Source organism: Streptomyces triticagri (assembly GCF_003429565.1).
Classification (GTDB): domain Bacteria; phylum Actinomycetota; class Actinomycetes; order Streptomycetales; family Streptomycetaceae; genus Streptomyces; species Streptomyces triticagri.
The window spans coordinates 54,223-111,467 of record NZ_QUAK01000025.1 but is presented as its reverse complement, the minus strand read 5'-3'; the positions used below and the strand labels follow the sequence as shown (position 1 = coordinate 111,467).

The following is a 57,245-nucleotide window of genomic DNA, read 5'->3' as shown; positions in this document are numbered from 1 at the left end:
CTTCTTTAGCAGGGCCTAGACTCCCGTGCGTACAGATCATGCGCGCGCCTCGTGCGTACGGAAGTCGCACGCAGATCATGCGTACAGATCAAGGGTCGTCGGCCGGACGCTCCCGCTTCCCGCGGAGTGTGCACGGGGCGACCGCGGCCGACGAGACCAGGGAGCGAGGGGCGGACGTGCCGGAACCGACCGTTCTCGGGGCGGATTTCGCGACAGCGGCGGGCGGCGGACGCGCGCCCGCCGATGCGGGCTCCCCGGCGGACACCGCACAGGGCCTCGCCGCCGACTACTTCCCGAGCTACTCGACGGTCGGCCTCCTCGCCGTCGTCGGCGTGCTCTTCGTCGCGGTCGCCTTCGGCGCCGGACGTCTGCTGCGGCCGGTCGTCCCCACGCCGGAGAAGCTGCTCACCTACGAATGCGGAGTCGATCCGGTCGGCGAGGGCTGGGCGCACACCCAGGTCCGGTACTACGTCTACGCCTTCCTCTATGTGATCTTCGCCGTGGACTCGATCTTCCTGTTCCCCTGGGCCACGGTTTTCGCGGCTCCCGGGTACGGGGCGACGACGCTCGTCGAGATGTTCATCTTCCTCGGCTTCCTGACCATCGGACTGCTCTACGCCTGGAAGAAGGGCGTCCTCACATGGACGTGACGATCGGCCCCGCACCGGGCGCCTCCGAAGCCGCCGGCGACGGCGTCCCCGCCAAGCTCGGGCCGCTGGCCCGGCTGGCCCCGCAGCCCATGAAGGTGGTCCTCAACTGGGGCCGCCGCTACAGCCTGTGGGTCTTCAACTTCGGCCTCGCCTGCTGTGCCATCGAGTTCATCGCGGCCTCGATGGCCCGGCACGACTTCATCCGGCTCGGTGTCATCCCGTTCGCGCCCGGCCCTCGGCAGGCCGATCTGATGGTGGTCTCGGGCACGGTCACGGACAAGATGGCACCTGCGGTGAAGCGCCTGCACGAGCAGATGCCCGAGCCGAAGTACGTCATCTCCTTCGGTGCCTGCAGCAACTGCGGCGGCCCGTACTGGGACTCGTACTCGGTCACCAAGGGCGTCGACCAGATCATCCCCGTCGACGTCTATGTGCCCGGCTGCCCGCCGCGACCCGAAGCCCTGCTGCAGGGCATCCTCAAGCTGCAGGAGAAGATCGCGCGCGAGTCGCTCGGCGAGCGCTACGGGCGCAAGGGCGCGGCGCGTCCGTCGGCGGCCGCGCTGCAGAGCGACCTGGTCGCGCCCCCGGCCGCGGCGAAGGAGGGGGAGCGGTGACGGGCTGGCTCCCCGACGAGGTGACCGAGCTGTTCGGCGCGGAGACCACGGCCGAGGAGGCGTACGACCTGTTGACGGTCGACGTACCCCCGCAGGACTGGATCACGGCGCTGGAGACCGCGCGCGTACGGCTCGGCTGTACGTATTTCGACTGGCTGAGCGCGGTGGACGAAGCGGAAGCCGGATTCCGTGTCTGTGCGCATGTGGTCGCGCTGCACCCGACCCGGCGGCTCCTGGTGCGTACGACCGTCCCCCACGCGGCACCCGTACTGGCCTCGGCCGTCGAGGTGTACGCGGGGGCGGCCTGGCACGAGCGCGAGACGCACGAGATGTTCGGCGTCGACTTCACCGGACACCCGGGGCTCGATCCGCTGTTGCTGCCGGAGGGCTTCGAAGGGCACCCGCTGCGCAAGGACTTCGTCCTCGCCGCGCGCGTGGCCAAGGCATGGCCGGGCGCGAAGGAGCCGGGGGAGTCGGGCGCCGGGCACGGTGGCCCCAAGCGGCGCCAGATGCTTCCTCCCGGGGTGCCGGATCCGAACGAATGGGGGCCGTTGAAGGGCCAGTTGCCGCCGGCACCGACCCGCGGCGCCCGCGCGGCCGGCGAACGCCCGGCCCGGCGCACCCGCACGGCGGCCGAGGGCTCGGCATCGAGCGGCACGGCACCGCGCCGGGCACGGAGTGCGAGCGGGGGCTCGGCGTCCCAGAGCACGGAGTCCGGTACGGGACCGGAGTCTGGTACGGGACCGGGATCCGGTACGGGACCGGAGTCCGGTACTGGACCGGAGTCCGGGGCGACCACTGCAGCGGGTCCTGGGCCGGCGCCCGGGACGACCACCGCATCGGGTACGACCGCGGATTCCGGACGGACTACGGATTCCGGTACGGGCACGGCATCCGGTACGGGTACGAGTACGGCTCCGGGAACGGGTGGGGCGCAGGGTGGCGCCCCGCGGACTCCGCGACGCTCCCGCAGCGCCGGCGAGGGCTCGGCCTCCCAACGCCCGGCCCCCGCGGGCCCGGTGAGCGAGGACCCGTCACCCTCCCCGTCCGGTGCGCCGCAGTCCGAGCCGGAGCGTTCCCCCGGAGCTCCCCGCTCCGGCGACGCCCCCTGGCACCACGCGCGCCCGGCATACGACGAGAGCACCCCGAGCCCCGAGCCGGCACCGGACACCGACAGCGCCTCGGACACCGACAGCGCCTCGGACGCCGAGCCCGACTCCGGGTCGGCCGCCGCGAAAGGGCCTGCCGGGACGTCGGGTTCGGCTGGGGCGGAGGGCGCCGGGGCGGCTTCGGACGTGGGTCGTGTGTCGCGTGCAGAGTCGGGTGCGGGCGGCGACCGGTCTTCGGCCGTCGACTCGGACTCGCAGTCGGACTCCGCGAAGAGGGTCACCGCGTCGAAGAGTTCGGCCGGGGCAGAGGGCGCCGAGGCGGCCTCGCGCGTGGACCGGGCGTCGGGTGAGTCGGCCGGGGATCCCGGCCGGGTGGAAGGTGCCGAGGCTGCGCGAGGCGGGAAGCCGGCAGGTTCTGCGCCGGGACCGGAGACTGCTCATCCGCAGGAAACCGGGCCGTCGGGGACCGGGACGCAGGCGTCGGGCGGGGAGCGGGTTCCGGGCGACGAGCCGTCAGGGGATTCTGCTGCCGCGGAGGAGATCGGGTCCGGGGCGGAGCCTAGCCGTGGTCGGCCGACCGCCGCGGCGCCGGACGCCGCAGAGGTGGACGCCACCGAGGCCGATGCCACCGAGGCGGCACCGGGAGTCGACGCCGAATCGGCAGGCGAGGCCGGATTGGGCGTCGAGCCCGCACGTGACCCGGCGCCCGAGCCCGCGGGGCGACCCGCACCCGAGGCCGTGGACGAACCCCAGGCCGTGGACGAACCCGGGACCGGCGACGGCCCCGAGAACCGACCCGCACCCGGGACCGGGACCGGGAACGAGAGCGAGAACGCACCCGGCACCCGGAACGCACCCGGCACCGGAACCGCCCCCCAGCCCGCCCCCGACAGCCCCCCCGACACCCCCGCCGGAGGCGACGCCGTATGAGCGACGTACTCGATGTCGCCCTGCGACTGCTCGTCGTCTTTGTCGCCTTTCTCGCGCTGCCGCTGATCGTCGGACAGACCGAGCACAAGGTGATGGCGCACATGCAGGGCCGCCTCGGCCCCATGCACGCGGGCGGCTTCCACGGCTGGGCGCAACTCGTCGCCGACGGCGTCAAGTTCGCGCAGAAGGAGGACATCGTCCCTGCGGGCGCCGACCGGCGGATCTTCCAGCTCGCGCCGGCCGTCGCCCTGCTGCCGTACCTCCTCGTCCTCGTGGCCATCCCGATCGGCCCTGGCGAGGGTGCGGTCGGCGTGGTCGTCGACGCCGGCATCTTCTTCGTCCTCGCCGTGATGGGCGTCGGCGTACTCGGTTCCCTGATGGCCGGCTGGGCCTCCGCGAACAAGTACTCGCTGCTCGGCGGCCTGCGCACCGCAGCCCAACTGCTCGCCTACGAACTGCCCATGCTGCTTGCCGCCGCCTCCGTCGCGATGGCCGCGGGTACGGTCTCGCTGACCGGCATCCTCGACGCCTTCGAGTGGTGGTGGCTGCCCTGGCAGATCGTCGGCGCCCTGGTGTTCTTCGTCGCCGGACTCGCCGAACTGCAGCGCCCGCCCTTCGACATGCCCGTCGCCGACTCGGAGATCATCTTCGGCTCGTACACCGAGTACACCGGCCTGCGCTTCGCGCTCTTCCTGCTCGCCGAGTACGCCGGCATCGTCATCCTGTGCGGGCTGACCGCCGTACTGTTCCTCGGCGGCTGGCACGGTCCGTGGGGCGCGGACGGCCTCGGCTGGGTGTGGACGCTGCTCAAGACCGCCGTACTCGCCTTCGTCGTCATCTGGCTGCGGGTCAGCTACCCGCGGCTGCGCGAGGACCAGCTGCAGCGCCTCGCCTGGACGGCCCTCGTCCCGCTCGCCCTCGCCCAGATCGCCCTCACCGGCGTCGTCAAGGTGGTGATCCAGTAGTGCCGCCGTCCGAGCACCCGCCGCATCCGCCTGCCGCGCACTCGACCTCCGCACCCTCGCGTTCCTTCCCGGGCAGCGGGCTCGCCAAGGGCCTCGCCGTCACGCTGCGCACGATGACGAAGAAGACCGTCACCGCGCAGTACCCGGAGGCACAGCCCGAGCTGCCGCCGCGTTCGCGCGGCGTCATCGCGCTGTTCGAGGAGAACTGCACGGTCTGCATGCTGTGCGCCCGCGAGTGCCCCGACTGGTGCATCTACATCGACTCCCACAAGGAGACGGTGCCGGCCGCGGCCCCGGGCGGCCGCGAGCGCAGCCGGAACGTCCTCGACCGCTTCGCCATCGACTTCTCGCTCTGCATGTACTGCGGTATCTGTATCGAGGTCTGCCCCTTCGACGCGCTGTTCTGGTCACCGGAGTTCGAGTACGCGGAGACGGACATCCACGAGCTGACCCACGAGCGCGACAAGCTCCGCGACTGGATGTGGACCGTGCCCGCGCCGCCCGCGCTCGACGCGGCGGCCGAGGAGCCGAAGGAACTGGCCGCGGCCCGCAAGGCCGCCGAGAAGCTGGCACAGGAAGCCGCGGAACAGAAGCAATCGACGGCAGAACAGAAGCAATCCGCGGCGGAACCGCAGGACTCCGCGGCGGACCAGCAGGGCACAGCCGGAGAGGAGGGCGCGCAATGACCGCCTCCGCGAGCGGCGCGGTAACGCTCACCGCCGCCGCCCACCCCGGCTTCCTGTCCCCGACCGGCGTCGAGATCGCCTTCGTCCTGGTCGGCCTCGTCACCCTCGGGGCCGCCCTTGTCACGGTCACCACCAAGCAGTTGGTGCACGCCGCGCTCTGGCTGGTCGTCGCACTCGGCGGGCTCGCCGTCGAGTACCTGCTCCTGACGGCCGAGTTCATCGCCTGGGTGCAGGTGCTCATCTACGTCGGCTCCGTGGTCGTCCTCCTTCTCTTCGGTCTGATGCTCACGCGGGCCCCCATCGGCCGTTCCCCGGACGCCGATTCGGGCAACCGGCTGCCCGCCCTCGCCGTCGCGATCGCCGCCGCGGCCGCCCTCGTCTGGGTGGTCGTCGACGCCTTCCGTACGACATGGATCGACCTCGGCACCCGGCAGGGGTCCACGGACGCGGTCGGCGCGATCCTCTTCAAGCACTGGGTGCTGCCCTTCGAAGCCCTCTCCGTACTGCTGCTCGCGGCCCTGGTCGGCGCGATCGTGCTGAGCCGCAAGGGCGGAACGCCGGAATCCGGCAAGGACCCGCAAGCCAGCAAGGACCCGCAATCCGGCAAGAGCCCGGAATCCGGCAAGGACGGAGCCTCCGGCACCACCCCCGGCGAGCGGGACAAGGAGCCGCGCTGATGCATCTCGCCTATCCCGCCGTGCTGGCCGCGCTGTTGTTCTGCACGGGGCTCTACGGCGTACTGGCCCGCCGCAACGCGATCCTGGTCCTGATGTCGGTCGAGCTGATGCTCAACGCCGTCAATCTGAACCTCGTCGCCTTCGACGTCTGGCTGCGCGACGCCCTGCACGCAGGCCAGGCGCTGACCCTCTTCACCATCGCCGTCGCCGCCGCCGAGATCGGCATCGGCATGGCGATCGTCCTGCTCGTGTACCGCAACCGCGGCAGCTCCGACATCGACGGTCTGCGCGACACCGCGGAACAACCGGACGACGGCCCCGAACCACCCGACGACCCGTCCGGAGACAGCTCCGACGCGGCCCGCCCGGCGGGACAGAAGGCCGAGGCCACCGCGTGACGACCACCACCCTCGCCGCCCTCGTCCCCCTCCTTCCGTTCCTCGGATCCGTGGCCGGGCTGCTGCTCGGCCGCCGGGCACCCGGATTCGTCCGGCCGCTCGCCGTACTGCCGACCCTGACCGCGCTCGCGCTCGCCGTCGTCGCGGCCGTACGCCAGGGCGGCGGCGAACCGATCACCGCGGCCACCGAACTGACCCCGACCGGCCTGGTCCTGCCGACCGGCCCCGTCTCCGTCGAACTCGCCCTGAACCTCGACGGCTTCGCCGCCCTCGCGGCCGTACTCGTCGCCCTCGTGGCCTCCTGTGTGCAGATCTACTCCACGGGCTATCTGCGCGACGACCCGCGCTATCCGTCGTACGCGGCGCTGGTCTCGCTCTTCACCGCCGCGATGCTGCTCGTCGTCTACACCGGCGATCTCATGGTGCTCCTGGTCGGCTGGGAGGTCATGGGCATCTGCTCGTACTTCCTGGTCGGGCACTACTGGGAGACGCCCGAGGCGCGGGCCGCTTCCCTGAAGGCCTTCCTGGTAACCAAGCTCGGTGATGTCCCCTTCCTGTTCGGTCTGTTCGCGCTCGCCGTGGACGCCGGGTCGTTCCGGATCGCCACCGTGCTGCGCACCGTCGCGGAGGGCGGGCTCGACCACCCGACCCTGATCGCCCTGCTGCTGCTCGCAGGCGTGGCGGGCAAATCCGCCCAGTTCCCGCTGCACACCTGGCTGCCGGACGCGATGGCCGGTCCCACGCCCGTCTCCGCGCTGATCCACGCCGCCACCATGGTCGCGGCCGGTGTCTACTTCGTCGCCCGGCTCCTTCCCGTCTTCACCTCCTCCGCCGCGGCCCTCGTCGTACTGGCCGCGATGGCCGCGGCGACCATGATCGGCTCGGCCCTGGCCGCCCTGGCCCAGGACGACATCAAGCGGGTGCTCGCCTACTCGACGATCGGCCAACTCGGCTACATGACCGGCGCGCTCGCCGTCGGCGAACGCGGCGCCGCCACCTTCCACCTCCTGTCCCACGGCGCCTTCAAGGCGCTGCTCTTCCTCGCCGCCGGCGTGATCATCCACGCCGCGGGCACCAACTCCCTCTCCGCGATGTGCCGGATGCGCGGCCTGCGCGACCGGATCCCCGACGCGTACTGGACGATGACCGTGGCGCTCCTCGCGCTCGCCGCGATCCCGCCCTTCAGCGGCTTCTTCTCCAAGGAGTCGGTGCTCGCCGCCGCCGAGCACGCCGCCACCGGCCACGCCGACGCCGTACCCGGCTCTGCCGGACTGATCGTGCTCGTCTCCGGACTGGTCACCGCCCTGCTGACCGCCGCCTACGCCACCCGTCTGTGGCTGCTCGCCTTCCGCGGCCACGGCACCGAGGCGCCCGACCACGGCCGGCAGCCGCTCGCCATGAACGCGGTGCTCTGGGTGCTCGCCGTCCCCACCGTCGCCTTCGGCCTGACCGTCGGCGTGCTCCCCGGCTGGTTCGACGGGCACGCGCTCACCCCGACCGTCACCACCTCCGTCCTCGCTACCGGTGTCGCCCTCGTCGGCGGACTCGTCACCTACGGCGCCTGGCGGCACACCACCGCGCTCGCCGCCCGGGTCCCGCTCGGCGCCGTCGCCGCCCATCCCGACGCCGAACCCGCCGTGTCCGAGGCCGAGTCCATCGCCACGCACACTGCGGCCTACGGATCACCGGGCGCCGCGCACGACCCCGCCGACCCCGGCCGGCTGCTGCTCGGACCGCTGCACCGGCACGCCGCCACGGGCTTCCACCTGGACGCGCTCTACGACCGCCTCTTCGTCCGCCCCACGCGCGCCGCGGCCCGCCTCGTCCACTTCCTCGACCGCGAGGTCGTCGACACCTACGTACGAGGTGCGGGGGCCCTGCCACGGCTCCTCGGAACAGCCGTGCGCCGGGCGCAGACCGGCAATGTGCAGACCTATCTGAGCGTGCTGCTCGCCGGCTCGGTGGTCCTTGCCGTCGCCGCCGTACTCGTCACAGCGGGAGCCTGAGCCGTGATCGATATCTCCGACACCGTCCTGCAGTTCGTCCTTGTCGTCGTGGTGGCCGGACCGCTCGTCGGCGCAGGCGCGGCCCTCCTTCCGGCGCCGCCCGGACTGCGCGGCACGTCCCCCGACCAGGCCGTGCTCCGGCACGGCGTCACCGTCACCGGTGCCGTACTCCTGGCGGCCCTCGTCCTCGCCGTGGGCTTCGACCACGACCACCCCGCCACGATGCAGGCGACCACCGACATCAGCTGGATCCCCGCCCTCGACGTGCGGCTCCACTTCGGTGTCGACGGCATCTCGCTCCCCCTCGTCGTCCTCACCGCCCTGCTCACCTTCCTCTGCGCGCTGTACAGCTACTTCAAGATGCCCGCGGGCCCGTCTCCCCGGGCATTCGTCGCCCTGCTGCTCGTCCTCGAGTCCGGCACGCTCGCGACCTTCGCCGTCCTCGATCTGCTGCTGTTCTTCCTGGCCTTCGAGATGGTCCTCATCCCGATGTACTTCCTCATCGCCCGCTGGGGCGGCGCACAAAAAGCCCAGGCCGCCTGGAAGTTCATCCTCTACACGCTGCTCGGCTCCGTCGTGATGCTGCTCGGCCTCCTCGTCATCGGCCTCGATTCAGGCACGTTCGACATGGTGGCACTCGCCACTGACAACGGCTCGGGGATGACCAAGTCGGTGCAGGTCATGGCCGTTCTGGCGATCGGGATCGGGCTCGCCGTGAAGACCCCGATGTGGCCGCTGCACAGCTGGCTCCCGGACGCCCACACGGCGGCCCCGACCGTCGGCTCGGTGCTGCTGGCCGGCGTCCTGCTGAAGATGGGCACGTACGGGTTCGTGCGCATCCTGCTGCCGGCGACGCCGGACGGCATGAGCGTCTTCGCGCCGTATCTGGCCGCCTTCGCGGTGGTCGGCATCATCTACGGATCGCTCGCCTGCCTCGCCCTGGCACGCAAGGGCGCGGGCGGCGACCTCAAACGGCTCATCGCGTACTCGTCCGTCGGCCACATGGGCTTCGTACTGCTCGGCATCTCGACGATGACACCGACCGGCGTCAATGGCGCGCTGTTCGCCAACATCGGCCACGGACTCATCACCGGACTGCTGTTCTTCCTGGTCGGCGCGCTCAAGGACCGCACCGGCAGTACCGATCTCGACGCGCTCGCCCGGGAGACGGGCGGCGCACTCTACGGCCGCGCGCCCCGCCTCGGCGGACTGCTCGCCTTCGGCGCCGTCGCCTCCCTCGGACTGCCCGGACTAGCCGGATTCTGGGGCGAGATGCTCGCCCTGTTCGGCGCCTTCCGGCCTGCCGAAGGGCTGCACCGGGGCGCCTTCCTGACCTTCATGGTGATCGCCGGCATCGGCACCCTGCTCACCGCCGCGTACCTCCTGATCGTCGTCCGCCGCGTCTGCATGGGCGCGCCACCGGCGGCCGACGCACCGGACGCACCCCGTCTCGCCGACGTCCAGGGCTACGAGTTCGCCTCCTGGACCCCGCTCGTCGCCCTCACCGTCCTCGCCGGACTCTGGCCCGCGCTGTTGCTCGGCCTCACCGACCCGGCCGTGCAGCAGCTCCTCGCAGGAGGCAAGGCATGACCTCCCTGGTCCAGTCCGTCGACTGGCTGGCGATCGCGCCGCCGACCATCGCGGCGCTCACCGGCCTGCTCGTGCTCGTCACCGACCTGTTCGTGCCGGCCGGCCGCAAGGGCCTGCTCGCCTGGCTGTCCGTGGCCGGCCTCGCCGCCGCCTCGCTGGCCCTGCTCCTGCTGCTCGACGGCGACCGGTCCACGTTCTGCCTGACCGGCGACACGGCGGTGTGCAGCTACACGGCGGACCGCTTCACCGTCGTCATCCAGTTCCTGGTCCTGGCCGGAGCCCTGGTGACCGCCCTCCTGTCGGTCGGTCCGCTGCGCGAGAACCGCGGCGGCGAGGCCGAACTCCCCGCGGGTGAGTACTGGTTCCTGCTGCTCTCGTCCGCCGCCGGCGCCGCCCTGCTGCCCGCATCCCGCGATCTGGCCACCCTGGTCATCGCCCTCGAGGTCGCCTCGCTGCCCGCCTTCGCGCTGGTCGGCCTGCGCCGCGGCGACCGCCGCTCCGCCGAGGCGGCCCTGAAGTTCTTCCTGTCCTCGGTGGTCGCCACCGCCGTCACCCTGCTCGGCGCCAGCTTCGTGTACGCGGCGACGGGCACGCTGCATCTGACCGAGATCGCCACCGCGCTCGACGACGTGGACCCGGCCCTGACGACCCTGGCGCAGACGGGAGTTGCCCTCACTCTGGTGGGCTTCGCCTTCAAGACCGCCGCGGTGCCGTTCCACTTCTGGGTGCCCGACACGTACATCGGGGCGCCGCTCCCGGTCGCCGCCTATCTCTCGGTGGTCGGCAAGGCGGTCGGCTTCACCGGTCTGATCCTGGTCACGGTCGTCGCGTTCCCGTCGTACGCCCACGTGTGGGGACCGGTGATGGCGGTCCTCGCAGGTCTGACGATGACGGTCGGCAATGCGGCCGCCCTGCGACAGAGCTCCACGCGCGCGTACAGCGCGGTACGACTGCTCGCCTGGTCCTCCGTCGGACAGGCCGGCTACCTCCTGGTGCCCATCGCATCGGCGGCCTACGCGGACGACGCGGCCGGCGCCGAGCGGGCGGTCGGCGCCACCGTGTCGTACGCCCTGATGTACGCGGCGGTGAACCTGGGCGCGTTCGCGGTCGCCTCCCTCGTCGCACGCAGCAGGCCGCGCAACCGGATCGAGGACTACCGGGGCCTGTACGCCAGGCGCCCGCTCGCCGCCCTCGCGCTCGGGTTCTTCCTGCTCTGCCTGGCCGGCCTGCCGCCCGGCATCATCGGCCTGTTCGCGAAGGTCACCGTGTTCGCGGCGGCGGTCGACGCCGGACTCGGCTGGCTGGCCGTGGTGATGGCGGTCAACGTGGTCATCGCGCTGGTCTACTACCTGCGCTGGACCGCGGTCCTGTTCCGCGCGCGCGTGGACGCCCCGCAGCAGGCTCCCGTACGGCTCCCGCTTCCTCTCACCGGTGCGGTGGCCCTCACGGCGGTCGTAGCCGTCGCCCTGTCCGGGGCACCGCAACTGGTCCTGCGTTTCTCGGAGGGCGTGCTGTTCTGAGCGGTTGCCCGAAGGGCACCGCCCCGCCCACCTCACCCGATCGGCCGAGCACACCTCCCCATGGCCCGGGGAACCCGCGCCCACCGCCTGGCGTTGACCAGGTAGGGAGGGTCCACTGGAGAGTGACCAGTAAGCCGAGGGTTCCCCTGCCGCACCACCAGGAGGGCGCACCGTGCACCGCCGTCACAACGGTCTGAAGACCGCTCTGCTGCTCGGAGGGCTCTCGGCCCTCATCATCGTGATCGGCGGCTTCTTCGGACGCACGGGCCTGTTCATCGCCCTCTTCGTCGCCCTCGGCACCAATGCGTACGCGTACTGGAACAGCGACAAGCTCGCCCTGCGCGCCATGCGCGCCCGCCCGGTCAGCGAGTTCGAGGCCCCGCAGCTGTACCGGATGGTGCGTGAGCTCTCCACCCAGGCCCGCCAGCCGATGCCCCGGCTCTACATCTCGCCCACCGAGGCGCCCAACGCCTTCGCCACCGGCCGCAATCCGCGCAATGCGGCGGTCTGCTGCACGGACGGCATCCTGCGCATCCTGAGCGAGCGCGAACTGCGCGGCGTCATCGGCCACGAACTGAGCCATGTCTACAACCGCGACATCCTGATCTCCTCGGTGGCGGGCGCCCTCGCCTCGGTGATCATGTTCCTGGTCAACTTCGCCTGGCTGATCCCGAGCGGCGGGTCCAGCAACCGCGAGGGACCGGGCATCTTCGGCATGCTCCTGATCATGCTGCTCGGCCCGATCGCGGCCTCCGTCATCAAGCTCGCCATCAGCCGCTCCCGCGAGTACGAGGCGGACGCCTCCGGCGCCCAGCTCACCGGCGACCCGCTCGCCCTGGCCGGCGCCCTGCGGAAACTCGACGCGGGGACGAAGCAGCTGCCGCTTCCCCCCGAGCCCAGGATCGAGGCGGCGAGCCACATGATGATCGCGAATCCCTTTCGCCCCGGGCAGGGAATGGCGAAGATGTTCTCCACGCATCCGCCGATGGCGGAGCGAATCGCCCGGCTCGAGCAGATGGCAGGTCGCCAGCAGTGAAGACAATTCTGAACGTTATTTGGCTGGTCCTGAGCGGCTTCTGGCTGTTCCTGGGATATCTGCTGGCGGGAGTGCTGCTGTGCATCACCGTCATCGGCATCCCGTTCGGCATCGCGGCCTTCCGGATCGGCGGGTACGCACTGTGGCCCTTCGGCCGCACCACCGTCGAGCGCCGTGACGCGGGCGCGCCCTCCTGCGTGGGGAACGTGCTGTGGCTGATCCTCGCGGGCTGGTGGCTCGCGCTCGGCCACATCGCCACCGGTATCGCGCTGTGCATCACCATCATCGGAATCCCGCTGGGCATCGCGAACTTCAAGCTGATCCCGGTCTCCCTGATGCCGCTGGGCCGCGAAGTCGTCAGTACGGACCAGGCGTTCGCCACGACCCGCTGGTGACCCGCCGGGCGCGCACTGCGCCAGGGGCGCCCGTACAGGCAACCGCGCGGCGCCTGTTGCTCGTCCTTCACCACAGCACACCACCACGGGTGTGACGCGCGCGGGCGTACGTTCGCCGGCCCGGGGTATCCGCTCCGGGGGCGAGCCCGCCGCGGCGGACACCGCCGACGGGCCCCCGCAGCAAGCGCGTTCACCAGGCACGAAGGGCAGGCCACGGCATGGGCATCATCAGCTGGATCGTTCTCGGACTCCTCGCGGGAGCCGTCGCCAAGATCCTGCTGCCGGGCCGCGATCCGGGGGGACTCGTCGGGACGACGCTGATCGGCATCGCCGGCGCATTCGTCGGCGGCTGGCTGTCCACCCGCTTCCTGGACCGGCCGATATCCACCGACTTCTACGACGGGGCGACGTGGGTCGCGGCGATCGGCGGCTCGCTGGTGCTGCTGATCGGCTACCGGCTGCTGTTCGGCCACTCGCGGCGCTGACCGCCCGCACAGCCACATCCCGTCACCGAGCTGCCGCCCGATTCGTCGGGCGGCAGCTTCTGCGTTCACCGGGCGGGCTCGAGCCCTGCGGGACCGTGACCCGGGCCACGTACGAAACGGTTTCGTTTCGCAGCGCCCAGGGGTTACTCTCGGACGAGTACGAAACAGTTTCGTTCCGGCGGCGTACCCTGCGCCGAGGCGCGAAGCCGTGGAACTGCCGAACGACATCAGCGGAAGGTGCACAGAACATGGCTGAAGCCGCGACGAGCCGTCGCAGCCGGATCACGCCCGAGCGCGAGTCCGAGCTGTACGGCGCGGTGCTCGACCTCCTCGGCGAGGTCGGCTACGAGGCGCTCACCATGGACACCGTCGCCGCCCGCACCCGCTCCAGCAAGGCCACCCTCTACCGCCAGTGGGGCGGCAAGGCCGAGCTGGTCGTCCGCGCCCTGCGGCACAACAAACCGCTCGGCGTCGACGGCGTCGGCGGCATCGACACCGGCAGCCTGCGCGGCGATCTGCACACCCTGCACGGGCAGCAGGACGACTGCGAGTTCGAACGCTCCTCCGCGCTGATGCGAGGCCTTGCGACGGCGGTGCACCACAACCCCGACCTGCGCCAGGCCCTGCGGGAACTGCTCATCGAGCCGGAGCTCGCGGAGCTGCGCAAGGTGCTGCAGCGGGCCGTCGACCGGGGCGAGATCCGCCCGGACAACCCGGCCATGGACTACGTCCTGCACATGCTCGTCGGAGCGATAGGGACCCGTGCCTTGATCGACGAGCTGCCGCCGGACCAGGAATTCCTCCACTCGTACATCGAAGCCGTGGTGCTCCCCGCCCTCGGCGCCTGACCTCCCCACCCCGCGCGTACACCGCCGTACGCGGGGATCCCCGCAGTGCAGCACCTGACGCGACCGCTCACGTCGTCGGGCCGATGCTCCATGCCCCAGGGCCGCCTGGCCCAAGTACCACGACCTGACCGGGAGTTACGTCCTCGTGGCCACTTTCCTGTACAAACTCGGCAAGCTCGCCTTCCGGCGGCGCCATGTCGTCACCCTGCTCTGGGTGGCCCTGCTCGCGCTGGCCGGAGTGGGCGCCTCCCAGGCGCCGGTGGCGGGCAACAGCTCGTTCTCGATCCCCGGCACTGAGGCCCAGAAGGCCTTCGATCTGCTGGAGGAACGGTTCCCCGGCGCCAGCGCCGACGGTGCCACCGCGCGCGTGGTCTTCAAGGCCCCCGACGGCGAGGAGATCTCGTCCGCCGAGAACCGGGACACCGTGCGCGAGACCGTCAAGGAGCTCGGCAAGGACTCCGAAGTCGCCTCCGTCATGGACCCGTTCCAGGCGAAGGCGGTCAGCCGGGACGGTACGACGGCCTACGCCCAGGTCTCGTACAAGGTCTCCGGCATGGAGCTCGAGGACGCCTCTCGGGACGCGCTCGAGGACACCGCGAAGGACGCCCGCGACACCGGCCTGACCGTGGAGATCGGCGGTGACGCGCTCCAGGCGGTGCCCGAGACGGGCGCCACCGAGATCATCGGCATCGGTGTCGCCGCGGTCGTCCTCGTCATCACCTTCGGCTCGCTGGTCGCGGCCGGACTGCCGCTGCTCACCGCGCTCGTCGGGGTCGGCATCGGAGTCTCCACGATCACCGCGCTCGCCAGTGTCATGGACCTGGGCTCGACCACCTCGATCCTGGCCATGATGATCGGCCTCGCCGTCGGCATCGACTACGCCCTCTTCATCGTCTCCCGCTTCCGGGCCGAGCTCGCCGAGGGGCGCGAACGCGAGGAAGCCGCCGGACGCGCGGTCGGAACCGCGGGCTCCGCCGTGGTCTTCGCCGGACTCACCGTGGTGATCGCCCTGGTGGGCCTCGCGGTGGTCAACATCCCGATGCTCACCAAGATGGGCGTCGCGGCCGCGGGAACGGTCGTCATCGCGGTCCTGATCGCGCTCACGATGATCCCGGCGCTGCTCGGTTACGCAGGTCGGCGCGTACGTCCCGCCGGCGCGAAGCGCAGGAAGCGCGGCCGCAAGAAGCAGACGCAGCAGGACGACCGCCCCGCGCACGCGGCGACCGGCGACGAGCCCCCGGCCAAGGGCGACGAGCCCCCGGCCAAGGAGGGCGCCGGCACCCGCTGGGCACGCTTCGTGCTGCGCCACCCCGTCGCCGTACTGCTCCTCGCGGTGCTCGGCCTCGGCGCCGCCGCCGTACCGGCCTCCTCGCTCGAACTCGGCCTGCCCGACGACGGCGCACAGCCCACAAGCACCACCCAGCGCAAGGCCTACGACCTGCTCTCCGAGGGCTTCGGGCCCGGCTTCAACGGCCCCCTGATGGTCGTCGTCGACGCCGGCTCCAGCGACGACCCCAAGCAGGCCGTCAAGGAGGTCACAAGCACCGTCAAGGGCCTCGACAACGTGGCCACGGTGACGCCGGCGACGTTCAACAAGACCGGCGACACCGCGATGATCAGCGTCGTCCCGGACTCCAAGCCGTCCTCCGTCGAGACCGAGGACCTGGTGCACGCCATTCGCGACGCGGGCGGCGACCTCAAGGCCGACACCGGCGCGAACGTCCTGGTCACCGGCACCACCGCGATGAACACCGACGTCTCGCAGAAGCTGAACGACGCGCTCCTGCCCTATCTCTCGCTCGTCGTCGGCCTGGCCTTCCTGCTCCTGATCGTGGTCTTCCGCTCGGTCCTGGTGCCCCTCAAGGCCGCCCTCGGCTTCCTGCTGTCGGTGCTCGCCGCGCTCGGCGCCGTCGTCGCGGTCTTCCAGTGGGGCTGGCTCGGCTCGCTGCTCGGCGTCGAGGAGACCGGCCCGGTCATGTCGATGATGCCGATCTTCATGGTGGGCGTCGTCTTCGGCCTGGCGATGGACTACGAGGTCTTCCTGGTCACCCGGATGAGGGAGGCTTACGTCCACGGCGAGAGCCCGCGGGAAGCGATCGTCACCGGATTCCGGCACGGTGCGCGCGTGGTGACCGCGGCCGCCGTGATCATGATCGCGGTCTTCTCCGGATTCATCGGCTCCAGCGAGTCGATGGTCAAGATGATCGGCTTCGGCCTCGCCATCGCGGTGCTCTTCGACGCGTTCGTCGTACGCATGGCCATCGTGCCCGCGGTACTCGCCCTGCTCGGCCGAGCGGCCTGGTGGCTGCCGCGCTGGCTGGACCGCGCACTGCCGAACGTCGATGTCGAGGGCGAGGGCCTGAGCAAGTACATCGCCGCTTCGGCGAGTTCGGGCCCGGCGGCTCCTGTGGACGCCGAGCCGGCCGCGGCGGACGCCGTCCCGGCGGCTTCCCTCGCCCTCGCCGGCGCAGGAATCCGCGGCACCGTCCGGGGCGCCGCGGGCGAGGGCCTGCCGCGCGCCGCCGTCACCCTGATCTCGGCGACGGGCGGCCAGCTCGGCCGCTCCACGGCCCACACCGACGGGTCCTACGACCTCGACGTGCCCGGCCCCGGCAGCTACGGCCTGATCGTCGCGGCCGACGGCCACCAGCCCCAGGCGGCCCAGGTCGTCGTACGCGAGGACGTCCTCGGCTACGACATCCGGCTCACCCCGTCCAACGGCCCTGCGGGACTGGTCCGTTGCCCCGACGGTGCGCCCGTGCCCGGCGCCCGGGTGGTGGTGACCGATGCCGACGGCGAGGTGCTGGCCACCGGGACGACCGGCGAGAGCGGCGGCTTCGACTTCGAGGAGCTGACCTCCGGCGCGGCCACGGTCACCGTCAGCGCTCCGGGCTTCCGGCCGGCCGCGCAGCCGGTGGAGACCGGCGAACGGACCGCCTCCCGCCTGGAGTTCGACCTGGTGGCGACCGCCCGCGTGCACGGCACCGTACGATCCGCCGCGAACGGCGGCCCGCTGCCCGACGCCCTGGTCACGCTGCTGGACGCGGCGGGCGATGTGGTGGCCACCTCCACCACGGGCGACGACGGCGCCTACGCGTTCACCGATCTCGACGCCGGTGAGTACTCCGTGATCGCCAGCGGCTACCCGCCCGTGGCGAACGTACTGCACGCGCACGGCCCGGACGCCGCCGAGTTCGACATCGAACTGAGCCACGACCGGCCGTAGTCACGCAGCGCGCCACGAACGGAGAAGTCCCCGGCCGGCACACCGCCGACCGGGGACTTCTCCGCAGCTCACCTCAATGCGTCAGGCGTCACCGGTAGTTGACGAACTGCAGGGCGAAGTCGAAATCGCGGCCCTTGAGGAGGGCGATCACCGACTGCAGGTCGTCACGGCTCTTCGAGGTGACACGCAGCTCGTCCCCCTGCACCTGCGCCTTGACGCCCTTGGGACCCTCGTCCCGGATGATCTTCGCGACCTTCTTCGCGTTCTCCTGGCTGATGCCCTCCTCGATCGAGGCGAAGATCTTGTACTCCTTGCCGGAGATCTGCGGCTCACCGGCGTCGAGCGACTTGAGGGAGATGCCGCGCTTGATCAACTTCGACTGGAAGACGTCGAGGATCGCCTTCACCCGTTCCTCGGAGTTCGCCTCCATCAGGATCTTCTCGCCGGACCAGGAGATCGATGCGCCCACGTTCTTGAAGTCGTAGCGCTGCGAGATCTCCTTGGCGGCCTGGTTGAGGGCGTTGTCGACCTCCTGCCGCTCGACCTTCGAGACGATGTCGAAACTGGAGTCGGCCATGTCCTGTGGCTCCTTGTATCGATGTGCGTATACCGCTCTGCGTACGGGGTGCATGGCAAAGCCTAGGCCCACCCCGGGGCCGCCCCACCCCCGATCAACCGGGTGGCGAACCACCCCTGGGCATCGGGTATCGTTTACGTCGTTGCCACGGAGCCCACAGCTTCGAGCAGCCACCCCGGCGGTGTGCCCGAGCGGCCAAAGGGAGCAGACTGTAAATCTGCCGGCTCAGCCTTCCCAGGTTCGAATCCTGGCGCCGCCACATGAAGGTGAAACCCCTTCCGTACTGCGACTTCGCAGTGCGGAAGGGGTTTTCTCGTGTTCGGGCCCGCCGGTGTCAGTTGCCTGCGACGTCCTTCACCGCGACCGGCACGGGCGTGGAGCCGCTGATCAGCTCCAGCGTCAGTCCCGCGGTGGCCGTGGTGTCGACGAGGTCGGCGAGTACGGCGGCCACGTCGTCGCGCGGGATCGGGCCGCGGCCCGTCGAGGCCTCCAGGCGTACGAGTCCGGTGCCGGCGTCGTTGGTGAGCATGCCGGGGCGCAGGATCGTCCAGTCGAGGCCGGTGCGGCTGCGTACGTGGTCGTCCGCCGCGCCCTTGGCCCGCAGGTACGCGTCGAAGATCTCGTCCCCCTCGTGGCCGACGTCGGCGCCCATGGCGGAGACCACGATGTGGCGGCGCACTCCGGCACGTTCCGCCGCGTCGGCGAACAGCACGGCGGCGCCCCGGTCCACCGTCCCCTTGCGCTCGGTGCCGCTGCCGGGGCCCGCGCCCGCGGCGAAGACGGCGGCTGTCGCACCCTGCAGATGGGCCGCCACCTCCTCGACCGTGGCCGACTCCAGATCGCAGGTGACCGGCTCGGCGCCCGCCGCCCGTAGGTCGTCGCCCTGCTCGGGATTGCGGATCAGGCCCGCGACTTCGTAACCGCGCGCAGCGAGCAGCCGCTCGAGCCGCAGCGCGATCTGACCGTGTCCTCCAGCAATGACAATGCGCATGTCTTCGACCGTACGCCGGGCGGCGCCCTCCTGCCGTGCGACCGCGTACCGCCCCGGAATTCCTGAACGTTCAGACGTATGCCTGCGATTGACTCCCCGAGTCGACCAGTGGCCACCGACTGCGGACCGTCGACATGTGTCCCCCGACCGCCGACTACGCGCGCGTGGTCAATGTCCGGGCGGCCGGGCCGTGTTCACGCCGTGCCGTTCCCCTGGGACCGTCCCTGACGGGGCAGGTCGAGCGCGACGGCCGCCGCCGAGTCGCAGTACTCACGTACGGCACTGGTGCGCGCCACCACCCGCCCCCGGTGCACCACCACTCGGCTGTACGCGAGGGAGAGCACGCTCCCGAGACGTTCGCCGCGTACGGCGAGGAGTTCGGCGGGAAAGCCGGCCTCGACCCTGACCTCGGGCAGCCCCATCGCGGCCCGCGCCGTCGAACTCACGGCGGCGTACGCGTCCGCAGGGGTGCGGCCGTGCTGCGACGCCAGCAGATACGCGGCCTCCAACGGGTCGCCACGACCCACCGGATTGGCCACGTCCCGCAGCGCACCGCTGCCGGCCGCGACCCGTACCCCGGCCGCCTGCAGCAGCCGTACGGGAGCGGCTCCCGTACCGCGCTGCTCCAGGCCGCCGCAGTCGCCCTGAGGCAGGCAGACGACCGTCACGCCCGCCGCGGCGAGGCCCTCCGCCGCACGGGCCGCGGCCTGGGCGGGGAGCCTGCCGAGGCCCGAGCACGGGCCGATGCCCACCGACGGACGCAGACCGCCTGCCATGGACGCGAGGCGGGCGAGCCGGGCCGGATCGGCCCCGTCCGTGTGCAGGTCGACGGGGCACCCGTGCTCCGCGGCCACTTCGAGTACGGCCTCCACGTACCCCGTGGGATCCGGATCGAGATCCGGGCAGCCGCCCACCACACCGGCGCCCATCTTGACCGCGTCCCGCAGCATCGCGAGGCCGTCGGCGCCCGCGACACCGGTGAGCAGCCGGGGCACCGCGACGGCGGTCAGATCGACGAGCCCGCGCAGGGAACGCCGGGCCTGCAGCACCGCCTCCATCGGCCCGAGCCCTTGCACGCCGCCGATCGGTACGTGCGAACGCAAGGCCGTGGCCCCGTGCCCGAGCTGCAGCAGCGCGGACTCGGTGGTGCGCCGCTGGATGTCCGGAACGTCGTACGGGACGGGGCCGTCGGTGTCGGCGGTCAGTGCTGTGGCGTGGTGACCGTGTGGTTCGGCGGGTGCCGGCAGCAGCAGATGGCCGGCGAGGTCCACGCGCGCGGAATGGGCGGTCAGGCTGCCCGCGGTACCCACCGCCTCGATGCGCCCGCCTCCCATGCGGACGTCGACCGTCCTGCCGTCGGTGAGCTTGGCTCCGGTGAGCAGCAGGGAGCTCGTGTCCTCGGCGGCACCGTCACGGCGTGGCTGCGGCTGGCTGTCGGGCATCGCACTCCTGGGAGGTCGTACGGCTGCGGAAGATCAAGATCACGCAGCGTGGGACGAGCCTAGGGCGCGGTCCTATGGGGGCCGTGCAGGAGCGAAATAGTCGTACCGGCGTGGCCGACCGGCACCCCTGTGGCCTGTGGGGCAAGTGTCGGGAAGGGGGCCGCGAAACGGATTTGGGCGAACGGCAGCCGACCGTGTAATGTCTTCATCGCTCGCCCCAATAGCTCAGTCGGTAGAGCGTCTCCATGGTAAGGAGAAGGTCTACGGTTCGATTCCGTATTGGGGCTCTGATGTGCGGCTCCCTCGCCTTCGGGTGAGGGGCTCGCATCAAAGCGGTGTAGCTCAGTCGGTAGAGCAAGCGGCTCATAATCGCTGTGTCACCGGTTCAAGTCCGGTCACCGCTACTACCAGTAGCCGATTGTGGGGTCGGTCCTCCGATCGGCTACTCTTTTCTGCGTTAATCCGTCCATCCGTCAAGGAGCACTCACGTGGCTGCCACCGACGTCCGCCCGAAGATCACGCTGGCCTGCGTGGAGTGCAAGGAGCGGAACTACATCACCAAGAAGAACCGGCGTAACAACCCGGACCGTCTTGAGATGAAGAAGCACTGCCCGCGCTGCAACGCGCACACGGCGCACCGCGAAACGCGCTGAACCAGGCTCGTACTCGAGGCCGCCCCCACCAGTGGGGGCGGCCTCGAGTCGTTTCTCGGCCCGGCCGGTCCGCCGGCCCGGCGTCCGATCCATCGATTCGTTGTCAGGAGGCCGGACCCCATGGCGCTCGACCAGTCCTTCGTCGGACGGTCCTACCCGCCCACCGATCCGTACGAGGTCGGCCGGGAGAAGATCCGCGAATTCGCGGAAGCGGTAGGCGATTTCCACCCCGCGTACACCGATCCGGAAGCGGCCAGGGCGCTGGGTCACCCCGATGTGATCGCGCCGCCCACTTTCGTGTTCTCCATCGCGTTCAAGGCTGCGGGGCAGGTGACGGGGGACCCGCAGCTGGGCCTGGACTACAACCAGGTGGTGCACGGCGACCAGAAGTTCGCGTACACCCGCCCGGTGCGAGCCGGAGACCGGCTCAGCGTGACCACGACCATCGAGGCGATCAAAACGATGGCGGGGAACGACATCCTCGACGTCCGTGCCGAGGTGCACGACGAGGCGGACGGCCATGTGGTGACCGCCCTCATCAAGCTCGTGGCACGCGGACCGGAGGAGGACTGAGATGGCGGCGCAGGTGAAGTACAGCGAGGTCGAGGTCGGCACCGAACTGCCCGCCCAGACCTTCACCGTGACCCGCGACGTACTGGTCCGCTACGCGGGCGCGTCCGGGGACTTCAATCCCATCCACTGGAACGAGAAGTTCGCGCGCGAGGTCGGCCTTCCGGACGTCATCGCGCACGGCATGTTCACGATGGCCGAGGCGATCCGGGTCGTGACGGACTGGCTGGGCGACCCGGGTGCGGTCGTCGAGTACGGCGTCCGTTTCACCAAGCCGGTCGTGGTCCCGAACGACGACAAGGGCGCGACGATCGAGGTCGGCGCGAAGGTCGCGGCCCTCCTGGACGACAACCGGGTGCGGGTCGACCTGACCGCCACCAGCGACGGCAAGAAGGTGCTGGGGATGGCCCGGGCGGTCGTGCAGCTGGCCTGAGGGTCTTCGTGCGCCTGGGGCATGTCGCGTACCCACGGCAACCAGGTCGCGTAGCCATGACATGTAAGGGGCGTCCGCAATGGCGGGCGCCCCTTACGGCTTTCGTCCTGGACGCCGCTTGTCCGCTCCCCTTGACGTAGTTAGTAATTGGCCACTAACTTAGCTGCATGGTCAGAATGAGCGCCGATGAGCGGCGGGAGAGTGTGATCCGTGCGGCGACCGTCGAGTTCGCGCGCGGCGGGTACTACGGCACGTCCACCGAGGCGATCGCCCGGCGGGTAGGGGTGTCGCAGCCGTATCTCTTCCGGCTGTTCCCGGGGAAGAAGGCGATCTTCCTGGCGGCGGCGGCCCGTTGCCTGGAGAACACCCGCAAGGTCTTCGAGGCCGCGGTGGAGGGGCTGGAGGGCGAGGAGGCCCTGCATGCCATGGCCGAGGCCTATACCCGGCTCATCGCCGAGGACCCCGACAATCTGCAGATGCAGATGCAGACCTATGTGGCCGTCGGTGCGGCGGAGGCCGCGGGCGACCACGAGTTCGGCGAGATGGTGCGGGCCGGCTGGCTGGAGATCTGGGACACGGCCCGGCTGGCGCTCGGGGCGGACGACGAGGAGACCGCGACGTTCATGGGCCACGGAATGCTGATCAATTCGCTGGCGGCGATGGGCTTCAGGTCCGACCACCGTGTGTGGCAGGGCCTCTTCATCTCGGCGCGCGTCAAGCGGGAGGCGGGGGCGTGAGCGGCCGCGGGCCGTAGTTTCGTGGCGGCTCGTCCGGGCTGGCGGGCCGGGTCATGCCTGAAAAGTTAGTAATCAATAACTAGCTGGAAATGGGGAGAGGGTCATGTCGATCACTCCGGAAAGTACGTTCGGTTCGACGGCAGTAGGTGCAGTAGGTGCAGTAGACACAGCCGACGCAGTAGGCACAGCAGCGGGTGCGGAAGCGGCGGACGCTTCGCAAGGAGGCTCGCGCGGCGGATCGGCAGGTCCCGCGTCGGGTGCGGACCGTCCTCCCGCCGAGCGCGGCGGCCGCGGCGGGGCCGCCTGGGCGCTGGCGATCACCAGCGTCGCCACCTTCATGGCGGCGCTCGACAACCTCGTCGTGACCACCGCGCTGCCGTCCATCGGAAAGGACCTCGGTGGCCGTCTCGCCGACCTCGAGTGGACGGTCAACGCGTACACACTCACCTTCGCCGTCCTGTTGATGTTCGGCGCCGCGCTCGGCGACCGGTTCGGCAGGCGCCGGCTGTTCATCGGCGGGCTTGCCGTCTTCACCGCCGCCTCGGCGGCCGCGGCGCTCGCACCCGGGATCGACGCGCTGATCGCGGCCCGCGCGGTGCAGGGAGTCGGCGCGGCCGTGATGATGCCGCTCGCGCTGACCCTGCTGACCGCCGCGGTGCCCGCCGAACGCCGGGGCATGGCGCTCGGCATCTTCAGCGCGGTCACCGGACTCGCCGTCGCCAGTGGGCCGTTGGTCGGCGGCAGCCTGACCGAGCACATCGCCTGGGAGTGGATCTTCTGGCTGAACGTGCCGATCGGCCTGGCCCTCATCCCGCTGGCCCGCCTCCGCCTGCGCGAGTCCCACGCGCCCGGCGCGCGCCTGGACGTCCCCGGCACACTGCTGGTCAGCACGGGCCTCTTCGGCATCGTCTACGCCCTGGTCAGCACCGGCTCGCACGGCTGGACCAGCGGGCGGGTGCTGGCCGGTCTGATCAGCGGCTCGGCCGTCCTCGCCGGCTTCGTGCTCTACGAACTGCAGACGGAGCGACCGATGCTGCCGATGCGGCTGTTCCGCGAGCGGGCGTTCTCGGGCATCAACGCCGCGAGCCTGCTGATGTTCCTCGGCATGTTCGGCTCGATCTTCCTGCTCAGTCAGTTCCTGCAGATCGTGCTCGGCTATTCGCCGACCGAAGCAGGTCTGCGGATGCTGCCGTGGACCGGTATGCCGCTGCTCGTGGCGCCGGTCGCGGGCTATCTCTCCGACCGGATCGGCGGCCGCCCGGTGGTGGCCACGGGACTTGCTCTGCAGGCGCTCGGTCTCGGGGTGTTCGCCCTGGCCCTCGAGCCGGACATGTCGTACGCGGCGCAGCTGCCCGGCCTGATCCTCAGCGGCATCGGCATGGCGCTGTACTTCGCTCCGGCCGCCAGCCTGGTGATGGGCAGCGTACGGACCTCCGAGCAGGGCATAGCGTCCGGCGCCAACAACGGGCTGCGGGAGATCGGCGGCACGCTCGGCGTCGCGATCCTGGCCTCGGTGTTCTCCTCGCAGGGCGGTTTCGAGTCGCCTCAGGCGGCCGTCGACGGACTGACTCCCGCGCTGTGGATCGGCGCCGGTGTGGTGGGCCTCGCCACGGTCGCGGCCCTGCTGATCCCCTCCCGCGGGGCCACCGCCGTGCATGAAAAGGCTGTGCGTGAAGAGGCCGTGCATGACTGAGGCCGTGCAGGAAGAGAAGGCCGGCTGACAGACGCCCTGGGAGCGGCCCTCCACGCGCGCGTGGAGGGCCGCTCCGCATCCGTGCCCGGCGTCCTGTCCGGACCCGCCTCACATGGACACCCGGACTCACCCCGTACGAGCGGCTCCGCCCTCCCCGTACCCTGGTGCCCGTGCAGGAACTTCACGATGCCCCGCTCGCCCCGCTGACCACCTTCCGGCTCGGCGGCCCCGCGACCCGCCTGATCACCGCGACCACCGACGCCGAGGTGATCGCCGCCGTGCGCGAGGCCGACACCGCGGGCACGCCGCTGCTCGTGATCGGCGGCGGCAGCAATCTCGTCGTCTCCGACGCGGGATTCGCGGGTACGGCCCTGCGCATTGCCACCACCGGCTTCCAACTGCGCGGCACCGAGCTCGAGCTGGCCGCGGGCGAGGTCTGGAGCGATGCGGTCGCCCGCACCGTGCAGGCCGGTCTCGCGGGCGTCGAGTGCCTGGCAGGGATCCCCGGATCCGCCGGCGCCACCCCGATCCAGAACGTGGGCGCGTACGGCCAGGAAGTGTCCTCGACGATCACCGAGGTGATCGCTTACGACCGGACGGCGCAGGAAACGGTCACGCTCGCGAACGCCGACTGCTCCTTCTCGTACCGCCACAGCCGCTTCAAGGCGGACCCCGAGCGCTACGTGGTGCTGCGTGTCCGCTTCGCCCTGGAGGACGCGGGCGGGCTCAGCGCACCGCTCAAGTACCCGGAGACCGCGCGTGCCCTCGGCGTCTCGGCCGGCGAGCGGGTGCCGCTCGAGCGGGCCCGCGAGACGGTGCTGAAGCTGCGTGCCGGAAAGGGCATGGTGCTCGACCCCGAGGACCACGACACCTGGTCCGCCGGTTCCTTCTTCACCAATCCGATCCTGGACGACGAACAGTTCGCCGCCTTCCACGCGCGCGTGCAGGATCGTCTCGGCCCCGGGACCGAGCCGCCGGCCTTCCCGGCGGGGGAGGGGCGTACCAAGACGTCGGCGGCCTGGCTCATCGACAAGGCCGGCTTCACCAAGGGCTACGGCAGCGGCCCGGCCCGCATCTCCGGCAAGCACACCCTGGCACTCACCAACCGCGGCTCGGCCCGCACCGAGGATCTGCTCGCCCTCGCCCGCGAGGTGGTCGCCGGTGTGCAGGACGCCTTCGGCGTCACCCTGGTCAACGAGCCGGTGACGGTCGGCGTCAGCCTCTGAGCCCTTCGCCGACCGGCTCTGCGACGCAGCCGGCCGGGACGGCTCGCGTGGGCTCAGTAGGCCACGCTCACGCCACGCTTCAGGGTCGCCGGATCGTCGATGATGGCGAGCATCGCGAGCCTCGCCGACTACCTCCGAAGCGAGCAGGACCGCGGCCGCACCCGCGCCGACCCCTACGCCGCCGCCTCCCTGCTGCTCGGCGCCTGCGCACAGCGCGCCTTCGCGTACGACATCGGCGCGGGCCACCCCCCCACCCTCGGTCGACGCCTTCGCCGTCGACATCACCCGCACCCTCTTGAACGGCATCGGCTGACGGCGCTCACGAAGACTGACATGGTTCACGAAGGCCGTACGACGACAGCAAGCACCAGCGACGCGACGGCCAGGCCCAAATACGCCCCGGGGAACGCGATGTTGTGGAAGACGCCGGCGCGTACGTGCGCGGCGATCGCACCGATGAAGAACAGCACAAGCCCCACCGCGGCGGCCACCCCGATCACCGGGACCCCCACGAGCCCGAGCAGCAGCCCCGCCGCTCCCGCCGCCTTGAGCACCGCGAGCCCGGGGAGCAGCCGCGGCGGGAGCCCCACCTCGGCCGAGTTGTCGAGGACGAACCCGGCCCGCAGGAAGTCGGCGACGGCGATCGCTGCATTGGCCAGGATCGTGGCGACTGTGACGACGACGTAGGCGGCGACCATGTGCCCGCCCTTCCGCTCGAAGGACTCGAAGGACTTGGAGGACTCGGGAGAGGGCAGCCCCTGCACGCGGAGGTTTCCGCCGACTCCGAGCGGGCCGCCTCCGGCAAGCCTCCTCCCGGCTCCCGGTGGCGTCCAATACCTGCATCTATAGCCTGGCGGCATGGATGTGGACACGCGGCTGCTGCGCTACTTCGCTGCGGTCGCGGAGGAGGGCACCCTCACCCGTGCCGCCGAGCGCCTCTTCGTGTCCCAGCCCGCGCTGACCAAACAGATCAGGCAGTTGGAGACCCAGCTGGGGGTACGCCTGTTCACCCGTGCCCGCACCGGCATGACGCTCACCGAACCGGGCCGCGAACTGGCGGAACGCGTCCCCGCCCTGCTGGCCGAGTGGGACCGCGTGCTGCGCGCGACGAAGGGCGCAGCCGGCCGGGCGGCCCGCGTCCTCCGCGTCGGCTTCCTGGCCAGCGCAGCGAACGAGGCGACCCCGCACATCATCGAGGACTTCACCCGCCGCCGGCCGGGCTGGCGGGTCGACATGCGCCAGGCCGCCTGGTCACGCCCGAGCGCAGGGCTGGACAACGGCGACGTCGATGTCGCGCTGGTACGGCTGCCCTTCCCCGGCCAGGACGATCTGCACACGGAGGTGCTGTTCACCGAGCCCCGTTGTGTCGCGCTCGCCTCCGGACACCCGCTCGCGACCCGCGAGGTGATCGACTTCCGGGATCTGTGGGACGAGCCGTTCGTGGCCGCCCCGTCCGAGACGGGCGCGTGGCGCGACTTCTGGCTGGCCGCGGACCTGCGCGACGGCCGTCCGGTCCGCATCGGCGCCGTCACCGAGCACCCGGACGACTGGCTGAGCGCGATCGCCAACGGCTACGGCCTGGCTCTGGCCCCCGCCTCCGCCGCCCGCTTCTACGCCCGCCCCGGCATCACGTACCGCCCGGTGACCGGCGTGGGCCCCAGCCGGGTCGCGATCGCCTGGTCCCGAGCCGACGACGCGAACCCCGTGGTCGAGGACTTCGTCCGCAGCTGCCTGGACCACCGGGCTGCCGACTGCCTGGACCACCGGGCGGCAGAGGACACACACCCGACGCCGCACCCCCGCCCCGATCCGACCGATCCGACAGACACGCCCTAACCCGCCAGCCACCCGTCGATGTCCGCAAGGAGCTCGTCCCGCACCGGGGCCGGCGCGGCCGACCCCCGCACCGACTGCCGTGCCAGTTCGGCCAGTTCGGCGTCGTCGAAGCCGTGATGCGTCCGGGCGATCTCGTACTGCGCCGCTAGCCGCGAGCCGAAGAGCAGCGGGTCGTCCGCGCCGAGCGCCATCGGCACGCCAGCGTCGAACAGCGTCCGCAGAGGTACGTCCTCGGGCTTCTCGTACACCCCGAGCGCCACGTTCGAGGCCGGGCAGACCTCGCAGGTGACCCCGCGCTCCGCGAGCCGCCGCAGCAGCCTCGGGTCCTCCGCTGCGCGCACCCCGTGCCCGATCCGGGCCGCGTCCAGATCGTCCAGACAGTCGCGCACCGAGGCCGGTCCGGTCAGCTCACCGCCGTGCGGCGCGGCGAGCAGCCCGCCGTCCCTGGCAATGGCGAAGGCACGGTCGAAGTCCCGCGCCATACCGCGCCGTTCGTCGTTCGAGAGCCCGAAGCCGACGATGCCGCGGTCCGCGTACCGCACCGCGAGCCGGGCGAGGGTGCGCGCGTCGAGCGGATGCTTCATCCGGTTCGCCGCCACCAGCACCCGGATCCCGAGCCCGGTCTCCCGCTGAGCGGCGTCCACCGCGTCGAGGATGACCTCCATGGTCGGGATCAGACCCCCGAGCCGCGGGGCGTACGAGGTCGGGTCGACCTGGATCTCCAGCCACCGCGACCCGTCCCTGATGTCCTCCTGCGCCGTCTCGCGCACAAGGCGCTGGATGTCCTCGGGGGCGCGGAGACAGGAGCGTGCCATGTCGTAGAGCCGCTGGAAGCGGAACCAGCCGCGCTCGTCGGTCGCCCGCAGCTTCGGCGGTTCACCGCCGGTCAGAGCCTCGGGCAGATGGACGCCGTATTTGTCGGCCAGTTCGAGCAGCGTGCTCGGCCGCATCGATCCGGTGAAGTGCAGATGCAGATGGGCCTTGGGCAGTTCTCGCAGATCCCGGGACGCGGCCTCGCCGCCGACACGTACACGCTCCATCCGAAGATCCTGCCGTACGCACCGCCCCGGCCGGTAGCCGCTTTCGTCCACGGAGCTTGCCCGGGGTACGTCCCGAACGAAGAAACGGGCGCCCGGGAGACCCCGGGCGCCCGTCGCAGCGGCGACGCGTCAGCTCTTGGCCTCGGCCAGCAGCTTCTGGATCCGCGAGACACCCTCGACCAGGTCCTCGTCCCCGAGGGCGTACGAAAGGCGCAGGTAGCCGGGCGTACCGAAGGCCTCGCCGGGCACGACCGCGACCTCGACCTCGTCCAGGATCAGCGCGGCGAGCTCCACCGTGGTGGCGGGCCGCTTGCCGCGGATCTCCTTGCCGAGCAGGTCCTTGACCGAGGGGTACGCGTAGAAGGCGCCCTCGGGCTCGGGGCAGAGCACCCCGTCGATCTCGTTGAGCATCCGCACGATGGTCCTGCGGCGCCGGTCGAAGGCGGTCCGCATCTCCGCGACGGCGTCCAGGTCCCCGGAGACGGCGGCGATGGCGGCGGCCTGCGCGACGTTGCTCACGTTGGAGGTGGCGTGCGACTGCAGGTTGGACGCGGCCTTGATGACGTCCTTGGGGGCGATCACCCAGCCGACCCGCCAGCCGGTCATCGCGTACGTCTTGGCGACGCCGTTCACCACGATGCACTTGTCGCGCAGCTCCGGGACGACGACCGGCAGGGAGCTGAACTCCGCGTCCCCGTAGACCAGGTGCTCGTAGATCTCGTCGGTCAGGACCCACAGGCCCTTGTCCGCGGCCCAGCGGCCGATCTCCTCGACCTGCTCGCGGGTGTAGACCGCGCCGGTCGGGTTGGAGGGGGAGACGAAGAGGAGCACCTTCGTATTCTCGGTGACGGCGGCCTCGAGCTGCTCCACCGAGACGCGGTAACCGGTGGTCTCGTCGGCCGTCACGAAGACCGGCACACCGCCCGCGAGCTGGATGGACTCCGGGTACGTCGTCCAGTACGGGGTCGGCACGATGACCTCGTCGCCCGGGTCGAGGATCGTCGCGAAGGCCTCGTAGATCGCCTGCTTGCCACCGTTGGTGACCAGGACGTTGGCCGCCTCCACCTCGTAACCGGAGTCGCGCAGCGTCTTCGCGGCGATCGCGGCCTTGAGCTCGGGGAGCCCGCCGGCCGGCGTGTACCGGTGGTACTTCGGGTTCTTGCAGGCCTCGATCGCGGCTTCGACGATGTAGTCGGGCGTCGGAAAGTCCGGCTCGCCCGCGCCGAAGCCGATCACCGGACGTCCGGCGGCCTTGAGGGCCTTGGCCTTGGCGTCGACAGCGAGGGTGGCGGACTCGGAGATCGCGCCGATGCGGGCGGAGATCCGGCGTTCGGTGGGAGGAGTTGCAGCGCTCATGGCCCCCATCGTTCCAGACCCGCGACCCACGGGGCACGGGGGTTTGGCGGACCGCCCGGTCCCTATCTGTTCGACGCCGGGCCCCGGACCACGTATGCTCTTCCCTCGTTGGCCTTCAGCGCCTGCACTCACTCCGCGCACTCGGTGCACTGGATTGGATGCGGTACGTTGGGGGAAATCAAAGGGTCGTAGCTCAATTGGTAGAGCACTGGTCTCCAAAACCAGCGGTTGGGGGTTCAAGTCCCTCCGGCCCTGCTACACACACCTTTCGCCAGGATGTGTGCGCATGTACGTACTGCAATGCACCGCCGTGCGGCTCAACCGGGCGCGGCACGGCCACGACCCGGAATCAGGTGAGGACGAGTGACGGACGCCGTGGGCTCGATCGATACGCCTGACGCCCCGGACGAGACGACCGAGTCCAAGAAGAAGACGCGCAAGGGCGGGAAGCGGGGCAAGAAGGGCCCCTTCGGTCGCCTGGCCCTCTTCTACCGCCAGATCGTCGCGGAGCTCCGCAAGGTCGTCTGGCCGACTCGCAGTCAGCTCACGACATACACCACAGTGGTGATTGTCTTCGTTGTCATCATGATCGCGTTCGTGACCGTGGTTGACTATGGCTTCTCGGAAGTCGTCAAGTACGTCTTCGGTTAGAAGCCGAGCGAAGGGCGCCGGAGCCGGCGCCCGCTTTCGCGCGTTCCACCCCTCTGTATCCAGGAAGAAGCAGCCACCGTGTCTGACCCGAACCTGAACGACGCCATCGAGCCTCGCGGGGATGCTGTCGAGTCCGCCGAGGACGAGCTGGACATCGTCGAGGCGGCTGACTCCGAGGACCCGGACCAGGCCGAGGCTGCCGACATCGCTGCGGGCGAGGCCGCGGAGGACGCCGCCGTGCACATCGAGGCGGACGCCGAAGCGGTCGCGGAGACCGCCGAGGACGAGGCCGCCGTCGCGGAGGCCGAGGAAGCGGAAGCGGTCGAGGAGGCCGAGCCGGTCGACCCGATCGCCGCACTGCGCGACGAACTGCGCGTCCTGCCCGGCGAGTGGTACGTCATCCACACCTACGCCGGCTACGAGAACCGCGTGAAGACCAACCTCGAGCAGCGAGCCGTCTCGCTGAACGTGGAGGACTTCATCTTCCAGGCCGAGGTGCCGCAGGAAGAGGTCGCGCAGATCAAGAACGGCGAGCGCAAGACCATCCGGCAGAACAAGCTCCCGGGCTACGTCCTGGTCCGCATGGACCTGACGAACGAGTCCTGGGGCGTCGTCCGCAACACCCCGGGCGTCACCGGCTTCGTGGGCAACGCCTACGACCCGTACCCGCTGACCCTGGACGAGATCGTGAAGATGCTCGCCCCGGAGGCCGAGGAGAAGGCGGCCCGCGAGGCGGCCGAGGCCGAGGGCAAGCCGGCGCCGTCGCGCAAGGTCGAGGTCCAGGTCCTGGACTTCGAGGTGGGCGACGCGGTCACCGTCACCGACGGCCCGTTCGCCACCCTGCAGGCCACGATCAACGAGATCAACGCCGACTCGAAGAAGGTCAAGGGCCTCGTCGAGATCTTCGGCCGCGAGACCCCGGTCGAGCTGAGCTTCGACCAGATCCAGAAGAACTGAGCACGACCGCTCGTCGGTCCTCCGGTTCGTACGGAACACAAGCCTCCGAACAGGTCAGAACGGCTGCTGAAGCCGTTCTGACCTGCTCGGTTTTTGGCCGCACATGGATACCCGTTATCGTTGTGCGGTATGCCTCCATCCGGATGTATCGGATCGAGGCGGATCACCTCTCACTAGGACCCGGAGAGAGCTATGCCTCCCAAGAAGAAGAAGGTCACGGGGCTCATCAAGCTCCAGATCCAGGCCGGCGCGGCCAACCCGGCGCCGCCGGTCGGCCCGGCGCTCGGCCAGCACGGCGTCAACATCATGGAGTTCTGCAAGGCCTACAACGCCGCGACCGAGTCGCAGCGCGGTTGGGTCGTGCCGGTGGAGATCACGGTCTACGAGGACCGCTCCTTCACCTTCATCACGAAGACCCCGCCGGCCGCCAAGATGATCCTCAAGGCCGCGGGCATCCAGAAGGGCTCCGGCGAGCCGCACAAGACCAAGGTCGCCAAGGTCACCGAGGCGCAGATCCGCGAGATCGCGCAGACCAAGATGGAAGACCTGAACGCGAACGACCTGGACTCCGCGACGAAGATCATCGCCGGGACCGCTCGTTCCATGGGCGTCACGGTCGAGGGCTGACCGCCACCCCCGTATGACCTGAAGTGGAAGGACCAGGCGCTGGTCCGCACCACGACTCCATACCTGAAACTCCAGGAGTAGAAGTGAAGCGCAGCAAGACTCTCCGCGCTGCGGACGCCAAGATCGACCGGGACAAGCTCTACGCCCCGCTCGAGGCCGTCCGTCTCGCCAAGGAGACCACCGCGACCAAGTTCGACGGCACCGTCGAGGTCGCCTTCCGTCTGGGTGTCGACCCGCGCAAGGCCGACCAGATGGTCCGTGGCACCGTGAACCTTCCGCACGGCACCGGCAAGACCGCCCGGGTCCTGGTCTTCGCGACCGGTGACCGTGCCGAGGCCGCGCGTGCCGCGGGCGCCGACATCGTCGGCGCCGACGAGCTCATCGACGAGGTCTCGAAGGGCCGGCTCGACTTCGACGCCGTCGTCGCCACCCCGGACCTCATGGGCAAGGTCGGCCGCCTCGGCCGCGTGCTCGGTCCCCGTGGCCTGATGCCGAACCCGAAGACCGGCACCGTCACCCCCGATGTCACCAAGGCTGTGAACGACATCAAGGGCGGCAAGATCGAGTTCCGCGTCGACAAGCACTCCAACCTGCACTTCATCATCGGCAAGGTGTCCTTCGACGACGCCAAGCTGGTGGAGAACTACGGTGCGGCGCTGGAGGAGATCCTGCGTCTCAAGCCGTCCGCGGCGAAGGGTCGTTACATCAAGAAGGCCGCCATCTCGACGACGATGGGCCCCGGCATTCAGCTCGACCCGAACCGCACCCGCAACCTCCTCGTCGAGGAGGACCCGGCCGCCGTCTGACCCTCCCGGGTCGATGAACGGCCGCTGAGCGTACGCGCTTTGCGAGACGAGCCCCGCAACCTTACGAGGTGCGGGGCTCGTCCCTTTTCACGTACGTTGCTGCGGACACGTGATTACGACTGGGGTGGGAATCATGACCAACAGGACTCTGCGACGCACCTGTATCTCGCTGACTGCAGTGGCAGCGCTGACCGGTGTCGCTGCCTGTGGCGGCTCTTCGGACGACGGCGGCTCCTCCGCCAAGGGCGGGGACAAGTCGAGCAGCAAGGACGGCGGCAAGAAGGAGGGCGGCAGCTTCAGCCCGCTCGCCGCGCTGCGCACCGTCGCGTCCACGACGGACAAGGCCGAGTCCTCGAAGATCGAGGGCACCACGGTGATGGGCAGCCAGATGTCCATGAAGATGAACGGCGCGATGTCCTGGGACGACGGCGTCGTCGGTGACATGAAGGTCACCTTCACCGGCGGACAGATGGCCCAGCAGATGGAGCAGCTCGGCGGCTCGTCGATCGACTACCGGTACCTGCCGGACGCCTACTACGCGAACATGGGGGACAAGTTCGCGCAGCAGGCCGGCGGCAAGCACTGGATCAAGTACGACTACGCGACGCTGGCCGAGATGGCGGGCGCCTCGGGGGAGTACCTCAAGGACCAGATGGAGAACACGACGCCGAACCAGTCGGTGAAGATGCTCCTCGCCTCCGGTGACGTGAAGAAGGTCGGCGACGAGAAGGTCCGTGGCGTGAATGCCACCCACTACTCGGGGACCGTCGACGTCGCGGACCTGGCGGGCAAGAGCTCCGACCTGGACGAGAAGCAGCTCTCCGCGCTGAAGAAGCAGCTCGACCAGGCCGGCATCAAGACCGAGAAGGTCGACATCTGGGTCAACGACGAGGACCTCCTGGTGAAGAAGGTCGAGAAGGGCGAGATGAAGGAAGGCACCTTCTCGTCCACGGTCTTCTACTCGGACTACGGCACCGAGGTGAAGACCACCGAGCCGCCGGCCGGGGACACCATGGACTTCAAGGAGCTCATGGAACAGCAGCAGCCGCAGTCGTAGCAGCTGTCGCCTGGCCCGGTACCGGCTTCACGGAGGCCGGTACCGGGCGATTTGCTCGACGCGGACCCGTTCGCGTACTCTTCCCGGGAAGCCAAAGACCGCTGGTTGTTGCTGTGTGCCTGTGGGCACGCGGTGGCCGAAGGATCCGCTGATTGCGGACGGCCCGCGCAGGTGACTGTGGAAGTGCTCCCGGATACCGTCCGGTCGAGCTCAGCCCCGTGCGCCTGCGCCCGGGGCGTTTCGTTTTGTACAGGCTGTTTTCAGACTGTGTTTCCAGCCCCTTCCTCGTGTGCCTGATGCAGGCGGTCCGGCGAACGCGGCTGATCGAGAGGTCAGTCGAGGATCATCACCCCGGAAGGAGGCCGAGGCTCATGGCGACGTCCGACAAGGTCGCAGCCGTCGACGAGATCACGGGAAAGCTCCGTGACTCCAACGCGGCTGTCATCACTTCGTACACCGGACTGTCCGTTGCACAGCTCCGGCAGCTGCGTCGTTCTCTCGGTGAGGACGCTCAGTACCGTGTGGTGAAGAACACGCTGACCAAGATCGCGGCCAAGGAGGCCGGGGTCGAGCTGGACGAGCACCTCAGTGGCTCGACGGCTGTCGCCTTCGTGACCGGTGACCCGGTCACGGCGGCGAAGGGTCTCCGTGACTTCGCCAAGGAGAACCCCGCTCTCGTCATCAAGGGCGGTGTCCTTGAAGGCAAGGCGCTGTCCGCCGACGAGATCAAGAAGCTTGCGGACCTCGAGTCCCGCGAGGTTCTGCTCAGCAAGCTGGCGGGTGCCATGAAGGGCAAGCAGTCTTCGGCTGCCGCGCTCTTCCAGGCGCTTCCCTCGAAGTTCGTCCGCACCGCGGAGGCGCTTCGTGCCAAGCAGGCCGAGCAGGGCGGTGCCGAGTAATTCGGCTCGCGTAATGGCAGCCCGTCACCAGGTGCGCCTGGGCGGGAGGCCGCAGCGGGCCTGAACGTACGCCCGCCTCACATGTACATCCGGCACCAGCCGAATTAGTGGAAGGACCGCCACCATGGCGAAGCTCAGCCAGGACGACCTGCTCGCGCAGTTCGAGGAGATGACCCTCATCGAGCTCTCCGAGTTCGTGAAGGCCTTCGAGGAGAAGTTCGACGTCACCGCTGCCGCCCCGGCCGCCGTGGCCGTTGCCGCCCCGGGTGCTGCCGGCGGCGGCGCCGAGGCCGAGCCCGAGCAGGACGAGTTCGACGTCGTCCTCACCGGCGCCGGCGACAAGAAGATCCAGGTCATCAAGGTCGTGCGTGAGCTGACCTCGCTGGGTCTGAAGGAGGCCAAGGACCTCGTCGACGGCACCCCGAAGCCGGTCCTCGAGAAGGTCGCCAAGGACGCCGCGGACAAGGCCAAGGAGGCCCTCGAGGGCGCCGGCGCCACCGTCGAGGTCAAGTGACCCTGCGAGTCTGCTGACTCCTCGCGCGAATCCGCGCATCGCGCTGTAACGCGCAAGCACTGAGGGGCGATCACCCATATGGGTGGTCGCCCTTCGGCGTCCTTGGGGAGGCTGCCTTGCGTGGCAGTTCCGGCCGAGTATGGTGATCTTCGTTGTGCTCGGACCCGGTCCGGTGGCGATCACTGGGGCTCGGTTTTGGACTGGGGGGCCTTGACGAACTGCACGCGGCGCGCAATTCTCAGGACGCGTCGCCACATCGATCCGGATCCGAGGCATGGATCGGTGGCGAAGAGGGCAGTGTGGATATGGCGCCGAACGGCGAGGGGTCGGCCGAAGGTGTTGATAACGGCAGGATGCCGAGGATGTCGTGGGTCTGAAAAAAACCCGCTCTGGACATCAGTGGGCCAAGTGGCTACACTGACCCTTTGCGCTGCCTGTTAGCTGCCCCCTGCCCGTCACCAGGGGCATGCCCACGCATGAGCCATCGTCGACCGACATCCCTGAGCTGGGAGTTCTTGGCGTCGGCTCTTGTGGGACCGGCACGCGCGTAGTGAGTCCGAGCCCTCGGAAGGACCCCCTCTTGGCCGCCTCGCGCACCGCCTCGACCGCGAATACGAACAACGGCGCAAGCACCGCCCCGCTGCGCATCTCCTTTGCAAAGATCAGGGAGCCCCTCGAGGTTCCGAACCTTCTTGCGCTGCAGACCGAGAGCTTTGACTGGCTGCTCGGCAATGACGCGTGGAAGGGTCGTGTCGAGAGCGCCCTGGACAGTGGACAGGACGTCCCCACCAAGTCCGGCCTGGAGGAGATCTTCGAGGAGATCTCCCCGATCGAGGACTTCTCCGGGTCGATGTCGCTGACCTTCCGCGACCACCGCTTCGAGCCCCCGAAGAACTCGATCGACGAGTGCAAGGAGCGCGACTTCACGTACGCGGCGCCGCTCTTCGTCACGGCCGAGTTCACCAACAACGAGACCGGCGAGATCAAGTCCCAGACGGTCTTCATGGGCGACTTCCCGCTCATGACCGACAAGGGCACCTTCTGCATCAACGGCACCGAGCGTGTCGTCGTGTCGCAGCTGGTCCGCTCGCCCGGTGTCTACTTCGACTCCTCCATCGACAAGACGTCCGACAAGGACATCTTCTCGGTCAAGGTCATCCCTTCCCGTGGTGCCTGGCTCGAGATGGAGATCGACAAGCGCGACATGGTCGGTGTGCGCATCGACCGCAAGCGCAAGCAGTCCGTCACCGTCCTCCTGAAGGCGCTCGGTTGGACGACCGAGCAGATCCTCGAGGAGTTCGGCGAGTACGAGTCCATGCGCGCCACCCTGGAGAAGGACCACACCCAGGGGCAGGACGACGCGCTGCTCGACATCTACCGCAAGCTCCGCCCGGGCGAGCCCCCCACGCGTGAGGCCGCGCAGACGCTGCTCGAGAACCTCTACTTCAACCCGAAGCGCTACGACCTCGCGAAGGTCGGCCGCTACAAGGTCAACAAGAAGCTGGGTGCGGACGCTCCGCTGGACGCGGGCATCCTCACGGTCGAGGACATCATCGCCTCGATCAAGTACCTGGTGAAGCTGCACGCCGGCGAGACCGAGACGGTCGGGGACAACGGCCAGCCGGTCGTCGTCGAGACCGACGACATCGACCACTTCGGCAACCGCCGCATCCGCAGCGTCGGCGAGCTCATCCAGAACCAGGTCCGTACGGGTCTGGCCCGGATGGAGCGCGTCGTGCGCGAGCGCATGACGACACAGGACGTCGAGGCGATCACGCCGCAGACCCTGATCAACATCCGGCCGGTCGTCGCCTCCATCAAGGAGTTCTTCGGTACCAGCCAGCTGTCGCAGTTCATGGACCAGACGAACCCGCTGTCGGGCCTGACGCACAAGCGTCGTCTCAACGCCCTCGGCCCGGGTGGTCTGTCCCGTGAGCGGGCCGGCTTCGAGGTCCGTGACGTGCACCCCTCGCACTACGGCCGCATGTGTCCGATCGAGACGCCCGAAGGGCCGAACATCGGTCTGATCGGTTCGCTCGCCTCGTACGGCCGGGTCAACGCCTTCGGTTTCATCGAGACGCCGTACCGCAAGGTCGTCGACGGTGTCGTCACCGACGAGGTCGACTACCTGACGGCCGACGAAGAGGACCGATTCGTCATCGCGCAGGCCAACGCGCCGCTGACGAACGACCTGCACTTCGCCGAGAACCGCGTCCTGGTCCGCCGCCGTGGCGGCGAGGTCGACTACATCCCCGGTGACGACGTCAACTACATGGACGTCTCGCCGCGCCAGATGGTGTCGGTCGCGACCGCGATGATCCCGTTCCTCGAGCACGACGACGCCAACCGCGCGCTCATGGGATCGAACATGATGCGCCAGGCCGTGCCGCTGATCAAGGCGGAGTCGCCGCTGGTCGGTACCGGCATGGAGTACCGCTGCGCGGTCGACGCCGGCGACGTCATCAAGGCCGAGAAGGACGGTGTCGTCCAAGAGGTCTCCGCCGACTACGTCACGGTGGCCAACGACGACGGCACCTACACCACGTACCGGGTCGCCAAGTTCTCCCGCTCGAACCAGGGCACCTCCTTCAACCAGAAGGTCGTCGTGGACGAGGGCGCGCGCGTCATCGAGGGCCAGGTCCTCGCCGACGGCCCCTCGACCGAAGAGGGCGAGATGGCGCTCGGCAAGAACCTCCTCGTGGCGTTCATGCCGTGGGAGGGCCACAACTACGAGGACGCGATCATCCTGTCGCAGCGCCTCGTACAGGACGACGTCCTCTCCTCGATCCACATCGAGGAGCACGAGGTCGACGCCCGGGACACCAAGCTCGGCCCGGAGGAGATCACCCGGGACATCCCGAATGTCTCCGAGGAGGTCCTCGCCGACCTCGACGAGCGCGGCATCATCCGGATCGGTGCCGAGGTCGTCGCCGGCGACATCCTCGTCGGCAAGGTCACGCCCAAGGGTGAGACCGAGCTGACGCCGGAGGAGCGCCTGCTGCGCGCGATCTTCGGTGAGAAGGCCCGCGAGGTCCGTGACACCTCCCTGAAGGTGCCGCACGGCGAGACCGGCAAGGTCATCGGCGTCCGCGTCTTCGACCGCGAGGAGGGCGACGAGCTTCCGCCCGGTGTGAACCAGCTGGTGCGCGTGTACGTCGCGCAGAAGCGCAAGATCACCGACGGTGACAAGCTCGCCGGCCGGCACGGCAACAAGGGCGTCATCTCGAAGATCAACCCGATCGAGGACATGCCGTTCCTCGAGGACGGCACCCCGGTCGACATCATCCTCAACCCGCTCGGCGTCCCGTCCCGAATGAACCCGGGACAGGTCCTGGAGATCCACCTCGGCTGGCTCGCCAGCCAGGGCTGGAACGTCCAGGGTGCCGAGGAGTGGATGGAGCGTCTGAAGGGGATCGGCGCCGACGAGGTGCCCGCGGGCTCCAACGTCGCGACCCCGGTCTTCGACGGCGCCCGCGAGGACGAGATCTCCGGCCTGTTCGAGCACACCATTCCGAACCGGGACGGCGAGCGCATGGTGCTCCCCTCCGGCAAGGCACGGCTGTTCGACGGCCGCTCCGGTGAGCCGTTCCCGGACCCGATCTCCGTCGGCTACATGTACATCCTCAAGCTGCACCACCTGGTCGACGACAAGCTGCACGCACGGTCGACCGGCCCGTACTCGATGATCACCCAGCAGCCGCTCGGTGGTAAGGCGCAGTTCGGTGGTCAGCGCTTCGGTGAGATGGAGGTGTGGGCGCTCGAGGCGTACGGCGCCGCTTATGCCCTCCAGGAGCTGCTGACGATCAAGTCCGACGACGTGACCGGCCGCGTGAAGGTCTACGAGGCCATCGTCAAGGGCGAGAACATCCCCGAGCCCGGCATCCCCGAGTCCTTCAAGGTGCTCATCAAGGAGATGCAGTCCCTGTGCCTGAACGTGGAGGTGCTGTCCTCGGACGGTATGTCCATCGAGATGCGTGACACGGATGAGGACGTCTTCCGCGCCGCGGAGGAGCTCGGTATCGACCTGTCCCGGCGCGAGCCGAGCAGCGTCGAAGAGGTCTGACGGGTCTGGTCGGGGTCTCTGCTTAAGAGGCCCCGGCCCCGCCCCGGACCCGTACAGACCATGATTTAGCGCCCTTTCGCTCACTGAGTGCGAGGGGCACGACCCCCGAAAGAGGGATTGACGACAAAGTGCTCGACGTCAACTTCTTCGACGAGCTGCGGATCGGCCTGGCCACCGCGGACGACATCCGACAGTGGTCGCACGGCGAGGTCAAGAAGCCGGAGACCATCAACTACCGCACCCTCAAGCCCGAGAAGGACGGACTCTTCTGCGAGAAGATCTTCGGTCCGACCCGGGACTGGGAGTGCTACTGCGGCAAGTACAAGCGTGTCCGCTTCAAGGGCATCATCTGCGAGCGCTGCGGCGTCGAGGTCACTCGCGCCAAGGTGCGTCGTGAGCGGATGGGCCACATCGAGCTTGCCGCTCCCGTCACCCACATCTGGTACTTCAAGGGCGTCCCGTCGCGCCTCGGGTACCTGCTCGACCTGGCGCCGAAGGACCTCGAGAAGGTCATCTACTTCGCCGCCTACATGATCACGTTCGTGGACGAGGAGCGTCGTACCCGCGACCTGCCGTCCCTGGAGGCGCACGTCTCCGTCGAGCGTCAGCAGATCGAGAACCGCCGCGACGCCGACCTCGAGGCCCGCGCCAAGAAGCTCGAGACCGACTTGGCCGAGCTCGAGGCCGAGGGCGCCAAGGCCGACGTACGCCGCAAGGTGCGCGAGGGCGCCGAGCGCGAGATGAAGCAGCTGCGCGACCGCGCCCAGCGCGAGATCGACCGTCTCGACGAGGTGTGGAACCGCTTCAAGAACCTCAAGGTCCAGGACCTCGAGGGCGACGAGCTGCTCTACCGCGAGCTGCGCGACCGTTTCGGCACCTACTTCGACGGCTCGATGGGTGCCGCGGCGCTGCAGAAGCGCCTGGAGTCCTTCGACCTCGACGAGGAGGCCGAGCGCCTCCGCGAGATCATCCGTACCGGCAAGGGCCAGAAGAAGACCCGCGCGCTCAAGCGCCTCAAGGTCGTCTCCGCCTTCCTGCAGACCAGCAACAGCCCCAAGGGCATGGTGCTCGACTGCGTGCCGGTCATCCCGCCGGACCTGCGTCCGATGGTGCAGCTGGACGGTGGCCGCTTCGCGACCTCCGACCTGAACGACCTGTACCGCCGCGTCATCAACCGCAACAACCGCCTGAAGCGCCTTCTCGACCTCGGTGCCCCCGAGATCATCGTGAACAACGAGAAGCGCATGCTCCAGGAGGCAGTCGACGCGCTCTTCGACAACGGCCGTCGTGGTCGCCCGGTCACGGGCCCCGGCAACCGTCCGCTGAAGTCGCTGTCCGACATGCTCAAGGGCAAGCAGGGCCGCTTCCGGCAGAACCTGCTCGGCAAGCGCGTGGACTACTCCGCGCGTTCGGTGATCGTCGTCGGTCCGCAGCTGAAGCTGCACCAGTGCGGTCTGCCGAAGGCCATGGCCCTGGAGCTCTTCAAGCCGTTCGTGATGAAGCGCCTGGTCGACCTGAACCACGCGCAGAACATCAAGTCGGCCAAGCGCATGGTCGAGCGCGGCCGCACGGTCGTGTACGACGTCCTGGAAGAGGTCATCGCCGAGCACCCGGTTCTGCTGAACCGTGCGCCGACGCTGCACCGCCTCGGTATCCAGGCCTTCGAGCCGCAGCTGGTCGAGGGCAAGGCCATTCAGATCCACCCGCTCGTCTGCACCGCGTTCAACGCGGACTTCGACGGTGACCAGATGGCCGTGCACCTGCCGCTCTCCGCGGAGGCGCAGGCCGAGGCGCGCATCCTGATGCTCTCCTCGAACAACATTCTGAAGCCGGCCGACGGCCGTCCGGTCACCATGCCCACCCAGGACATGGTGCTCGGCCTCTTCTTCCTCACCACCGACGAGGAAGAGCGCAAGGTCATCGGTGAGGGCCGGTCCTTCGGCTCGACGGCCGAGGCGACCATGGCGTTCGACGCCAAGGAGCTCTCGCTGCAGGCGAAGGTCGACATCCGCTTCCCGGTGGGCACCATCCCGCCGCGCGGCTGGACCCCGCCGGCCGAGGACGAGGCCGACGAGGCACTCGGCCAGGGCCCCTGGCAGCCGGGCGACTCCTTCCGTCTGCGGACGACCCTGGGCCGCGCGCTCTTCAACGAGCTGCTGCCCGAGGACTACCCGTTCGTGGACTACACGGTCGGCAAGAAGCAGCTCTCCGAGATCGTCAACGACCTCGCCGAGCGCTACCCGAAGGTCATCGTGGCGGCGACGCTCGACAACCTGAAGGCGGCCGGCTTCTTCTGGGCGACCCGCTCCGGTGTCACCGTCGCCATCTCCGACGTCGTCGTCCCCGACGCGAAGAAGGAGATCGTCGCCGGGTACGAGGCGCAGGACGAGAAGGTCCAGAAGCAGTACGAGCGCGGTCTGATCACCAAGGACGAGCGCACCAACGAACTGATCACCATCTGGACGCGTGCGACGGCCGAGGTCGCCGACGCGATGAACGCGAACTTCCCGAAGACCAACCCCATCTACATGATGGTGAATTCGGGCGCGCGCGGAAACATGATGCAGATGCGTCAGATCGCCGGTATGCGTGGTCTGGTGTCCAACGCCAAGAACGAGACCATCCCGCGGCCCATCAAGGCCTCGTTCCGTGAGGGTCTCTCCGTACTGGAGTACTTCATCTCCACGCACGGTGCCCGTAAGGGTCTGGCGGACACCGCCCTGCGTACGGCCGACTCGGGTTACCTGACCCGTCGTCTGGTCGACGTCTCGCAGGACGTGATCATCCGCGAGGAGGACTGCGGCACCGACCGCGGTCTGAAGCTGCGGATCGCCGAGAAGGGCGCCGACGGCATCCTGCGGAAGGCCGAGGACGTCGAGACCTCGGTGTACGCCCGCATGCTCGCCGAGGACGTCGTCATCGACGGCAAGGTCATCGCGCCGGCCAACGTCGACCTCGGTGACGTACTCATCGACGCCCTGGTCGCCAACGGCGTCGAGGAGGTCAAGACCCGCTCGGTCCTGACCTGTGAGTCGGCGGTCGGCACCTGTGCCTTCTGCTACGGCCGTTCGCTGGCCACCGGCAAGCTGGTCGACATCGGTGAGGCGGTCGGCATCATCGCCGCCCAGTCCATCGGTGAGCCCGGTACCCAGCTGACGATGCGTACCTTCCACACCGGTGGTGTGGCCGGTGACGACATCACCCAGGGTCTGCCCCGTGTCGTCGAGCTCTTCGAGGCCCGTACGCCGAAGGGTGTCGCCCCGATCTCCGAGGCCGCCGGCCGCGTGCGGATCGAGGAGACCGAGAAGACCAAGAAGATCGTCGTCACCCCGGACGACGGCAGCGACGAGACGGCCTTCCCGATCTCGAAGCGTGCCCGACTCCTGGTGGGCGAGGGCGACCACGTCGACGTGGGCCAGAAGCTCACGGTGGGTGCCACCAACCCGCACGACGTGCTGCGGATCCTCGGTCAGCGCGCGGTCCAGGTCCACCTGGTCGGCGAGGTCCAGAAGGTCTACAACTCGCAGGGTGTGTCGATCCACGACAAGCACATCGAGATCATCATCCGGCAGATGCTGCGCCGTGTGACGATCATCGAGTCGGGCGACGCGGAGCTGCTGCCCGGTGAGCTCGTCGAGCGTACGAAGTTCGAGACGGAGAACCGCCGGGTCGTGACGACCGGTGGCCACCCGGCCTCGGGCCGTCCGCAGCTGATGGGTATCACCAAGGCCTCGCTCGCGACGGAGTCCTGGCTGTCGGCCGCCTCCTTCCAGGAGACGACCCGAGTCCTGACGGACGCGGCGATCAACGCCAAGTCCGACAGCCTCATCGGCCTCAAGGAGAACGTCATCATCGGTAAGCTCATCCCGGCCGGTACGGGCCTGTCCCGCTACCGCAACATCCGGGTGGAGCCCACCGAGGAGGCCAAGGCCGCGATGTACTCGGCCGTCGGCTACGACGACATCGACTACTCGCCGTTCGGCACCGGCTCCGGCCAGGCCGTCCCGCTGGAGGACTACGACTACGGTCCGTACAACCAGTAAGCGAGCAGCTTGAGTCGAAGGGCGGTCATCCCTGTGCGGGGTGACCGCCCTTCGGTGTGTGCGGGGGGTGCGTCACCGCCGTCTAGCATTTCAGGATGGTGGAGAAGCACACGGTTGCCGTGGTGGCGTATGACGGGATGGCGCCGTTCGAGTTGGGTGTGGTGGTGGAGGTGTTCGGGCTTGCGCGGCCCGAGTTGGGGGAGCGGCCCTGGTACGAGCTGAAGGTGTGTGCGCAGGAGCCGGGGCGTCAACTGCGGGTGGTCGGTGGGTTCTCGGTGCGTGCGGAGCACGGTCTGGACGTGCTGGCGTCGGCGGACACCGTCATCGTGCCCGGGGTGGCCGAGGCCGGCGGTGAGGTGCCGGCCGCGCTCGTCGACGCGCTGCTGCGGGCGCACGAGCGCGGGGCGCGGCTCGTGTCGATCTGTTCGGGCGCGTTCGCGCTCGCCGCGACGGGGCTGCTCGACGGGCGGCGGGCCACCACCCACTGGCGCTACGCACGGGCGCTCGCGGAGCGGCATCCGCGGGTGGAGGTGGACCCGGATGTGCTGTATGTGGACAACGGCGACGTGCTGAGCAGTGCGGGCAGCGCGGCCGGGATCGATCTGTGCCTGTACCTGGTGCGCGCGGACCACGGGGCGGAGGTCGCCAACAAGGTGGCCCGCCGGTTCGTGGTCCCGCCGCACCGCGAGGGCGGGCAGGCGCAGTTCATCGAGGCGGCGGTACGTCCGGTGGACGGGGTGGACGACGGGATCGCCCGGAGCATGGACTGGGCGCTCGGACGGCTGCACACGCCGTTGTCCGTGGCGGCCCTGGCCACGGTCGCGGCGATGTCCGAGCGGTCGTATCTGCGGCACTTCACCCGGCGCAACGGGGTCAGCCCGATGCGCTGGGTCGTCTCGCAGCGGGTGGCGGCGAGCCTGCCGCTTCTCGAGTCGGGCGAGGGCAGCGTCGACGAGGTCGCCGCGGCGGTGGGCTTCGACAGTGCGGCGACCTTTCGGCACCACTTCACACGGCGGATGCGTACGACGCCCATGGCGTATCGCAAGGCGTTCACGCGGGTGGCGGCGGCCTGAGGACCGGCTCGTCCCGCTGCCGGACCGGAGGACCACCCGCTGGCGGGATCTTGACGAACTCAGGCGTTGCCGCCACTCGTCCCGTACGGGCAGAGCGTCGAGCATTGCCTGCAGGATCTGGGAACCCCCAGGTCAGCGCCGAGTTCGACATCCGTCGCCGGTGCTCGTGCAAGCTGCAAGGAGTACGTCCGTGACCGCCACCGCCGCCGGCCTCTCCATCCCCGCCGCCGCTCCCGCCGAGGCCGCCGCCCACTTCGCGGCACGGCTGTCCTTCGAGGCCGACGTCTCCGACGTCCACGCCGACCTCTCCGCCGGGGTCGCCGGCGTGGTCGTGGTCGACTCGCGCAGCGAGGTCGCCTGGGCGCAGGGCCACATCCCCGGGGCGCTGCACATCCCCACCGCGGAGATCGCCGGGCGGGCGCCCGCGCTGATCGACCCGTCGGTGACTGTGGTCACCTACTGCTGGGGCCCGGGCTGCAACGGCGCCACCCGCGCCGCCCTCGCCTTCGCCCGCCTGGGATACCGGGTCAAGGAGATGATCGGCGGCTTCGAGTACTGGGCGCGTGAGGGCTTCGCGTACGAGACGGCCGAGGGCAGTGCGCAGCGGCCCGTCGACGACCTGACGGCCCCTCGTTCCGGCATCTCCTGCGCCTGCTGAGGAGAGGCGGGTGACCTGGTGTTTCGCCGAGGTCCGCGGCCGTGCGGCGCCGATGATCTACGCCTGACAAGTCCGGCGTGTCAGGGCGATCGCATTTGTTTTGACCGGAGTCCATGAGGTAGGTACGCTCAGACCTTGTGCCTGGGGTGTGCCTGGGCTCGCGTGCGTGCCCATAGTCCGTACGCGGAGCCGTATCAACACACCGCAATCTGCGTCTCTCCCCGCTCCTTGTGCGGGAGTCCGCAGCATTCGACACACCCGACCGCGTGGGTCGGCGAAGTTCCAGGTTAGCTTTATACGGCACACAGAAACCGGAGAAGTAGTGCCTACGATCCAGCAGCTGGTCCGCAAGGGCCGGCAGGACAAGGTCGAAAAGACCAAGACCCCGGCCCTGGAGGCCTCGCCCCAGCGCCGCGGCGTCTGCACGCGTGTGTTCACCACCACCCCCAAGAAGCCGAACTCGGCGCTGCGGAAGGTCGCACGTGTGCGTCTGACCTCCGGCATCGAGGTCACGGCCTACATCCCGGGTGAGGGGCACAACCTGCAGGAGCACTCCATCGTGCTCGTGCGTGGCGGTCGTGTGAAGGACCTGCCGGGTGTTCGCTACAAGATCATCCGTGGTGCGCTCGACACCCAGGCGGTCAAGAACCGCAAGCAGGCCCGCAGCCGCTACGGCGCCAAGAAGGAGAAGTAAGAATGCCTCGTAAGGGCCCCGCCCCGAAGCGCCCGGTCATCATCGACCCGGTCTACGGTTCTCCTCTGGTGACCTCCCTCATCAACAAGGTGCTGCTGAACGGCAAGCGCTCCACCGCCGAGCGCATCGTGTACGGCGCCATGGAGGGCCTCCGTGACAAGTCGGGCAACGACCCGGTCATCACGCTGAAGCGCGCGCTGGAGAACATCAAGCCGACCCTCGAGGTCAAGTCCCGCCGTGTCGGTGGCGCGACCTACCAGGTCCCGGTCGAGGTCAAGCCCGGCCGCGCCAACACGCTCGCGCTGCGCTGGCTCGTGGGTTACTCCCGCGCCCGTCGTGAGAAGACGATGACCGAGCGCCTGACGAACGAGCTGCTCGACGCCTCGAACGGCCTCGGTGCGGCCGTCAAGAAGCGCGAGGACACGCACAAGATGGCCGAGTCCAACAAGGCCTTCGCGCACTACCGCTGGTAGTCGCAACCCACATCGAGAGAACGAGAGAAGACTGAAGCCTTATGGCTACCACTTCGCTTGATCTGGCCAAGGTCCGCAACATCGGGATCATGGCCCACATCGACGCGGGCAAGACGACGACCACCGAGCGGATCCTGTTCTACACCGGTGTCTCGTACAAGATCGGTGAGGTCCACGACGGCGCTGCCACCATGGACTGGATGGAGCAGGAGCAGGAGCGTGGCATCACGATCACGTCCGCTGCCACCACCTGCCACTGGCCGCTGGAGAACGTCGACCACACGATCAACATCATCGACACCCCCGGGCACGTCGACTTCACCGTCGAGGTGGAGCGGTCCCTGCGGGTGCTCGACGGTGCGGTGACCGTGTTCGACGGCGTGGCCGGCGTCGAGCCCCAGTCCGAGACCGTCTGGCGTCAGGCGGACCGCTACGGCGTTCCGCGCATCTGCTTCGTCAACAAGCTGGACCGTACGGGCGCCGAGTTCCACCGCTGCGTCGACATGATCGTGGACCGCCTCGGCGCCACCCCGATCGTCATGCAGATCCCGATCGGTGCGGAGTCCGACTTCAGGGGTGTCGTCGACCTCGTCACCATGAAGGCGTTCGTCTGGTCCGCCGAGGCCTCCAAGGGCGAGATGTACGACACCGTCGACATCCCGGACACCCACCAGGAAGCCGCCGACGAGTGGCGCGGCAAGCTGCTCGAGACCGTCGCCGAGAACGACGACGAGATGATGGAGCTGTACCTGGAGGGCCAGGAGCCCACCGTGGAGCAGCTGTACGCGGCGATCCGCCGTATCACCATCGCCTCCGGCAAGGTCATCGACGGCACCACCGTCACCCCCGTGTTCTGCGGTACCGCCTTCAAGAACAAGGGCGTTCAGCCCCTGCTCGACGCGGTCGTGCGTTACCTGCCCTCCCCCCTGGACGTCGAGGCCATCGAGGGCCACGACGTCAAGGACCCGGAGACCGTGGTCACGCGCAAGCCGTCCGAGGAGGAGCCGCTCTCCGCGCTCGCCTTCAAGATCGCGAGCGACCCGCACCTGGGCAGGCTCACCTTCATCCGGGTCTACTCGGGTCGCCTGGACTCCGGCACCGCGGTGCTGAACCCCATCAAGGGCAAGAAGGAGCGCATCGGCAAGATCTACCGCATGCACGCGAACAAGCGTGAGGAGATCGAGTCGGTGGGCGCGGGCGACATCGTCGCCGTCATGGGCCTGAAGCAGACCACCACCGGTGAGACGCTCTGCGACGACAAGAACCCGGTGATCCTGGAGTCCATGGACTTCCCGGCGCCGGTCATCGAGGTCGCGATCGAGCCCAAGTCCAAGGGCGACCAGGAGAAGCTGGGTGTCGCCATCCAGCGCCTGGCAGAGGAGGACCCGTCCTTCCGCGCCAAGACGGACGAGGAGACCGGTCAGACGATCATCGCCGGTATGGGCGAGCTCCATCTGGACGTCTTCGTCGACCGCATGAAGCGCGAGTTCCGCGTCGAGGCCAACGTCGGCAAGCCGCAGGTCGCGTACCGCGAGACGCTGCGCAAGCCGGTCGAGCGCCTCGACTACACGCACAAGAAGCAGACTGGTGGTTCCGGCCAGTTCGCCAAGGTGCAGATCGCGGTCGAGCCGCTCGAGGGCGACGGCTACGAGTTCCAGAACAAGGTCACCGGTGGCCGTGTCCCGCGGGAGTACATCCCGTCCGTGGACGCCGGCTGCCAGGAGGCCATGGAGTTCGGCGTGCTCGCCGGCTACCCGCTCACGGGTGTCCGCGTCACGCTCCTTGACGGCGCCTACCACGAGGTCGACTCCTCCGAGATGGCGTTCAAGATCGCCGGTTCGATGGCCTTCAAGGAGGCCGCACGCAAGGCCTCCCCGGCCCTGCTCGAGCCGATGATGAAGGTCGAGGTGACCACGCCCGAGGACTACATGGGCGACGTCGTCGGCGACATCAACTCCCGTCGCGGTCAGATCCAGTCCATGGAAGACCGCTCGGGTGCCAAGCTCGTCACGGGCCTGGTGCCGCTGTCGGAGATGTTCGGCTATGTCGGAGACCTCCGCAGCAAGACCTCGGGTCGCGCAAGCTACTCGATGCAGTTCGACTCCTACGCCGAGGTTCCCAGGAACGTCGCCGAGGAGATCATCGCGAAGGCCAAGGGCGAGTAACTCACCCGAGTTCACGCTTTAGGCTTGTCACCGGAGTCCACCGGGGCATTTCCTTCCACACCGGTACGGAATGCCCCGGGCTCCGGGCAACCCAGCAAAGATCACCTGGCGCCGATGAGTAAGGCGTACAGAACCACTCCACAGGAGGACCCCAGTGGCGAAGGCGAAGTTCGAGCGGACTAAGCCGCACGTCAACATCGGCACCATCGGTCACATCGACCACGGTAAGACGACCCTCACGGCCGCCATTACCAAGGTGCTGCACGACGCGTACCCGGACCTGAACGAGGCCTCGGCCTTCGAGAACATCGACAAGGCGCCCGAGGAGCGCCAGCGCGGTATCACCATCTCCATCGCGCACGTCGAGTACCAGACCGAGGACCGTCACTACGCGCACGTCGACTGCCCCGGTCACGCGGACTACATCAAGAACATGATCACCGGTGCCGCCCAGATGGACGGCGCGATCCTGGTGGTCGCCGCGACCGACGGCCCGATGCCGCAGACCAAGGAGCACGTGCTCCTGGCCCGCCAGGTCGGCGTGCCGTACATCGTTGTCGCCCTCAACAAGGCCGACATGGTGGACGACGAGGAGATCCTGGAGCTCGTCGAGCTCGAGGTCCGTGAGCTCCTCTCCGAGTACGAGTTCCCGGGCGACGACGTTCCGGTCGTCAAGGTCTCCGCTCTGAAGGCGCTCGAGGGCGACAAGGAGTGGGGCGAGTCCGTCCTCAACCTGATGAAGGCTGTCGACGAGGCCATCCCGCAGCCCGAGCGTGACGTCGACAAGCCGTTCCTGATGCCGATCGAGGACGTCTTCACGATCACCGGTCGTGGCACCGTCGTCACCGGTCGTATCGAGCGCGGTGTCCTCAAGGTCAACGAGACCGTCGACATCATCGGCATCAAGACCGAGAAGACCACCACCACGGTCACCGGCATCGAGATGTTCCGCAAGCTGCTCGACGAGGGCCAGGCCGGTGAGAACGTCGGTCTGCTCCTCCGTGGCATCAAGCGCGAGGACGTCGAGCGCGGCCAGGTCATCATCAAGCCCGGTTCGGTCACGCCGCACACCGAGTTCGAGGCCCAGGCCTACATCCTGTCCAAGGACGAGGGTGGCCGCCACACGCCGTTCTTCAACAACTACCGTCCGCAGTTCTACTTCCGTACGACTGACGTGACCGGTGTTGTGGAGCTCCCCGAGGGCACCGAGATGGTCATGCCCGGCGACAACACCGAGATGAGCGTCAAGCTCATCCAGCCCGTCGCCATGGAGGAGGGCCTGAAGTTCGCCATCCGTGAGGGTGGCCGGACCGTGGGCGCCGGCCAGGTCACCAAGATCAACAAGTAATCCCGGTTACTTGCTGATCGGGGAGACCCGGTCGCTCCGAACGGAGCACATGAGCAGTACGCAGGGCCCTGGTTCCACCGCTTCGACGGTGGGGCCGGGGCCCTTTGCGCTGGGCGGGTAAGTCTTCCTGCGGCTACGCGGCGAGGTGGCGCTGGACGGTGGGGAGCACGGTGTGGGTGAGCCAGGTCCGGAAGGTCTGGTCGTCCGGTGGGTAGACGTCCATGCCCAAGGCCTCGGCGGCCTCCTCGAACTCCGCGTCGGAGTGGAGCATGCCGAGCAGCCGCTCGATATCGGCGTGGAGCGTGCGGACTTCTTCGGGCGATGCGTATTCGAAGTACTCGTCGATCGCCTCGCTGTGGCTGGTGTAGTCGTAGGAGAAATCCTGATGGAACCGTGTACCGATGAACTGCGAAAGTTCCGGAAAGCGCGCATCCCATTCCCAGCGACTGGTGGGTCTTTCCAGGGAAATGGTGTGTGGGGCCCGAATGAACTCGGCCAGGTGCGCGCGCGTGACGCGAAGGCACTGCTCGACAGTCATTCCCTCCGGGGGCCGAATGCGGGGCATGAGGTCGACGTCGTTCGCCACTTCGTCGGAGAAGAGTCCCGCTTCGAGTAGATCGTCGATCTGTGCGACGGCGGAGACCGCGCGTCCTGGGTCTGCGGCAGCGGCCCGAAGGTAGGAGAGCAGAGCCGGGCTCGGGACCGCAGGTGTGTCCGTGAACGCAAACGTGTGGGACGCATAGCAGTTCAGCAATTGCTGAAGCTCGGAGAAGCGATGGCCGGGCGGTTCGGGAGGCACGACGGTCGACCTTTCTGAGTGCCGAGGACGTCTCTCAGCGATGATCGGGGGAGACGTTAGGGGACGGGGAACGATGTGTGTACGCGGTATCCGGACGGAGATGCAGGGTCTCGCCTCAGAATGACACGTACGTTCCGTACTGTTGAAGTAGGGCGGCCATTAACGAAGTCTCTTCGACTCAGATGAAGTCCGGTATCTTCTGCGAACTGCCCATGGAGCTTCAATGTGCGCGATCTGCCTGACTGAAGCCATTTCGTGATGGCCTTTTGATGCTGCAGGAGCGTCGCATCGGTGAACTTCTGGGCTGACGCCTCGTTGATGAAGCGGGAGTCTGCGCCGAGTGTCGGGTCCTTGCGCAGGCGGTCCCTCATTTCGTGAGTCTTCTTTCGCACATGCCGTGCGAGCGTGTGCGCGCCATTCTTGCCCTCGTCCCCCTTCAGGTCTGCCCGATGTTCGGGCTTCGTCCGCCCCTTGCGCTTGCTGCGGGGCCAGGCGTTGTAGTCGCCGGGGCCGAAGCCCGACCCGCCGGCGCCCGCCGCCATGAGGAGCACGCCGAAGCCGGCTGCCTTGAGCGCACCCGCGGTCGAAGCCTGTGCCAGTGCGCCGCCGCCTGCGACCGCGAGGCCGCCGGGCGGGAACAGGGACAGCAGCGAGAGCAGGAGAAGGGCGAAGCCCAGGTAGACGACGAAGTCGTTGAGTGCGTTGAGCAGATGGGCGGGTGGGATGGCGTCACCTTCGGGCCCCGCGTCGCCCAGTCCCCGGATCAGCAGCAGGACGCCGGCAGTGGCTGAACCCAGCGCCGTGCCGAACCGGAAGCGGTGGGCGGCGAGCAGTTCGCCGATCGGCTGTGCGGCAGTCGGCCGCCAGGTGCGGAGCAGCATGACCAGGATCCAGCCGATCCAGGCCATGCCCGCAATGCTGAAGCAGAGCAGGACCCACGGCCCGCTCCCCGAGGTGAAGTACTGCTGCAGCCCGGCAGTGGTGGGGAATGCCCCGACGCCGAGGAAGAGGAGCGCGGGGAGCGCGAGCAGGCAGGGTATGAGCAGCAGCCATCGATGGCGGGCTGACCGCGCGCGAGCCGCTCGGATGCGGGCGTAGGTCTCGGGGGAGCGCCACGTGTGCTGGTTGTCCGTGGAATCGATGAGCGCACGGGCCTCGAGGACGGCCTCGCGCAAGGGCGCTGCGGCTGACTCAGGGCTTCTGGTGGAGTCCGCCGTGGCGTAGAGCAGAGACCGACGCAGACGTACGTACCGGACGGCGATCGGGACCGTCCAGCGAGGCCGCCGGGACGCGTACCCCAGGAGCGCTGCCGCACGGTCGCCGTCGATCCGCTCCGCGGCGAGAGACACCTCGGGCACTGCGCGGCGGGCCCGGTGCAGGCACCGCAGGTCGATCGCGATGGCTACGGCAAGGCAGACCAGCGGAGCGGCCCAGGCGATCGAGTCCAGTGACTCCAGCCAGTCCTTGGCCTCTGAAGTGTGCTTGGCTGCCGCGTAGTTGGTCACGGTGTGGTGAGCCACTGCCGCGGCGACCGGGACGAGGGCCAGCAGACGCCAGGGACCGCGGCCGCGCAGCACAAGCCCGGCGCCGAGACCGGCCAGAGCCGTCCACACCAGGTGGGTGAACGTGACGGCCGCCGGGCCCCCGACGAGCGCGGACTGGCCGGACGGGGCGGGCAGCCAACTGCCGAGGATCTGCTCCACCCCGGGCACGTACGGCGGGAAGATGCTGTCGGGGATGAGCCAGCCGCCGGCGGCGTGCGGCCGTGCCCGGTCGGCGTCGAGCCCGTACCGCAGGACCGACTCGAGCAGTCCGAATCCCGCTCCCAGCCCCGCGCCGACGACCACGAAGTCGGTGACGCCCCATTGGCGCCGGACCTTGACGTACATGCCGGCGATCAGTAGGGGTGCCATCTTTGTGAGTTCCTCGACCCAAGGGGCGACGAGGTAGCTCGTAGCGCGTGTGACTTCGTGGAGCGGTGTGCCGGACGAGTCGGTGTAGGCGCGGGTGTAGGCAACCTCTGCGAGGGCTGTCGCGAGGCCGCAGACGTACACCCCGCAGACGAGGGCGAGAAGGAGCGTCGACCAGCGTACGGATCGAGTGGGTGCGGAGATCGCGAATATTTGCAGTGTGGCCCAAAGGGCCGCGAACATCATGACGAGAGCCAATGCCCACCCCCAATTAAGTCCTCGTCTTTGCGTTTCCGAACGCAAAGATAGTGGCTCGAGGGGGCCAGGGGGACGGAATGAGGGAATCTCGCCGGGTAGGGCTTCGGTTGCCCCGGGCGGGAGTGGGGTACGATCCGCGGTCGCGATTGGCCAGCGGTATGCCCCGTATGGCACACTGACCAGGTTGCTCGGTTGAGTGCCGATGCTGCGCGCCTCCCGCCGGGAGGACCGGAAGCGAGTCCCACAGTACTCGTCGCCCCAACTGCCGTAAGGCAGCGCTGGAGCGGACGTACGGGAATCTTCCGGGAAGTGTGGCGGGGTGCCTTCGACCAGGCACCCGGTGGGCCTTCAGGTGATTGCAGCCTTCCCCCGGTCCGCGGCCTCGGGCCGCAGCCCCCAGCAGGGAAATCCTTCGGGAGATCTGTGTGAGCGGGACTGCGACACGCCCGACCGCGTGGGTCGGGAGGGGAGTCATCCGAACCCCTCGGGTTCCAGAGCGTTACGAGAGACAGGACTACGAAGTAGCCATGGCGGGACAGAAGATCCGCATCCGGCTCAAGGCCTACGACCACGAGGTCATCGACTCTTCGGCGAAGAAGATCGTCGAGACGGTGACTCGCACTGGTGCGTCGGTCGCGGGCCCGGTGCCGCTGCCCACTGAGAAGAACGTGTACTGCGTCATCAAGTCGCCGCACAAGTACAAGGACGCGCGCGAGCACTTCGAGATGCGCACGCACAAGCGCCTGATCGACATCCTCGACCCGACGCCCAAGACCGTTGACTCGCTGATGCGCCTGGACCTTCCGGCCGGCGTCGACATCGAGATCAAGCTCTGAGAGGCGCGGAAGAGATGACCAAGCAGATCAAGGGTGTCCTGGGCGAGAAGCTCGGCATGACCCAGGTCTGGGACGAGAACAACCGTGTCGTCCCCGTGACCGTGGTCAAGGCCGGGCCCTGCGTCGTTACCCAGGTCCGTAAGAACGACACCGACGGCTACGAGTCGGTCCAGATCGCCTTCGGCGAGATCGACCCGCGCAAGGTGAACAAGCCCCTCAAGGGCCACTTCGCCAAGGCCGACGTGACTCCCCGCCGCCACCTCGTCGAGATCCGTACCGCTGACGCCAGTGAGTACACCCTCGGCCAGGAAGTGACTGCCGAGGCCTTCGAGGCCGGCATCAAGGTGGACGTCACCGGCAAGAGCAAGGGCAAGGGCTTCGCCGGTGTCATGAAGCGCCACAACTTCCGTGGCCTCGGCGCGGGTCACGGTACCCAGCGCAAGCACCGCTCTCCCGGCTCCATCGGTGGCTGCGCCACCCCGGGCCGTGTGTTCAAGGGCCTCCGCATGGCGGGTCGCATGGGCAACGAGCGGGTCACCACCCAGAACCTGACCGTCCATGCCGTTGACGCGGAGAAGGGCCTGCTGCTCATCAAGGGCGCGGTTCCTGGTCCGAACGGCGGCCTCGTCCTGGTCCGTACCGCGGCCAAGGGGGCCTGAGGTAACGATGAGCACCATTGACATCCTTTCGCCGGCAGGCGACAAGGCCGGGACCGTCGAGCTCCCCGCGGAGATCTTCGACGCCAAGACCAGCGTTCCGCTGATCCACCAGGTCGTTGTCGCCCAGCTGGCCGCTGCCCGACAGGGCACGCACAAGACCAAGACCCGTGGCGAGGTCCGCGGCGGTGGCAAGAAGCCGTACCGCCAGAAGGGCACCGGCCGCGCGCGCCAGGGTTCGACCCGTGCGCCGCAGTTCGCCGGCGGTGGCGTCGTGCACGGTCCCGTGCCGCGCGACTACTCGCAGCGCACCCCGAAGAAGATGAAGGCCGCCGCCCTGCGCGGTGCCCTCTCGGACCGGGCGCGTCACGACCGCATCCACGTCGTGTCCGACGTGGTCGAGGGCGACGTTTCCACCAAGGCCGCCAAGGCCCTCCTGGCGAAGGTCAGCGAGCGCAAGAACGTGCTCCTGGTCGTCACCCGCGAGGACGAGACCGGCCTGCTGTCGGCGCGGAACCTGCCCCAGGTGCACATCCTGGAGCCGGGCCAGCTGAACACGTACGACGTGCTCGTTTCGGACGACGTGGTCTTCACCAAGGCCGCCTTCGACTCCTTCGTCGCCGGCCCCAACAAGGCTGAGACCGAAGGGAGCGAGGCCTGATGTCTGCGCCTAGCGAACTGACCACCGTCACCAGCAAGACCTTCACCGACCCGCGCGACGTCCTCGTCAAGCCGGTTGTTTCGGAGAAGAGCTACGCCCTCCTCGACGAGAACAAGTACACGTTCATCGTCGCGCCCGGCGCCAACAAGACCCAGATCAAGCAGGCCGTCGAGGCGGTCTTCTCGGTCAAGGTCACCGGGGTCAACACGATCAACCGCCAGGGCAAGCGCAAGCGCACCCGCACCGGTTTCGGTAAGCGTGCTGACACCAAGCGCGCCATCGTGACCCTCGCTGAGGGCGACCGTATCGACATCTTCGGCCAGGCCTCCTAACGGAGCGCCCTGGTCCGATATCGGACGAGGACTGAGAAATGGGAATCCGCAAGTACAAGCCGACGACGCCGGGCCGCCGTGGCTCCTCCGTCGCCGACTTCGTCGAGGTCACGCGGTCCACGCCGGAGAAGTCGCTGGTCCGCCCGCTGCACAGCAAGGGCGGCCGTAACAATTCCGGTCGTGTGACCGTTCGCCACCAGGGTGGCGGGCACAAGCGCGCCTACCGCGTGATCGACTTCCGTCGTCACGACAAGGACGGCGTGCCGGCGAAGGTCGCGCACATCGAGTACGACCCCAACCGCACCGCGCGCATCGCGCTCCTGCACTACGCGGACGGCGAGAAGCGCTACATCATCGCCCCCCGCGGCCTGTCGCAGGGCGACCGGGTGGAGAACGGCCCCGCGGCCGACATCAAGCCCGGCAACAACCTGGCGCTGCGCAACATCCCGGTCGGTACCACGATCCACGCGATCGAGCTCCGTCCCGGTGGTGGCGCCAAGTTCGCCCGCTCCGCGGGTGCCTCCGTGCAGCTGCTGGCGAAGGAGGGCTCGATGGCCCACCTTCGTATGCCCTCCGGTGAGATCCGCCTGGTCGACGTCCGCTGCCGCGCCACCATCGGCGAGGTCGGCAACGCCGAGCAGTCGAACATCAACTGGGGCAAGGCCGGCCGCAAGCGCTGGCTGGGCGTTCGTCCCACCGTTCGCGGTGTCGTGATGAACCCGGTCGACCACCCGCACGGTGGTGGTGAGGGCAAGACCTCCGGTGGTCGCCACCCGGTCTCGCCCTGGGGCAAGAAGGAAGGCCGTACTCGTTCGCCCAAGAAGGCGTCGAACAAGTACATCGTCCGCCGCCGCAAGACGAACAAGAAGCGCTAGGAGCGGGTTTAGATGCCGCGCAGTCTCAAGAAGGGGCCCTTCGTCGACGACCACCTGATCAAGAAGGTGGACGCACAGAACGAAGCCGGTTCCAAGAACGTCATCAAGACCTGGTCCCGTCGCTCGATGATCGTCCCGGCGATGCTGGGCCACACGATCGCGGTGCACAACGGCAAGACCCACATCCCGGTGTTCGTCACCGAGTCGATGGTCGGCCACAAGCTCGGCGAGTTCTCGCCGACTCGCACCTTCCGCGGCCACGTCAAGGACGACCGGAAGTCGAAGCGCCGCTAAGGCGGGGTGGAAACGACTATGACTTACACCGAAGGGACAACCATGGAAGCCAGGGCCCAGGCGCGGTACATCCGCGTCACGCCCATGAAGGCCCGCCGCGTGGTGGACCTCATCCGTGGCATGGACGCCACGGAGGCTCAGGCGGTCCTGCGTTTCGCCCCGCAGGCCGCGAGCGTGCCGGTCGGCAAGGTGCTGGACAGTGCCATTGCCAATGCCGCGCACAACTACGACCACAGTGACGCCTCTTCGCTGTTCATCAGCGAGGCGTACGTGGACGAGGGCCCGACCCTGAAGCGGTTCCGTCCGCGTGCCCAGGGTCGTGCCTACCGGATCCGTAAGCGGACCAGCCACATCACCGTGGTCGTCAGCAGCAAGGAAGGAACCCGGTAATGGGCCAGAAGGTAAACCCGCACGGGTTCCGGCTCGGTGTCACGACCGACTTCAAGTCGCGTTGGTACGCCGACAAGCTGTACAAGGACTACGTCAAGGAAGACGTCGCCATCCGCAGGATGATGACGTCCGGCATGGAGCGCGCCGGCATCTCGAAGGTGGAGATCGAGCGCACCCGTGACCGCGTGCGGGTGGACATCCACACCGCTCGTCCCGGCATCGTCATCGGCCGCCGTGGCGCCGAGGCCGACCGCATCCGCGGTGACCTCGAGAAGCTCACGGGCAAGCAGGTCCAGCTGAACATCCTCGAGGTCAAGAACCCCGAGACCGATGCGCAGCTGGTGGCCCAGGCCGTTGCCGAGCAGCTGTCCTCCCGCGTCTCCTTCCGTCGTGCGATGCGCAAGTCGATGCAGAGCTCGATGAAGGCCGGCGCCAAGGGCATCAAGATCCAGTGTGGCGGCCGTCTCGGCGGTGCCGAGATGTCGCGCTCGGAGTTCTACCGCGAGGGCCGTGTGCC

General features: G+C 68.9%; 53 protein-coding genes, 4 tRNA genes and 1 pseudogene (1 of these 58 running past the window's edge). 50 read left to right on the top strand and 8 right to left on the bottom strand.

Annotated features, from left to right (window positions below; genetic code table 11):
- Nucleotides 1–176: 176 nt before the first annotated feature.
- The 16 genes and pseudogenes from DY218_RS05510 to DY218_RS34850 all read left to right on the top strand — a co-directional run bounded on the left by DY218_RS05510 (nucleotide 177) and on the right by DY218_RS34850 (nucleotide 17,135).
- Nucleotides 177–650: an NADH-quinone oxidoreductase subunit A gene (locus DY218_RS05510; protein ID WP_233521373.1), complete on the top strand. Its 474-nt coding sequence runs from the start codon at nucleotides 177–179 to the stop codon at nucleotides 648–650.
- Nucleotides 641–1,264: an NADH-quinone oxidoreductase subunit B gene (locus DY218_RS05505; protein WP_233521372.1), complete on the top strand. Its 624-nt coding sequence runs from the start codon at nucleotides 641–643 to the stop codon at nucleotides 1,262–1,264. Before DY218_RS05510 ends, DY218_RS05505 begins: the two co-directional genes overlap by 10 nt.
- Nucleotides 1,261–3,303 (top strand): NADH-quinone oxidoreductase subunit C, encoded by a 2,043-nt coding sequence (locus DY218_RS05500; RefSeq protein WP_233521371.1) that lies wholly within the window; start codon nucleotides 1,261–1,263, stop codon nucleotides 3,301–3,303. Before DY218_RS05505 ends, DY218_RS05500 begins: the two co-directional genes overlap by 4 nt.
- Complete coding sequence (locus DY218_RS05495; protein ID WP_128554761.1) at nucleotides 3,300–4,268, top strand: complex I subunit 1/NuoH family protein; 969 nt, start codon at nucleotides 3,300–3,302, stop codon at nucleotides 4,266–4,268. Before DY218_RS05500 ends, DY218_RS05495 begins: the two co-directional genes overlap by 4 nt.
- A 113-nt stretch (nucleotides 4,269–4,381) precedes the next feature.
- Nucleotides 4,382–4,954: a 4Fe-4S binding protein gene (locus DY218_RS05490; protein WP_128554845.1), complete on the top strand. Its 573-nt coding sequence runs from the start codon at nucleotides 4,382–4,384 to the stop codon at nucleotides 4,952–4,954.
- Nucleotides 4,951–5,631 carry an NADH-quinone oxidoreductase subunit J family protein gene (locus DY218_RS05485; RefSeq protein ID WP_128554760.1) on the top strand — a complete coding sequence of 227 codons (681 nt, stop codon included), beginning with the start codon at nucleotides 4,951–4,953 and terminating at the stop codon, nucleotides 5,629–5,631. The genes DY218_RS05490 and DY218_RS05485 overlap by 4 nt, the downstream gene beginning before the upstream one ends.
- A complete protein-coding gene (gene nuoK, locus DY218_RS05480) occupies nucleotides 5,631–6,029 on the top strand; it encodes an NADH-quinone oxidoreductase subunit NuoK (RefSeq protein WP_128554759.1) in 399 nt (132 codons plus the stop codon). Before DY218_RS05485 ends, nuoK begins: the two co-directional genes overlap by 1 nt.
- A complete protein-coding gene (locus DY218_RS05475; RefSeq protein WP_128554758.1) occupies nucleotides 6,026–8,035 on the top strand; it encodes an NADH-quinone oxidoreductase subunit 5 family protein in 2,010 nt (669 codons plus the stop codon). The genes nuoK and DY218_RS05475 overlap by 4 nt, the downstream gene beginning before the upstream one ends.
- Before the next feature lie 3 nt (nucleotides 8,036–8,038).
- Entirely contained in the window at nucleotides 8,039–9,625 is a 1,587-nt protein-coding gene (locus tag DY218_RS05470; RefSeq protein ID WP_128554757.1) for a complex I subunit 4 family protein, read from the top strand.
- Nucleotides 9,622–11,145: an NADH-quinone oxidoreductase subunit N gene (locus DY218_RS05465; protein WP_128554756.1), complete on the top strand. Its 1,524-nt coding sequence runs from the start codon at nucleotides 9,622–9,624 to the stop codon at nucleotides 11,143–11,145. The genes DY218_RS05470 and DY218_RS05465 overlap by 4 nt, the downstream gene beginning before the upstream one ends.
- Nucleotides 11,146–11,317: 172 nt before the next feature.
- Nucleotides 11,318–12,181 (top strand): zinc metalloprotease HtpX, encoded by an 864-nt coding sequence (gene htpX, locus DY218_RS05460; protein ID WP_128554755.1) that lies wholly within the window; start codon nucleotides 11,318–11,320, stop codon nucleotides 12,179–12,181.
- Nucleotides 12,178–12,576, top strand: a complete 399-nt coding sequence (locus tag DY218_RS05455) for a YccF domain-containing protein (RefSeq protein ID WP_128554754.1) — start codon at nucleotides 12,178–12,180, stop codon at nucleotides 12,574–12,576. Before htpX ends, DY218_RS05455 begins: the two co-directional genes overlap by 4 nt.
- Before the next feature lie 218 nt (nucleotides 12,577–12,794).
- The gene (locus DY218_RS05450; RefSeq protein WP_128554753.1) at nucleotides 12,795–13,061 is read left to right on the top strand and encodes a GlsB/YeaQ/YmgE family stress response membrane protein; all 267 of its coding nucleotides are present in this window, start codon (nucleotides 12,795–12,797) and stop codon (nucleotides 13,059–13,061) included.
- Nucleotides 13,062–13,309: 248 nt separating this feature from the next.
- Nucleotides 13,310–13,909 carry a TetR/AcrR family transcriptional regulator gene (locus DY218_RS05445; RefSeq protein WP_128554752.1) on the top strand — a complete coding sequence of 200 codons (600 nt, stop codon included), beginning with the start codon at nucleotides 13,310–13,312 and terminating at the stop codon, nucleotides 13,907–13,909.
- Nucleotides 13,910–14,054: 145 nt separating this feature from the next.
- A pseudogene (locus DY218_RS05440) lies at nucleotides 14,055–16,298 on the top strand (MMPL family transporter); the annotation flags it as partial.
- Nucleotides 16,299–16,316: 18 nt separating this feature from the next.
- Nucleotides 16,317–17,135, top strand: coding sequence for an MSCRAMM family protein (locus tag DY218_RS34850; RefSeq protein WP_233521384.1), 819 nt, complete (start codon nucleotides 16,317–16,319; stop codon nucleotides 17,133–17,135).
- An 88-nt stretch (nucleotides 17,136–17,223) separates the two neighbouring features.
- Here DY218_RS34850 and DY218_RS05435 read toward each other — a convergent pair whose 3' ends face one another.
- On the bottom strand, nucleotides 17,224–17,712 hold the full coding sequence (locus DY218_RS05435; RefSeq protein ID WP_128554750.1) for a YajQ family cyclic di-GMP-binding protein: 489 nt from the start codon (nucleotides 17,710–17,712) through the stop codon (nucleotides 17,224–17,226).
- A gap of 177 nt (nucleotides 17,713–17,889) precedes the next feature.
- Between DY218_RS05435 and DY218_RS05430 the strand changes: the two genes are divergently transcribed.
- A tRNA-Tyr gene (locus DY218_RS05430) sits at nucleotides 17,890–17,971 on the top strand.
- 75 nt (nucleotides 17,972–18,046) lie between these two features.
- On the opposite strand, the gene DY218_RS05425 is transcribed toward DY218_RS05430, so the two are convergent.
- Nucleotides 18,047–18,703: an SDR family oxidoreductase gene (locus DY218_RS05425; protein ID WP_128554749.1), complete on the bottom strand. Its 657-nt coding sequence runs from the start codon at nucleotides 18,701–18,703 to the stop codon at nucleotides 18,047–18,049.
- 194 nt (nucleotides 18,704–18,897) lie between these two features.
- Complete coding sequence (locus DY218_RS05420) at nucleotides 18,898–20,145, bottom strand: amidohydrolase family protein (RefSeq protein WP_128554748.1); 1,248 nt, start codon at nucleotides 20,143–20,145, stop codon at nucleotides 18,898–18,900.
- A gap of 214 nt (nucleotides 20,146–20,359) precedes the next feature.
- Between DY218_RS05420 and DY218_RS05415 the strand changes: the two genes are divergently transcribed.
- The 8 genes from DY218_RS05415 (at nucleotide 20,360) to DY218_RS05380 (ending at nucleotide 25,457) form a co-directional block, all read left to right on the top strand.
- Nucleotides 20,360–20,432, top strand: a tRNA-Thr gene (locus DY218_RS05415).
- A gap of 44 nt (nucleotides 20,433–20,476) precedes the next feature.
- A tRNA-Met gene (locus tag DY218_RS05410) sits at nucleotides 20,477–20,549 on the top strand.
- Between the two features lie 84 nt (nucleotides 20,550–20,633).
- The gene (gene rpmG, locus DY218_RS05405; RefSeq protein WP_003948671.1) at nucleotides 20,634–20,798 is read left to right on the top strand and encodes a 50S ribosomal protein L33; all 165 of its coding nucleotides are present in this window, start codon (nucleotides 20,634–20,636) and stop codon (nucleotides 20,796–20,798) included.
- A 120-nt stretch (nucleotides 20,799–20,918) separates the two neighbouring features.
- Nucleotides 20,919–21,371: a MaoC family dehydratase N-terminal domain-containing protein gene (locus DY218_RS05400; RefSeq protein WP_128554747.1), complete on the top strand. Its 453-nt coding sequence runs from the start codon at nucleotides 20,919–20,921 to the stop codon at nucleotides 21,369–21,371.
- A 1-nt stretch (nucleotide 21,372) separates the two neighbouring features.
- Nucleotides 21,373–21,801, top strand: a complete 429-nt coding sequence (locus tag DY218_RS05395) for a MaoC family dehydratase (RefSeq protein WP_128554746.1) — start codon at nucleotides 21,373–21,375, stop codon at nucleotides 21,799–21,801.
- A 167-nt stretch (nucleotides 21,802–21,968) separates the two neighbouring features.
- The gene (locus DY218_RS05390; protein WP_128554745.1) at nucleotides 21,969–22,538 is read left to right on the top strand and encodes a TetR/AcrR family transcriptional regulator; all 570 of its coding nucleotides are present in this window, start codon (nucleotides 21,969–21,971) and stop codon (nucleotides 22,536–22,538) included.
- A 310-nt stretch (nucleotides 22,539–22,848) separates the two neighbouring features.
- A complete protein-coding gene (locus DY218_RS05385; protein ID WP_233521383.1) occupies nucleotides 22,849–24,231 on the top strand; it encodes a DHA2 family efflux MFS transporter permease subunit in 1,383 nt (460 codons plus the stop codon).
- A gap of 170 nt (nucleotides 24,232–24,401) precedes the next feature.
- Nucleotides 24,402–25,457, top strand: a complete 1,056-nt coding sequence (locus DY218_RS05380) for a UDP-N-acetylmuramate dehydrogenase (protein ID WP_128554743.1) — start codon at nucleotides 24,402–24,404, stop codon at nucleotides 25,455–25,457.
- Nucleotides 25,458–25,795: 338 nt separating this feature from the next.
- On the opposite strand, the gene DY218_RS05370 is transcribed toward DY218_RS05380, so the two are convergent.
- The gene (locus DY218_RS05370; RefSeq protein WP_128554844.1) at nucleotides 25,796–26,155 is read right to left on the bottom strand and encodes a DoxX family protein; all 360 of its coding nucleotides are present in this window, start codon (nucleotides 26,153–26,155) and stop codon (nucleotides 25,796–25,798) included.
- Between the two features lie 160 nt (nucleotides 26,156–26,315).
- Here DY218_RS05370 and DY218_RS05365 point away from each other — a divergent pair, with 160 nt between their 5' ends.
- A complete protein-coding gene (locus DY218_RS05365) occupies nucleotides 26,316–27,293 on the top strand; it encodes a LysR family transcriptional regulator (protein ID WP_128554742.1) in 978 nt (325 codons plus the stop codon).
- Here the strand turns inward: DY218_RS05365 and DY218_RS05360 are convergent.
- Both DY218_RS05360 and DY218_RS05355 read right to left on the bottom strand, forming a co-directional pair.
- On the bottom strand, nucleotides 27,290–28,333 hold the full coding sequence (locus DY218_RS05360; RefSeq protein WP_128554741.1) for an adenosine deaminase: 1,044 nt from the start codon (nucleotides 28,331–28,333) through the stop codon (nucleotides 27,290–27,292). The two genes, DY218_RS05365 and DY218_RS05360, sit on opposite strands and share 4 nt — an antisense overlap.
- A gap of 129 nt (nucleotides 28,334–28,462) precedes the next feature.
- Nucleotides 28,463–29,689, bottom strand: coding sequence for a pyridoxal phosphate-dependent aminotransferase (locus DY218_RS05355; protein WP_158573978.1), 1,227 nt, complete (start codon nucleotides 29,687–29,689; stop codon nucleotides 28,463–28,465).
- A 182-nt stretch (nucleotides 29,690–29,871) separates the two neighbouring features.
- On the opposite strand from DY218_RS05355, the gene DY218_RS05350 reads away from it, so the two are divergent.
- The 16 genes from DY218_RS05350 (at nucleotide 29,872) to tuf (ending at nucleotide 49,717) form a co-directional block, all read left to right on the top strand.
- Nucleotides 29,872–29,944 (top strand) — tRNA-Trp (locus DY218_RS05350).
- A gap of 108 nt (nucleotides 29,945–30,052) precedes the next feature.
- The gene (gene secE, locus DY218_RS05345; protein ID WP_128554739.1) at nucleotides 30,053–30,340 is read left to right on the top strand and encodes a preprotein translocase subunit SecE; all 288 of its coding nucleotides are present in this window, start codon (nucleotides 30,053–30,055) and stop codon (nucleotides 30,338–30,340) included.
- Between the two features lie 78 nt (nucleotides 30,341–30,418).
- A complete protein-coding gene (nusG, locus tag DY218_RS05340) occupies nucleotides 30,419–31,297 on the top strand; it encodes a transcription termination/antitermination protein NusG (protein WP_128554738.1) in 879 nt (292 codons plus the stop codon).
- A 192-nt stretch (nucleotides 31,298–31,489) separates the two neighbouring features.
- Complete coding sequence (gene rplK, locus DY218_RS05335) at nucleotides 31,490–31,924, top strand: 50S ribosomal protein L11 (protein ID WP_128554737.1); 435 nt, start codon at nucleotides 31,490–31,492, stop codon at nucleotides 31,922–31,924.
- 83 nt (nucleotides 31,925–32,007) lie between these two features.
- Nucleotides 32,008–32,730 (top strand): 50S ribosomal protein L1, encoded by a 723-nt coding sequence (gene rplA, locus DY218_RS05330; protein ID WP_128554736.1) that lies wholly within the window; start codon nucleotides 32,008–32,010, stop codon nucleotides 32,728–32,730.
- 133 nt (nucleotides 32,731–32,863) lie between these two features.
- Nucleotides 32,864–33,787: a LolA-like protein gene (locus DY218_RS05325; protein WP_128554735.1), complete on the top strand. Its 924-nt coding sequence runs from the start codon at nucleotides 32,864–32,866 to the stop codon at nucleotides 33,785–33,787.
- A 371-nt stretch (nucleotides 33,788–34,158) separates the two neighbouring features.
- Nucleotides 34,159–34,686, top strand: a complete 528-nt coding sequence (rplJ, locus tag DY218_RS05320; RefSeq protein WP_128554734.1) for a 50S ribosomal protein L10 — start codon at nucleotides 34,159–34,161, stop codon at nucleotides 34,684–34,686.
- Nucleotides 34,687–34,810: 124 nt separating this feature from the next.
- Entirely contained in the window at nucleotides 34,811–35,200 is a 390-nt protein-coding gene (rplL, locus tag DY218_RS05315; protein WP_128554733.1) for a 50S ribosomal protein L7/L12, read from the top strand.
- Between the two features lie 580 nt (nucleotides 35,201–35,780).
- Complete coding sequence (rpoB, locus tag DY218_RS05305; RefSeq protein ID WP_128554732.1) at nucleotides 35,781–39,263, top strand: DNA-directed RNA polymerase subunit beta; 3,483 nt, start codon at nucleotides 35,781–35,783, stop codon at nucleotides 39,261–39,263.
- A gap of 128 nt (nucleotides 39,264–39,391) precedes the next feature.
- Entirely contained in the window at nucleotides 39,392–43,306 is a 3,915-nt protein-coding gene (locus tag DY218_RS05300; protein ID WP_128554731.1) for a DNA-directed RNA polymerase subunit beta', read from the top strand.
- A gap of 95 nt (nucleotides 43,307–43,401) precedes the next feature.
- A complete protein-coding gene (locus DY218_RS05295) occupies nucleotides 43,402–44,379 on the top strand; it encodes a helix-turn-helix domain-containing protein (RefSeq protein WP_199566633.1) in 978 nt (325 codons plus the stop codon).
- A 190-nt stretch (nucleotides 44,380–44,569) separates the two neighbouring features.
- On the top strand, nucleotides 44,570–45,037 hold the full coding sequence (locus DY218_RS05290) for a rhodanese-like domain-containing protein (RefSeq protein ID WP_128554730.1): 468 nt from the start codon (nucleotides 44,570–44,572) through the stop codon (nucleotides 45,035–45,037).
- Between the two features lie 322 nt (nucleotides 45,038–45,359).
- Entirely contained in the window at nucleotides 45,360–45,731 is a 372-nt protein-coding gene (gene rpsL, locus DY218_RS05285; RefSeq protein ID WP_007265893.1) for a 30S ribosomal protein S12, read from the top strand.
- Nucleotides 45,732–45,733: 2 nt separating this feature from the next.
- Nucleotides 45,734–46,204, top strand: coding sequence for a 30S ribosomal protein S7 (gene rpsG / locus DY218_RS05280; protein ID WP_128554729.1), 471 nt, complete (start codon nucleotides 45,734–45,736; stop codon nucleotides 46,202–46,204).
- Between the two features lie 41 nt (nucleotides 46,205–46,245).
- Entirely contained in the window at nucleotides 46,246–48,369 is a 2,124-nt protein-coding gene (fusA, locus tag DY218_RS05275) for an elongation factor G (RefSeq protein WP_128554728.1), read from the top strand.
- Between the two features lie 154 nt (nucleotides 48,370–48,523).
- On the top strand, nucleotides 48,524–49,717 hold the full coding sequence (gene tuf, locus DY218_RS05270) for an elongation factor Tu (RefSeq protein ID WP_128554727.1): 1,194 nt from the start codon (nucleotides 48,524–48,526) through the stop codon (nucleotides 49,715–49,717).
- 133 nt (nucleotides 49,718–49,850) lie between these two features.
- Here tuf and DY218_RS05265 read toward each other — a convergent pair whose 3' ends face one another.
- Nucleotides 49,851–50,516 carry a contact-dependent growth inhibition system immunity protein gene (locus tag DY218_RS05265; RefSeq protein WP_128554726.1) on the bottom strand — a complete coding sequence of 222 codons (666 nt, stop codon included), beginning with the start codon at nucleotides 50,514–50,516 and terminating at the stop codon, nucleotides 49,851–49,853.
- A 56-nt stretch (nucleotides 50,517–50,572) separates the two neighbouring features.
- Nucleotides 50,573–52,669, bottom strand: a complete 2,097-nt coding sequence (locus tag DY218_RS05260; RefSeq protein WP_233521382.1) for an RNase A-like domain-containing protein — start codon at nucleotides 52,667–52,669, stop codon at nucleotides 50,573–50,575.
- A 542-nt stretch (nucleotides 52,670–53,211) separates the two neighbouring features.
- On the opposite strand from DY218_RS05260, the gene rpsJ reads away from it, so the two are divergent.
- The 8 genes in view from rpsJ to rpsC are tightly spaced (at most 42 nt apart) and all read left to right on the top strand, a layout consistent with a single transcriptional unit that may run on beyond the window.
- On the top strand, nucleotides 53,212–53,520 hold the full coding sequence (rpsJ, locus tag DY218_RS05255) for a 30S ribosomal protein S10 (RefSeq protein ID WP_014054162.1): 309 nt from the start codon (nucleotides 53,212–53,214) through the stop codon (nucleotides 53,518–53,520).
- Nucleotides 53,521–53,534: 14 nt separating this feature from the next.
- A complete protein-coding gene (rplC, locus tag DY218_RS05250) occupies nucleotides 53,535–54,179 on the top strand; it encodes a 50S ribosomal protein L3 (protein ID WP_128554724.1) in 645 nt (214 codons plus the stop codon).
- A 7-nt stretch (nucleotides 54,180–54,186) separates the two neighbouring features.
- Nucleotides 54,187–54,837: a 50S ribosomal protein L4 gene (rplD, locus tag DY218_RS05245; RefSeq protein ID WP_128554723.1), complete on the top strand. Its 651-nt coding sequence runs from the start codon at nucleotides 54,187–54,189 to the stop codon at nucleotides 54,835–54,837.
- Nucleotides 54,837–55,169 (top strand): 50S ribosomal protein L23, encoded by a 333-nt coding sequence (gene rplW / locus DY218_RS05240; RefSeq protein ID WP_128554722.1) that lies wholly within the window; start codon nucleotides 54,837–54,839, stop codon nucleotides 55,167–55,169. Before rplD ends, rplW begins: the two co-directional genes overlap by 1 nt.
- 38 nt (nucleotides 55,170–55,207) lie before the next feature.
- The gene (rplB, locus tag DY218_RS05235) at nucleotides 55,208–56,044 is read left to right on the top strand and encodes a 50S ribosomal protein L2 (RefSeq protein WP_128554721.1); all 837 of its coding nucleotides are present in this window, start codon (nucleotides 55,208–55,210) and stop codon (nucleotides 56,042–56,044) included.
- A 12-nt stretch (nucleotides 56,045–56,056) separates the two neighbouring features.
- Nucleotides 56,057–56,338 carry a 30S ribosomal protein S19 gene (gene rpsS, locus DY218_RS05230; RefSeq protein ID WP_007384069.1) on the top strand — a complete coding sequence of 94 codons (282 nt, stop codon included), beginning with the start codon at nucleotides 56,057–56,059 and terminating at the stop codon, nucleotides 56,336–56,338.
- A 42-nt stretch (nucleotides 56,339–56,380) separates the two neighbouring features.
- Nucleotides 56,381–56,728, top strand: coding sequence for a 50S ribosomal protein L22 (rplV, locus tag DY218_RS05225; protein ID WP_058848120.1), 348 nt, complete (start codon nucleotides 56,381–56,383; stop codon nucleotides 56,726–56,728).
- Nucleotides 56,728–57,245, top strand: partial view of a 30S ribosomal protein S3 gene (rpsC, locus tag DY218_RS05220; RefSeq protein ID WP_128554720.1) — the 5' portion only. The gene runs 328 nt beyond the window's last position; the window shows 518 of its 846 coding nt (coding positions 1–518); it begins with the start codon at nucleotides 56,728–56,730; its stop codon lies off the right edge, out of view. Before rplV ends, rpsC begins: the two co-directional genes overlap by 1 nt.

Coding starts and splice junctions, on each gene's coding strand:
- DY218_RS05505 (WP_233521372.1), top strand. CDS start 641: ATGGACGTGACGATCGGCCCCGCACCGGGCGCCTCCGAAGCCGCCGGC.
- DY218_RS05495 (WP_128554761.1), top strand. CDS start 3,300: ATGAGCGACGTACTCGATGTCGCCCTGCGACTGCTCGTCGTCTTTGTC.
- DY218_RS05490 (WP_128554845.1), top strand. CDS start 4,382: ATGACGAAGAAGACCGTCACCGCGCAGTACCCGGAGGCACAGCCCGAG.
- DY218_RS05485 (WP_128554760.1), top strand. CDS start 4,951: ATGACCGCCTCCGCGAGCGGCGCGGTAACGCTCACCGCCGCCGCCCAC.
- nuoK (WP_128554759.1), top strand. CDS start 5,631: ATGCATCTCGCCTATCCCGCCGTGCTGGCCGCGCTGTTGTTCTGCACG.
- DY218_RS05465 (WP_128554756.1), top strand. CDS start 9,622: ATGACCTCCCTGGTCCAGTCCGTCGACTGGCTGGCGATCGCGCCGCCG.
- DY218_RS05450 (WP_128554753.1), top strand. CDS start 12,795: ATGGGCATCATCAGCTGGATCGTTCTCGGACTCCTCGCGGGAGCCGTC.
- DY218_RS05445 (WP_128554752.1), top strand. CDS start 13,310: ATGGCTGAAGCCGCGACGAGCCGTCGCAGCCGGATCACGCCCGAGCGC.
- DY218_RS05435 (WP_128554750.1), bottom strand. CDS start 17,712: ATGGCCGACTCCAGTTTCGACATCGTCTCGAAGGTCGAGCGGCAGGAG.
- DY218_RS05425 (WP_128554749.1), bottom strand. CDS start 18,703: ATGCGCATTGTCATTGCTGGAGGACACGGTCAGATCGCGCTGCGGCTC.
- DY218_RS05420 (WP_128554748.1), bottom strand. CDS start 20,145: ATGCCCGACAGCCAGCCGCAGCCACGCCGTGACGGTGCCGCCGAGGAC.
- DY218_RS05400 (WP_128554747.1), top strand. CDS start 20,919: ATGGCGCTCGACCAGTCCTTCGTCGGACGGTCCTACCCGCCCACCGAT.
- DY218_RS05395 (WP_128554746.1), top strand. CDS start 21,373: ATGGCGGCGCAGGTGAAGTACAGCGAGGTCGAGGTCGGCACCGAACTG.
- DY218_RS05390 (WP_128554745.1), top strand. CDS start 21,969: ATGGTCAGAATGAGCGCCGATGAGCGGCGGGAGAGTGTGATCCGTGCG.
- DY218_RS05370 (WP_128554844.1), bottom strand. CDS start 26,155: ATGGTCGCCGCCTACGTCGTCGTCACAGTCGCCACGATCCTGGCCAAT.
- DY218_RS05365 (WP_128554742.1), top strand. CDS start 26,316: ATGGATGTGGACACGCGGCTGCTGCGCTACTTCGCTGCGGTCGCGGAG.
- DY218_RS05360 (WP_128554741.1), bottom strand. CDS start 28,333: ATGGAGCGTGTACGTGTCGGCGGCGAGGCCGCGTCCCGGGATCTGCGA.
- DY218_RS05355 (WP_158573978.1), bottom strand. CDS start 29,689: ATGAGCGCTGCAACTCCTCCCACCGAACGCCGGATCTCCGCCCGCATC.
- rplK (WP_128554737.1), top strand. CDS start 31,490: ATGCCTCCCAAGAAGAAGAAGGTCACGGGGCTCATCAAGCTCCAGATC.
- DY218_RS05325 (WP_128554735.1), top strand. CDS start 32,864: ATGACCAACAGGACTCTGCGACGCACCTGTATCTCGCTGACTGCAGTG.
- rplJ (WP_128554734.1), top strand. CDS start 34,159: ATGGCGACGTCCGACAAGGTCGCAGCCGTCGACGAGATCACGGGAAAG.
- rplL (WP_128554733.1), top strand. CDS start 34,811: ATGGCGAAGCTCAGCCAGGACGACCTGCTCGCGCAGTTCGAGGAGATG.
- DY218_RS05295 (WP_199566633.1), top strand. CDS start 43,402: ATGGTGGAGAAGCACACGGTTGCCGTGGTGGCGTATGACGGGATGGCG.
- rpsG (WP_128554729.1), top strand. CDS start 45,734: ATGCCTCGTAAGGGCCCCGCCCCGAAGCGCCCGGTCATCATCGACCCG.
- fusA (WP_128554728.1), top strand. CDS start 46,246: ATGGCTACCACTTCGCTTGATCTGGCCAAGGTCCGCAACATCGGGATC.
- DY218_RS05260 (WP_233521382.1), bottom strand. CDS start 52,669: ATGTTCGCGGCCCTTTGGGCCACACTGCAAATATTCGCGATCTCCGCA.
- rpsJ (WP_014054162.1), top strand. CDS start 53,212: ATGGCGGGACAGAAGATCCGCATCCGGCTCAAGGCCTACGACCACGAG.
- rplC (WP_128554724.1), top strand. CDS start 53,535: ATGACCAAGCAGATCAAGGGTGTCCTGGGCGAGAAGCTCGGCATGACC.
- rplD (WP_128554723.1), top strand. CDS start 54,187: ATGAGCACCATTGACATCCTTTCGCCGGCAGGCGACAAGGCCGGGACC.
- rplW (WP_128554722.1), top strand. CDS start 54,837: ATGTCTGCGCCTAGCGAACTGACCACCGTCACCAGCAAGACCTTCACC.
- rplB (WP_128554721.1), top strand. CDS start 55,208: ATGGGAATCCGCAAGTACAAGCCGACGACGCCGGGCCGCCGTGGCTCC.
- rpsS (WP_007384069.1), top strand. CDS start 56,057: ATGCCGCGCAGTCTCAAGAAGGGGCCCTTCGTCGACGACCACCTGATC.
- rplV (WP_058848120.1), top strand. CDS start 56,381: ATGGAAGCCAGGGCCCAGGCGCGGTACATCCGCGTCACGCCCATGAAG.